The 57,671-nt window shown below is 54.2% G+C and carries 48 protein-coding genes and 2 pseudogenes (2 of these 50 running past the window's edge); 18 read left to right on the top strand and 32 right to left on the bottom strand.

Annotated features, from left to right (window positions below):
- The 4 genes from IPM21_01155 to IPM21_01140 all read right to left on the bottom strand — a co-directional run.
- Positions 1–739, bottom strand: partial view of an HD domain-containing protein gene (locus IPM21_01155; protein ID MBK9162523.1) — the 5' portion only. Its footprint begins 653 nt before the window's first position; 739 of the gene's 1,392 nt are visible here — the first part of the coding sequence; it begins with the start codon at positions 737–739; the stop codon falls past the left edge of the window.
- Between the two features lies 1 nt (position 740).
- Positions 741–2,441: a glutamate formimidoyltransferase gene (ftcD, locus tag IPM21_01150; GenBank protein ID MBK9162522.1), complete on the bottom strand. Its 1,701-nt coding sequence runs from the start codon at positions 2,439–2,441 to the stop codon at positions 741–743.
- A 205-nt stretch (positions 2,442–2,646) separates the two neighbouring features.
- Positions 2,647–3,915, bottom strand: coding sequence for an AAA family ATPase (locus tag IPM21_01145; protein MBK9162521.1), 1,269 nt, complete (start codon positions 3,913–3,915; stop codon positions 2,647–2,649).
- A 239-nt stretch (positions 3,916–4,154) separates the two neighbouring features.
- The gene (locus IPM21_01140) at positions 4,155–5,879 is read right to left on the bottom strand and encodes an AAA family ATPase (GenBank protein ID MBK9162520.1); all 1,725 of its coding nucleotides are present in this window, start codon (positions 5,877–5,879) and stop codon (positions 4,155–4,157) included.
- Positions 5,880–6,212: 333 nt separating this feature from the next.
- On the opposite strand from IPM21_01140, the gene IPM21_01135 reads away from it, so the two are divergent.
- Positions 6,213–6,668, top strand: a complete 456-nt coding sequence (locus tag IPM21_01135; GenBank protein ID MBK9162519.1) for a hypothetical protein — start codon at positions 6,213–6,215, stop codon at positions 6,666–6,668.
- Positions 6,669–7,200: 532 nt separating this feature from the next.
- Here IPM21_01135 and IPM21_01130 read toward each other — a convergent pair.
- The 5 genes from IPM21_01130 to IPM21_01110 are packed head-to-tail and all read right to left on the bottom strand — an operon-like array spanning position 7,201 to position 11,135.
- The gene (locus IPM21_01130; GenBank protein ID MBK9162518.1) at positions 7,201–7,938 is read right to left on the bottom strand and encodes a hypothetical protein; all 738 of its coding nucleotides are present in this window, start codon (positions 7,936–7,938) and stop codon (positions 7,201–7,203) included.
- Entirely contained in the window at positions 7,935–8,438 is a 504-nt protein-coding gene (locus IPM21_01125; GenBank protein MBK9162517.1) for a Smr/MutS family protein, read from the bottom strand. The genes IPM21_01130 and IPM21_01125 overlap by 4 nt, the downstream gene beginning before the upstream one ends.
- Positions 8,439–10,424 carry an endonuclease MutS2 gene (locus IPM21_01120; GenBank protein ID MBK9162516.1) on the bottom strand — a complete coding sequence of 662 codons (1,986 nt, stop codon included), beginning with the start codon at positions 10,422–10,424 and terminating at the stop codon, positions 8,439–8,441.
- Positions 10,421–10,702: a DUF427 domain-containing protein gene (locus tag IPM21_01115; protein ID MBK9162515.1), complete on the bottom strand. Its 282-nt coding sequence runs from the start codon at positions 10,700–10,702 to the stop codon at positions 10,421–10,423. The genes IPM21_01120 and IPM21_01115 overlap by 4 nt, the downstream gene beginning before the upstream one ends.
- Before the next feature lie 40 nt (positions 10,703–10,742).
- Positions 10,743–11,135, bottom strand: coding sequence for a thiol-disulfide oxidoreductase DCC family protein (locus IPM21_01110; GenBank protein ID MBK9162514.1), 393 nt, complete (start codon positions 11,133–11,135; stop codon positions 10,743–10,745).
- A gap of 63 nt (positions 11,136–11,198) precedes the next feature.
- Here IPM21_01110 and ada point away from each other — a divergent pair, with 63 nt between their 5' ends.
- Positions 11,199–12,236, top strand: coding sequence for a bifunctional DNA-binding transcriptional regulator/O6-methylguanine-DNA methyltransferase Ada (ada, locus tag IPM21_01105; protein ID MBK9162513.1), 1,038 nt, complete (start codon positions 11,199–11,201; stop codon positions 12,234–12,236).
- 48 nt (positions 12,237–12,284) lie between these two features.
- Here the strand turns inward: ada and IPM21_01100 are convergent, their stop codons facing one another.
- Positions 12,285–13,085: a DUF1036 domain-containing protein gene (locus IPM21_01100; protein ID MBK9162512.1), complete on the bottom strand. Its 801-nt coding sequence runs from the start codon at positions 13,083–13,085 to the stop codon at positions 12,285–12,287.
- A gap of 72 nt (positions 13,086–13,157) precedes the next feature.
- Here IPM21_01100 and IPM21_01095 point away from each other — a divergent pair, with 72 nt between their 5' ends.
- The 5 genes from IPM21_01095 to IPM21_01075 all read left to right on the top strand — a co-directional run bounded on the left by IPM21_01095 (position 13,158) and on the right by IPM21_01075 (position 18,481).
- A complete protein-coding gene (locus IPM21_01095; protein MBK9162511.1) occupies positions 13,158–13,265 on the top strand; it encodes an MGMT family protein in 108 nt (35 codons plus the stop codon).
- 36 nt (positions 13,266–13,301) lie between these two features.
- Positions 13,302–13,652: a hypothetical protein gene (locus IPM21_01090; GenBank protein MBK9162510.1), complete on the top strand. Its 351-nt coding sequence runs from the start codon at positions 13,302–13,304 to the stop codon at positions 13,650–13,652.
- Positions 13,653–14,005: 353 nt separating this feature from the next.
- Positions 14,006–15,622, top strand: coding sequence for an amidohydrolase family protein (locus tag IPM21_01085; GenBank protein MBK9162509.1), 1,617 nt, complete (start codon positions 14,006–14,008; stop codon positions 15,620–15,622).
- Positions 15,623–15,646: 24 nt separating this feature from the next.
- Positions 15,647–17,050, top strand: coding sequence for an amidohydrolase family protein (locus tag IPM21_01080; GenBank protein ID MBK9162508.1), 1,404 nt, complete (start codon positions 15,647–15,649; stop codon positions 17,048–17,050).
- A 72-nt stretch (positions 17,051–17,122) separates the two neighbouring features.
- Positions 17,123–18,481: an amidohydrolase family protein gene (locus IPM21_01075; GenBank protein MBK9162507.1), complete on the top strand. Its 1,359-nt coding sequence runs from the start codon at positions 17,123–17,125 to the stop codon at positions 18,479–18,481.
- A 49-nt stretch (positions 18,482–18,530) separates the two neighbouring features.
- Here the strand turns inward: IPM21_01075 and IPM21_01070 are convergent, their stop codons facing one another.
- Positions 18,531–20,672 carry a winged helix-turn-helix domain-containing protein gene (locus tag IPM21_01070; protein ID MBK9162506.1) on the bottom strand — a complete coding sequence of 714 codons (2,142 nt, stop codon included), beginning with the start codon at positions 20,670–20,672 and terminating at the stop codon, positions 18,531–18,533.
- A 213-nt stretch (positions 20,673–20,885) separates the two neighbouring features.
- Between IPM21_01070 and IPM21_01065 the strand changes: the two genes are divergently transcribed.
- Together IPM21_01065 and IPM21_01060 are read left to right on the top strand one after the other, a co-directional pair.
- Positions 20,886–21,362 carry a hypothetical protein gene (locus IPM21_01065; GenBank protein MBK9162505.1) on the top strand — a complete coding sequence of 159 codons (477 nt, stop codon included), beginning with the start codon at positions 20,886–20,888 and terminating at the stop codon, positions 21,360–21,362.
- Between the two features lie 244 nt (positions 21,363–21,606).
- On the top strand, positions 21,607–22,059 hold the full coding sequence (locus tag IPM21_01060; GenBank protein ID MBK9162504.1) for a hypothetical protein: 453 nt from the start codon (positions 21,607–21,609) through the stop codon (positions 22,057–22,059).
- Between the two features lie 65 nt (positions 22,060–22,124).
- Here IPM21_01060 and IPM21_01055 read toward each other — a convergent pair whose 3' ends face one another.
- The 3 genes from IPM21_01055 to lpxD all read right to left on the bottom strand — a co-directional run bounded on the left by IPM21_01055 (position 22,125) and on the right by lpxD (position 24,376).
- Complete coding sequence (locus IPM21_01055; protein MBK9162503.1) at positions 22,125–22,769, bottom strand: hypothetical protein; 645 nt, start codon at positions 22,767–22,769, stop codon at positions 22,125–22,127.
- 12 nt (positions 22,770–22,781) lie between these two features.
- Positions 22,782–23,228, bottom strand: a complete 447-nt coding sequence (gene msrB / locus IPM21_01050; protein ID MBK9162502.1) for a peptide-methionine (R)-S-oxide reductase MsrB — start codon at positions 23,226–23,228, stop codon at positions 22,782–22,784.
- A 116-nt stretch (positions 23,229–23,344) separates the two neighbouring features.
- Positions 23,345–24,376 carry a UDP-3-O-(3-hydroxymyristoyl)glucosamine N-acyltransferase gene (gene lpxD, locus IPM21_01045; protein ID MBK9162501.1) on the bottom strand — a complete coding sequence of 344 codons (1,032 nt, stop codon included), beginning with the start codon at positions 24,374–24,376 and terminating at the stop codon, positions 23,345–23,347.
- Between the two features lie 134 nt (positions 24,377–24,510).
- Here lpxD and IPM21_01040 point away from each other — a divergent pair, with 134 nt between their 5' ends.
- The gene (locus IPM21_01040) at positions 24,511–25,107 is read left to right on the top strand and encodes a Uma2 family endonuclease (protein ID MBK9162500.1); all 597 of its coding nucleotides are present in this window, start codon (positions 24,511–24,513) and stop codon (positions 25,105–25,107) included.
- 2 nt (positions 25,108–25,109) lie between these two features.
- Here IPM21_01040 and priA read toward each other — a convergent pair whose 3' ends face one another.
- Complete coding sequence (gene priA / locus IPM21_01035) at positions 25,110–27,587, bottom strand: primosomal protein N' (protein MBK9162499.1); 2,478 nt, start codon at positions 27,585–27,587, stop codon at positions 25,110–25,112.
- 67 nt (positions 27,588–27,654) lie between these two features.
- Here priA and IPM21_01030 point away from each other — a divergent pair, with 67 nt between their 5' ends.
- Positions 27,655–28,170, top strand: coding sequence for a hypothetical protein (locus IPM21_01030; GenBank protein MBK9162498.1), 516 nt, complete (start codon positions 27,655–27,657; stop codon positions 28,168–28,170).
- On the opposite strand, the gene IPM21_01025 is transcribed toward IPM21_01030, so the two are convergent.
- From IPM21_01025 to IPM21_00995, 7 genes and pseudogenes are all read right to left on the bottom strand, one after another.
- Entirely contained in the window at positions 28,167–29,111 is a 945-nt protein-coding gene (locus IPM21_01025) for an ABC transporter ATP-binding protein (GenBank protein MBK9162497.1), read from the bottom strand. The genes IPM21_01030 and IPM21_01025 overlap by 4 nt on opposite strands.
- 11 nt (positions 29,112–29,122) lie before the next feature.
- A complete protein-coding gene (locus IPM21_01020) occupies positions 29,123–30,073 on the bottom strand; it encodes a hypothetical protein (GenBank protein MBK9162496.1) in 951 nt (316 codons plus the stop codon).
- A gap of 28 nt (positions 30,074–30,101) precedes the next feature.
- Positions 30,102–30,875 carry an ABC transporter permease subunit gene (locus IPM21_01015; GenBank protein ID MBK9162495.1) on the bottom strand — a complete coding sequence of 258 codons (774 nt, stop codon included), beginning with the start codon at positions 30,873–30,875 and terminating at the stop codon, positions 30,102–30,104.
- Between the two features lie 102 nt (positions 30,876–30,977).
- Positions 30,978–32,954, bottom strand: a complete 1,977-nt coding sequence (locus IPM21_01010) for an O-antigen ligase family protein (protein ID MBK9162494.1) — start codon at positions 32,952–32,954, stop codon at positions 30,978–30,980.
- Between the two features lie 580 nt (positions 32,955–33,534).
- Positions 33,535–33,618: pseudogene (locus tag IPM21_01005) on the bottom strand (prepilin-type N-terminal cleavage/methylation domain-containing protein).
- Positions 33,619–33,899: 281 nt separating this feature from the next.
- A complete protein-coding gene (locus IPM21_01000; GenBank protein MBK9162493.1) occupies positions 33,900–35,294 on the bottom strand; it encodes a sigma-54-dependent Fis family transcriptional regulator in 1,395 nt (464 codons plus the stop codon).
- 108 nt (positions 35,295–35,402) lie between these two features.
- Complete coding sequence (locus IPM21_00995; protein MBK9162492.1) at positions 35,403–36,905, bottom strand: PAS domain S-box protein; 1,503 nt, start codon at positions 36,903–36,905, stop codon at positions 35,403–35,405.
- A gap of 496 nt (positions 36,906–37,401) precedes the next feature.
- Between IPM21_00995 and IPM21_00990 the strand changes: the two genes are divergently transcribed.
- On the top strand, positions 37,402–38,901 hold the full coding sequence (locus IPM21_00990; GenBank protein ID MBK9162491.1) for a CHASE3 domain-containing protein: 1,500 nt from the start codon (positions 37,402–37,404) through the stop codon (positions 38,899–38,901).
- Here IPM21_00990 and IPM21_00985 read toward each other — a convergent pair.
- The 4 genes from IPM21_00985 to IPM21_00970 are packed head-to-tail and all read right to left on the bottom strand — an operon-like array spanning position 38,867 to position 42,367.
- Complete coding sequence (locus tag IPM21_00985) at positions 38,867–39,421, bottom strand: HAD family hydrolase (protein ID MBK9162490.1); 555 nt, start codon at positions 39,419–39,421, stop codon at positions 38,867–38,869. The genes IPM21_00990 and IPM21_00985 overlap by 35 nt on opposite strands.
- Positions 39,422–39,435: 14 nt before the next feature.
- On the bottom strand, positions 39,436–40,485 hold the full coding sequence (waaF, locus tag IPM21_00980) for a lipopolysaccharide heptosyltransferase II (GenBank protein MBK9162489.1): 1,050 nt from the start codon (positions 40,483–40,485) through the stop codon (positions 39,436–39,438).
- Positions 40,482–41,351 carry an NAD-dependent epimerase/dehydratase family protein gene (locus tag IPM21_00975; protein ID MBK9162488.1) on the bottom strand — a complete coding sequence of 290 codons (870 nt, stop codon included), beginning with the start codon at positions 41,349–41,351 and terminating at the stop codon, positions 40,482–40,484. The genes waaF and IPM21_00975 overlap by 4 nt, the downstream gene beginning before the upstream one ends.
- The gene (locus tag IPM21_00970) at positions 41,351–42,367 is read right to left on the bottom strand and encodes a potassium channel protein (GenBank protein MBK9162487.1); all 1,017 of its coding nucleotides are present in this window, start codon (positions 42,365–42,367) and stop codon (positions 41,351–41,353) included. Before IPM21_00970 ends, IPM21_00975 begins: the two co-directional genes overlap by 1 nt.
- Before the next feature lie 148 nt (positions 42,368–42,515).
- Here IPM21_00970 and IPM21_00965 point away from each other — a divergent pair, with 148 nt between their 5' ends.
- Positions 42,516–45,281, top strand: a complete 2,766-nt coding sequence (locus IPM21_00965; GenBank protein MBK9162486.1) for a PBP1A family penicillin-binding protein — start codon at positions 42,516–42,518, stop codon at positions 45,279–45,281.
- Here the strand turns inward: IPM21_00965 and IPM21_00960 are convergent.
- Positions 45,267–47,432: a PD40 domain-containing protein gene (locus tag IPM21_00960; protein ID MBK9162485.1), complete on the bottom strand. Its 2,166-nt coding sequence runs from the start codon at positions 47,430–47,432 to the stop codon at positions 45,267–45,269. The two genes, IPM21_00965 and IPM21_00960, sit on opposite strands and share 15 nt — an antisense overlap.
- A gap of 193 nt (positions 47,433–47,625) precedes the next feature.
- Between IPM21_00960 and IPM21_00955 the strand changes: the two genes are divergently transcribed.
- The 4 genes from IPM21_00955 (at position 47,626) to IPM21_00940 (ending at position 52,335) form a co-directional block, all read left to right on the top strand.
- Positions 47,626–48,879, top strand: a complete 1,254-nt coding sequence (locus IPM21_00955) for a hypothetical protein (protein MBK9162484.1) — start codon at positions 47,626–47,628, stop codon at positions 48,877–48,879.
- Positions 48,804–50,987 (top strand): tail fiber domain-containing protein, encoded by a 2,184-nt coding sequence (locus tag IPM21_00950; protein ID MBK9162483.1) that lies wholly within the window; start codon positions 48,804–48,806, stop codon positions 50,985–50,987. The genes IPM21_00955 and IPM21_00950 overlap by 76 nt, the downstream gene beginning before the upstream one ends.
- 321 nt (positions 50,988–51,308) lie before the next feature.
- Positions 51,309–51,683, top strand: a complete 375-nt coding sequence (locus tag IPM21_00945; protein ID MBK9162482.1) for a hypothetical protein — start codon at positions 51,309–51,311, stop codon at positions 51,681–51,683.
- A gap of 154 nt (positions 51,684–51,837) precedes the next feature.
- The gene (locus IPM21_00940) at positions 51,838–52,335 is read left to right on the top strand and encodes a hypothetical protein (protein MBK9162481.1); all 498 of its coding nucleotides are present in this window, start codon (positions 51,838–51,840) and stop codon (positions 52,333–52,335) included.
- 253 nt (positions 52,336–52,588) lie between these two features.
- Here IPM21_00940 and IPM21_00935 read toward each other — a convergent pair whose 3' ends face one another.
- The 4 genes and pseudogenes from IPM21_00935 to IPM21_00920 all read right to left on the bottom strand — a co-directional run bounded on the left by IPM21_00935 (position 52,589) and on the right by IPM21_00920 (position 55,476).
- Positions 52,589–52,813: a prolyl oligopeptidase family serine peptidase gene (locus IPM21_00935; GenBank protein ID MBK9162480.1), complete on the bottom strand. Its 225-nt coding sequence runs from the start codon at positions 52,811–52,813 to the stop codon at positions 52,589–52,591.
- Positions 52,814–52,891: 78 nt separating this feature from the next.
- Positions 52,892–53,395: a carboxypeptidase regulatory-like domain-containing protein gene (locus IPM21_00930; protein MBK9162479.1), complete on the bottom strand. Its 504-nt coding sequence runs from the start codon at positions 53,393–53,395 to the stop codon at positions 52,892–52,894.
- Positions 53,356–53,621, bottom strand: a pseudogene (locus IPM21_00925) (DUF255 domain-containing protein). Before IPM21_00925 ends, IPM21_00930 begins: the two are co-directional and overlap by 40 nt.
- Before the next feature lie 73 nt (positions 53,622–53,694).
- Positions 53,695–55,476, bottom strand: coding sequence for a carboxypeptidase regulatory-like domain-containing protein (locus tag IPM21_00920; protein MBK9162478.1), 1,782 nt, complete (start codon positions 55,474–55,476; stop codon positions 53,695–53,697).
- 58 nt (positions 55,477–55,534) lie between these two features.
- Here IPM21_00920 and IPM21_00915 point away from each other — a divergent pair, with 58 nt between their 5' ends.
- Positions 55,535–56,221: a hypothetical protein gene (locus IPM21_00915; GenBank protein ID MBK9162477.1), complete on the top strand. Its 687-nt coding sequence runs from the start codon at positions 55,535–55,537 to the stop codon at positions 56,219–56,221.
- Positions 56,222–57,509: 1,288 nt separating this feature from the next.
- Here the strand turns inward: IPM21_00915 and IPM21_00910 are convergent.
- On the bottom strand, positions 57,510–57,671 hold the 3' portion of the coding sequence (locus tag IPM21_00910) for a S9 family peptidase (protein ID MBK9162476.1). 1,956 nt of this gene lie beyond the right edge of the window; only the last 162 of its 2,118 coding nucleotides appear in the window; the start codon falls outside the window, past its right edge — the gene reads right to left on this strand; it ends in the stop codon at positions 57,510–57,512.

The following is a 57,671-nucleotide window of genomic DNA, read 5'->3' as shown; positions in this document are numbered from 1 at the left end:
CGACGTCGCCTTCAGGGTGCCAATCAGGTTCTTGCGGAACGCCGACGAGTGAATCGAGCTCGGGGAAGATCTGCCGAACAACACCAAGATCGTATAGCCATTTCAAACCGATCGAGGGTCGACTTGCATGCAGGAGAAGCTTTTCGAGCTCGCCCCAGATGCGTTCGCGGGGCAGATCGGTAACATCGATCGACCGACAGATCTCCGCCGTCTCGGCTTCGAGCTCAAAATCGAACCTCGCCGCAAACTGGGCTGCCCGAAGCACACGCAAGCTGTCCTCTCCGAATGTGTCTTTTGATACCATCCGCAAAAGGCCGCGATTGATGTCGCCACGCCCGTCAAAAGGATCAACGATCTCGCCGGTCAGTGGATCTTTGAGGATCGCATTGACGGTGAAATCACGCCGTGAGCAGGCATCTTCGAACGACATATCGGGGGCGCCGTCGACAACGAAGCCCCGATGCCCGCGGCCCGTTTTGCGTTCACGCCGCGGCAAGGAAACGTCGAGATCATTGCCAAGCTTATAGACCGCAAACGCCTCGCCGACGACTTTCACGTCGCCGAAGTCGTCGAGCAATTCACGCAGTTTGTCCGGCTCGATGCCATACACTTCGAGGTCCCAATCTTTTGGTGCAATGCCCATCAGCTCGTCGCGGACGCATCCGCCGACAAGCATCGCCCGGCCGCCGGCCTCTCGGATGGCGTTTGCCAGGTTCAGGATGTCGCGTTCTGTGGTCATCTTATTGGCTGATCTTTCCGTTCACTATCTCCATAATTGTGGCTTCCTGTTCGATCGCTTTGCGTTCGATCTCGGCCCCGCGGGCGAGCATTTCCGCGGCAAAGTCCTTGTCTTTCAAACCCGCTGCATTGATCTTTACGTTGAGAAACGCCCCGATCACCGCCGAGCGGGCACAGAGTGCTCCGACTCCCGCGTCCGTAACCGAGTTCGGATTGCCGTGCTCGGCCATCGCCCTGATCACCTCAAACGAATCGAACGCCCGCTCCATCGTCCGGAACGGAACCTCGGTCGCGTAGCGAGTAGCCTCTTGTATCGCCTCGGAGCGAGCCGCTTTTTCTTCTTCGGTTCCCTTTGGCAGGCCGAACGCGGCCATCACGCGGTTGAACGATTCGGTGTCCTCATCGACGAGCCGCAGGAGGTCTTCCTTTATCTCCTGAGCCTTGACTGCCCAGTCTGAAAACTCTTCCCAGCGTTCGTCCCAGCCGGCCTTGTGCGAGGAGAGATTCGCGACCATCGCGGCGAGTGCGGCCCCGAGTGCTCCCATGTAAGCCGAGATCGAGCCGCCGCCGGGTGCGGGTGATTCGGACGCCGTCTCTTCGGCAAACGCGCGGCAGGTCATATCGACGAGCCGCTTGCCGGTGCTCTCCGCCGCGAGCACGTATTCGATGATCTTCTCCTGCGGGTTCCAGGGTTTGAGGTCGTCGAGCCCCATCGACCGGATGGCGATCTTGACGATCTCGCTTTCGGCGATGCCGTGCGAACGGCTCTGCTTGGTCAGGTAATGCTTGCCGGCTTCGATGATCGCCGCTTTCGGCACGAGCCCGACTATCTCGAGCCCGGTAACGCGGATTCCTCGTGCGGCGGCCTTGCTGCTCACCTCGTCAAAGGCGACGTGGAGCGGCGTCTCGGAAAGGTTCGTGATGTTCATCGAGACCTGTGCGATGCCGTATTCTTCGATGTACCAGCCGATCGCCTTAGTGCCATTGAGCGTTCCGGGGATCATCACCGGCTCGCCGCGTTCGTCCAGGATCGGCTTGCCGGTTATCGGGTGGCCTTCGCGTTTCGGGCGGCCTTTTTCGCGGACGTCGAAGGCGATGGCGTTCGCCCGGCGGGTCGAGGTTGTGTTCAGGTTGAAGTTGACAGCGATCAGAAAATCTCTCGCCCCGACCGCCGTCGCTCCCGAGCGGGCAACGCTCTCCTTAAACTCCGCCGGGCCGAAGTCCGGCCGCCATTCTGCCGTTGTGATGCGGTCCTTCAGCCCTTCGTATTCGCCCTCGCGGCAATTGGCGAGGTTGCGGCGAATCTCGCTCGCGGCGGCGTTCTCGTAAAGATAGACCGGGATGCCGAGTTCCTTTCCGATGCGTTCGCCGAGCTTCCTTGCGTATTCCGCCGTCTCTTCCATCGATATGCCGGAGACCGGAACCAGCGGGCAAACATCGGTCGCACCGAACCGCGGGTGATCGCCCTTGTGCCGACGCATGTCGATCAGTTCCTGTGCTTTCCGGACCGCCTGAAAGGCCGCCTCGACAACCTCGTCAGGCGTGCCGACAAAGGTCACGACCGTGCGGTTGGTTGTCGCACCGGGGTCAACGTCGAGCAGCATTACGCCGTCGATCCGCTCTATCTCACCGGTGATCTGACGGATCACCGCCATGTCGCGGCCCTCGCTGAAATTGGGCACGCATTCTATCAATCTGGTCATATTATGTTCCGCCATTCTTAGCATACATTTGTGGCATAGCTTGCCCACGAATTCAATTTCGCCCAACGGTATCCGGCCCGCATGTTCTGTTTTTATTTCGGCATCGCGCGTTCGCGAAAACAAATGGGACAACTGGGACAAGTGGGACAAATGGGACAAATGGGACAACTGGAACGCTTGGAACATTGGAATTTTTCGGTGCATTTTATTCGGCAGTAACCTTCAGGTATCTGTTCACAGTTGAAAGGGCGACGCCGAGCCGTCGAGAGACCTCCCGCTGGGAAAGGCCAAGCTTGCTCAACTCGATGCACTTCTCGATCAGCATCATCTTTTCCGGCTCTTTCGGCGAGGTCATCCAGCCGATGTGGTCGCGTTCGTCCGTGAGGCCTTCGAACTCCATCCCGAGCCAGCAGGTGTCCTTTTTGATACGGAGTGTTGCGACGCGGTCCTCGGTTTCGTCGAAGCTATTTCGCTGCTTGAGGCACTTCAGGTAGCGGACGTCCGGGCCGAGCCGCGAACGGCCGAGGGCAAAGACGCTGTCGGCAAAGTTGGCGATCATCTTCGAGCCCTGCAGGTCGTTGAGCGTGAACGGCCAGGCGGCGTAACGCTTTGGCGTATGGGCAAGGACGAGGACCGAGAGGCCGTACTCACGCCGGAGGCGGGCGATCGCCTTCATTATCCGCGGGGCGGCGTTGCCGGTCTGCGACGAATTGTTGAGCCAGGTGATGTTGTCGATGATGACGACCGAGGCCTCTGTAAAGCGGATGAGCCGGACCAGCGAATCGGTGATGAACTCGGTTTCGCTGCCGAAATCCTCGGGCAGTTGCTCATAGGCCCGCGGCTGGCTGCGGATAAAATTGCGATGGAACGGAAACTTGGCCGGGGCCTGCGGGTCGTCGTTCGAGTAGCGGCGGTCAAACTGCTCGCGGGTCAGCTCGAGGTCGAAATAGATGACACGCTGCCGCGGAACGTCGAGCTCAAAGCCGCCGATGGCCACGCCCGAAGCGATCGATTGGGCGATCTGTGTCGCCAAAATGCTCTTGCCGGCGCCGGTGTCGGAAAATAGAACGGCGACCTCGCCCTCGGCCCAAAACCTGCCGAGCAGCCGCGGCCGGCGGTCGTTGAACTTTGGGTTTGTGAAATAAAGATAGGCCGGGCTGGCGGTGAAAATGCTGTCATAACGACGATACCGCATCCGCGGAAGAACCTCTTCGGGCAAATGCGGCAGCAAATGATAGTCCGGCTGGCCGGCAAATTCGTCCGGCTCTTCGGTTTCCTCCGGGTCATCGCCCTCAGAAGTTTCTATAGTTTCTGTGGTCTCTGTGGTCTCTGTGGTTTCGGCCTCATACGCGTGCATTGCCGGCTCATCCGCCTCGCCCTCGGCATCATCATAAAGAAACGGATACCGCTCCCGGGCCTCCGCCTCTTCGTCGAAATCATCGTCGTCGTGAATCGGGTTATATTCATCTCTCATCCCGCCATTCTCCCCCGCCTCTCGAACCGATGGAATACCGATCCGTGAGATACGGGAGAAATGGATGATATGGATGATGTGGAAGGGGCAAACGGTGAGCGGTGAGCAGTAAAGACAGTCTTTGGGATAAGCCAATCAACGATTCGGGAACGCAGCTTCAGTCCAAAAAATAAGCCGCTTCGAAAGGCAAACCTTCTCAATCACCTTTGGAACTGGCAAGACCGGGACAAAATAAGATTTCATAGGGCAGCAAGTCCGTGGACAAACTTTCGCGCGTCCTCAAGCTCTGGGTCCGTTGCAAGATCGCGTGTAAGAACCGCGTTTACCCACCTCGGTCCGTGTCCGCCCACGGTTCGAACGTAACCTTCAAGCTCGCCGACCTCAACGACGTGGAGGCCACCAGTCCGTAGGTTAGACAAAAGCCGTTCACACGCCATTGAGGGATCGCCCGACGGGACGAATGCTTTTCCAACGAGTTTCGCATTAGCCCAAGCGGATGTGCGTCTCAGGACCTTTTGAATATCGGCTTTAGTACTCGGAGGAAATGTGGTCGAAGTAACAGCTGAGAGAAGCTCTTCAATCTCCTTTTTCACTTCATCTGTGCTTAGATCTGGCTTCTTGCCATCCACTGCGCTTTTTACTAGGAGCCAATCGGACCGTATTCCCGCCCACTCAATGCCGAGAGCCTCGACGATCGTCTTTAAAGGTTCTTTCTCAGATAGAACGTCGAAGTCGGCGACGGCTCGTACCGGCACATCGACTTCGCGAAGAGCCCGAATCACGACCGGAAGGCGAGCTTTTCCTCCACAATGCGTGAACATCAAATCGGGACGTTTTGCGTCGTCAGCGTTCCCTACCATGGTTGCGTCGAGAATCGCTGAATAAAATCGGCAGTCAGCATCAGCCTCACACACCACAACACCCTCATGAAAAAGGCCATCAAGAATGTTGGAGTACCGAAGCAGCGGATCACCCCAGAGCTCTTTGATCCTCTCGTTGCTCAACAAGCGGACCGTGTTTGTGGATCCGGTTCGCCGAATCCGGATCACGCGTACATCAGGGCTCTCGGTGTCGAGAACGCCCCGTAGAATGTCGGTACTATGCGTTGCAATAAATAGCTGCCGATCCTTGTTCCGGTCTTGAACGAGTGTAGTGCCCAACAAACGAGCCTGCGGCGGATGTAAAAATGCTTCAGGTTCGTCTATCAACACGATGCTTTCGCGTCCGACTGAAGTTGCCAATAGGACGCCCGCGAAGCTGCGCATACCATCACATTGAGTATGCAGCGTTGGAAGCTCTTCCAACCGTTCAATGTAACTAATGCTGACCCGGTCTTCACCGGCAGCTGGCGTTGGTCGCTCGCCAACATGCAAGGGAACTTGACTCCCGGCATTACGATGAACAACAAGATCAACGCCAAAAGCCTTTCGAAACTTCGAACTCAATCGGGACTCAAGCTTGTCGTCTCGTAGCAAGAAGTGGATCGGATGGCTTGGATTGTCGCGCGCGAGCGCGATGTTTCCGGGTGGAATGGAGATTTGAAGCCGTTCATCGGCAGTCAGTAAATGGCAAAACCAACGTGCCAATCCGCCCAGCATATTGCCTGCACGCTGCCACTCGCTGTGGGCGTCGCGTACGTGAAGCGCATGCCCAAGCGCTTGGTAAACTGGGTTATCAGGTGGCGACTCAATTCGCCGGACAGTCCAACCTACGAGCCAATCGATGAGTTCATCCGCGCTGCCCGTTCGTTTAATGTTCAGACTCTGTAAGACTGGGCTCTGGTGAGCAACGTTTTGTAACTTTTCTCTTATTGCGCGAAGCGCGGCACTCTTCCCAGCGTTATTTGGCCCGACAACAAGTACGACATCATTAGGTGAGATTTCAACAACGGTGTCGTCACTGAACGTGAGGCTGCTGATTGCTACCCGAGGCGTCTGCGATTTAGTCGTGTTGGATTCATCCATAAGGGGGTAATATTGATTAATGCGAACTCCGTCGAAAATACACTAGACATCAGTATAAACTGCACGGTTTTGGCAAATCGAAGGCTTTTGCCGATGACTGATTTAACGCTCACAATGAGCGCGACTGGAGGCTGCGTCTTCACCTTGTCTTGGTTTGACACCGTCTCCGCGAAAGAGACTTTTGATCTTTGTCCTTCGTAGATCTTTTTGTGAGACGCTCAGATTGTCGCCGTAATAGAGAGTGTTCATAGGAGTTTCGGCGTTATATTACTGCACGGAACGATGTTTTCAAAATCCGTGATTTCTCGATCTCAGGGCGGGTTGTTCGGGCGGATGGACGCGCGATCGGCGGGGCGTTTGTGCGGCTCAAGGGCGGCGAGCGGCTATGACGCCCGTTTCACGGGCTTTGGTGGGTGTGGTGGGCAACCCCACGTTCCGCTTCGCTCCACGTGGGGCTACAGATATGCCGCTGCTCCGCAGCTTGGGACGTTTGAGTTACGTCCTTGCTCCGCGTGGGGCTACAAATATGCCGCTGCTCCGCAGCTTAGTACGTTTGAGTGGCGTCTTCGCTCCACGTGGGGCTACAAATATGCCGCTGCTCCGCAGCTTAGGACGTTTGATTCACGTCTTCGCTTCACATGGGGCTACAAATATGCCGCTGCTCCGCAGCTTGGGACGTTTGAGTTACTTCCTTGCTCCGCGTGGGGCTACAGATATGCCGCTGCTCCGCAGCTTAGGGCGTCCGGGTCACGTCTTCGCCTTTGGGGAAGAATTCGGCCGGAGGCGTAGCCTCGTTCACTTTGGTAGCCCTACGGAAAGGCAAGGCTTTCCGCTCATCGGAGGGCAGAGCCCTGTGGAAGAAAGAATGCCAGACGGAAAGGCAAGCCTTTCCGCAGTGCCCATCGGCAAAGCCGGATCCTTTCCGGAGATCGCTCCGTCGCTTCTATCAATTGCCAGTAGCTTCAGCTAGTGGAAAAGGTCCAAAAAATGCTCCGGGCTTTAGCCCAATGATCGGCGATCCGGTTCGGCTAAAGCCGGTGCGATGTTCAATACCTGTCCACTAGCTAAAGCTAGTGGCAATTTAAGGGCGGCCGCGGGCGGTTAGCGGTGGGCGGTTTTTGCGGATGTGCTTTTTCAAGCTTTAAGCCATTAGCTTTAAGCCGTAAGCCTTTGATCGGAGCTGTCAACAATTTGCTCAAAGCCGGCCGTTAGAGGGCGGCTAGAGCTTGATCTCGGCAATGGTGGCACCGTGGCCGCCCAAATAGACTCAACCGGATCCACAATGCAGTATTGGTAGCAACACACCATTGCTGTTACTACACTACTTACGAGGTCGTTGAACAAAGTATGTCGCGATCGACGCAAGCTTCACCCCGCTGCCCTCAATTTCCTTGTCGCTTCCTCCGTAGGTGTACCTTATTCGTTCAATCGGCATCCGCATTTCGCGAAACTCGGATGTCAGGATGCGAACGAGTTTTCGATATCTGCTCCGCGATGCCGCCTTGATAACTAGCTCCGCTTCGAAACCATCATTAGCTTTTAGAAGCTCGTGGATAGGCCTCGGATTAAACCAATATAGACACGAGGGGTTACCGGTTGGTATAAATGTTTCTCGGCCATCGATCGTGACTAGTTCGACAGTGTCTTCCGACAGTTTGCTTCGCGACGTGGGTTCAGGAAGGGTAAGGGCAAGTTCAGCAGCGGCAAATGGCGGAGTTGCTCCACCTCTCCCCATCCAAAGTTCAACCTTAATGTCGGGGCCGCCTTGGGTGAGAATGACCGAATACTGTTCTGCCGGAAACTTGTGAAAGCGTGCATGGTTTTTCGCCATCGTGTAAACCACAAGATTGTCGAACGCATTCGACCCCTGTTGTATTACAACGAAAGCTTTCGAACCTACGTCGTTTGACACATCAACCAGAAGCGCATCCAACCGCGATAATAGCGTTTCGCAACCATCCCGCGGATCAAACTCGTCAACCAAAATCGCTTTCGGCGGTTCCTGAGCTAACCCCGCAAGCGTGAAAATCAAAATGAAAAGAGTGGTTCGGTAAATCATATCTTCAACTCGGCGATGGTGGCTCCGTGGCCGCCTTGATCTGGGGGGGCGAAGGTGAAGCGTTCGACTAGTTCGTGATTCTTGAGGAAGTGGTGGACGTAGTTTTTGAGGGCACCGGTGCCGAAGCCGTGGATGATGCGGACGCGGGGGAGCGAGCCGATGTAGGCTTCGTCGATGAAGCGGTCGAGTTCGTATTCGGCCTCGGCGGTGGTCTGGCCGATGAGGTTGAGCTCGGCGGCGGCGTCGGGAGCGTCGATGGGTTTGCTGAACGACCTGTCCGCCGAAGTGCTGCGGGACCCGGTCGCTATCGCTCCGGGTTCTGACCTTACTCCCTGAAGATTGGTGAGCTTTTCACGCATGCGGATGCTGCCGACGAGCACCTCGGCGGTGTCTTTATCGAGCTTTTCGATAGTACCGACGGTGCCGAAGGAGGTTAGGACGCGAGAACCGACCGAGAGACTCGCACCCGTTTTCCGCCGGGAACTCCTTCGTAAGGCCAATCAGAGACCCTTGGCTACAGGTCGGTTTCCGCCCGGTTCTGACTTAGTGAGGCCGACCTTTGCAATGACTGCCCGGTTGAGCTCGGCTTTGCGGGCGGAGCGTTCCTTTTCGAGCTTGTTCTTGAGGGCTTTGTCCTCTGTAGATGCGATGAAGGCTTTCGACTGGCGGTCGAAGTTGTCGATGGTCTCGGCGAGCGAGCGTTCGAACTCCTTTTGTCGAGCCTTCTCCTTCTTTGAGGCTTCGATCTCAAGTCCGGCGTATTTCATCGCGGTCGCCTCTCGCTCTTCTTCGAGGGCGATGCGAAGGTCCTCGGCCTGCCGGGTCTCGGTCTGGAGCTTGAGCAGGTAGTTCTCGGCGTCCTGGGCGGAGACATCGAGGTTCGCTCTGGCGGCATCTATCACATCCTGCCGAATGCCGAAACGCCGTGCGATCTCAATCCCCGACGAAGCACCGGCGAGTCCTATCAGCAGCTTATAGGTCGGCTGCAGTGTCTTTTCATCGAACTCGACCGAGGCGTTGATGACGCTCGGGTCATTAGCGGCATAGATCTTAAGCCCGCGATAATGCGTCGAGGCCATCACCTGAGCACCCTTCTGGCGGAAGTGATCGACGATGGCAACGCCGAGTGCCGAGCCTTCTTCGGGGTCGGTGCCGGTCCCTGCTTCATCAAGCAAGACCAAGGAAGGCGGCCTGCATTCACCGATCATCGAGGCGATATTCGACATATGCGAAGAGAACGTCGAGAGGTTCGCCGAGAGCGACTGATGGTCGCCGATGTCTGCCAGCACGGAGCGATAAAATGGAACTCGGGCTTGCTTCGCAGGCACGGGCAGGCCGGAGATCGCCATTAGCGAAAGCAGCCCGGCGGTCTTAAGCACGACCGTCTTGCCACCGGCATTGGCACCGGAGATGATCATCACGGAACGGTCGCTCGTTAAAGTGAAGCTTGAAGGGACGATGTCAGAACCGCCTACGTTAGTGGGCGGCCAGTTTTTTTTGTCACCGAACTGGCCCGCCGCTGACGCAGCGGGTTCCGACTCACGCCGTAGATTCTCTTCAAGAAGCGGATGCCGGGCTTCGGTGAGTTCGAGCGTGCCATCATCGGAAATTGCGGGGACGACCGCTTTGTAAACGCGTGCGAACTCGACCTTTGCCTTTACAAAATCGAGCTCGGCAACGGCATTGACGGCAGTCTCGATCGCCGGCAGATTCTCCCGCAGCGATTCGGTCATGTCGAAGAGAATGCGGGCGATCTCTCGCTCCTCTTTGCCCTTGAGGTTCTGCAGTTCGTTGTTGGCCTCGATGGCTTCGAGCGGTTCGACAAAAACGGTAGCTCCGCTCGACGAGAAGCCGTGGGCAACGCCGCTCACCTTTCCGCGGAAATCTGACTTGACGGGAATGACGAACCGGTCGTTCCGCATCGTCACTATCTCGTCCTGGATGGCATCGCCGGAGCTTCGTATTACGGATTCGAGCGACTTGGTCAGGCGAGAACGCTGGCTGTTTATCTCGCGTCGGAGCCTTGCGAGTTCGGGCGAGGCGGAGTCATCGAGTTCACCACCGGGCAGAAGCTTCTTGGTGATCTTTTCGAGCACACCGAGGAGCGTCGGTGGGATCGGCTCGACCATTGACCAGAGCACCGGGACGAACTCGCGTTCGGGCTGGACGGACGAGCGAGCGAAGAGGGCCTGGCTGCAAACGCGTGCGAGTTCAAGCAGGAGATTCGGCTCAAGGGTCGCGTTGGTTATCTTCAAGATGGCGATCGCATCGGCCGGGTCTTCGAGCCCGCTGAAAGACCAGGTGACCTGCTTTTCTTCATTGAGCAAGATCGTTTCCGAGATGGCATTAAGATCGCGGTCGAGCTCCCGGCGGTCGGTCTTTGGACGCAACTCGGCGAACCGGTCGATGCCCATCGGAGTTTGGGCATTGCGGCTGATCAGCTCCAGCAAACTGGAATACTCGAGCGTGTCGAGCGAGAAACTCATTCGGTTATCTTTACGCCCTTCCAGAAGGCGACGTGGCCTTCGATGTTCTTCGCGTCGGGCTTTGCCTCGGGGTAATACCACGCGGCGTCCTTGTTCACTTCGCCGTCAACGACGACGTCATAGTAGCTGGCCGTGCCTTTCCAGCCGCAGACGGTATGCGTCTCGCTTGGCTTGAAGTGATCGCTTTTTATAGCGTCTGCTGGGAAATAATGATTCCCCTCGACCACAACCGTTTCATTGCTTTCGGCCAATACGGCCTCGTTCCAAATAGCTTTCATATATTTTGTTAACCCAGTCGCTATCGCTCCCGGTTCTGACTTAAAGGAATCTAGCCCGTATTTCGGGCGTTGGCATCATGCATGCGTCGCGTTTGCCAAAGAGCCGGTAGCGGTTCTTGGCAAAGAGACGATAAAAGACGTCGCGGATCGCTCTCGGGATCACAACGAACGCATGGCTCCATGACCAAACGCCGTCCAAGTGCCGAGCGATCTTCAAGGCTGCTGTCGAGTGCGTATATGCCTTGCCGTCCTCGACCAGAATTACAGAATCGGTCTCGGCCGTATCGATGCCGTGCTTCGCGATCAGTTCCTCGCCAATCTCCGATTGCAGCGGAGCAAACTTGAAATAGCCCTTGCTGTCTCGCTCAATAACGAAATTTATCGAGCTATTACAGAAATTGCAGACGCCGTCGAAAAGAATGATCGCACTCATTAATAAAATTCTACCGCAATTTTCGGATAGATTTTAGTTTCCGCTGAGAATACACTCGCAAACATGGAGAGCGAGGTTTTCTGGAATGCGGTAAAGGCGAACGACACGAGGTTTGACGGCGTGTTCTTCCTTGGTGTGAGAACCACCGGCATTTACTGCCGTCCGTCGTGCCGGGCTCGGCTGCCGAAGCGGGAGAACATTGCGTTTTTCCCGAGCTGGCAGGCAGCGGAGAGTAAGGGCCTGCGGGCGTGCCTTCGCTGCAAACCGAAAGAGCACACGTTCGCTGATCCGAAGATCGAGAAGATCTTGAAAGCGTGCGAAATACTCGAAGGCGATGCCCCTTGCTCGCTCGATGAGCTTGCCGCTGCGGTGGACCTGAGCCCGTATCACCTGCAGCGGAGCTTTAAGGAAGTCATCGGCGTTTCTCCTAAAAAATACTCTGAGGCAATGCGTATGAAAAGATTCAAAGAAGGGCTGCGAGAGGGCAGCGATGTTGTAACGGCGATGTACGATTCAGGTTTCGGCTCGGCAAGCCGGCTCTATGAAAAGGCGTCTGAAATCCTCGGCATGACGCCCGTGGCATATAAGAAAGGCGGGCAAGGCGTGGCGATCAATTACACGATAACCGATTGCGAGCTCGGGCGTATCTTGGTCGCAAGGACGATCAAGGGATTGTGCAACGTGGCGTTTGGCGATGACGACGCGGCACTCGAGGCAAACCTCAAGAGCGAATATCCGAAGGCGGAGCTTGTTGAGGACGCAGCGGTTCTGAAGACCTTTGTTGACGAGATACTCAAACACCTCGCCGGTAAAAAGAGGCAGCTCGATCTGCCGCTCGACATTCAGGCGACGGCGTTTCAGATGCAGGTCTGGGAGCTTCTCCGCAAGATACCGTACGGCGAGACCGTCAGCTACAGCCAGATCGCGGAACTGCTCGGCGATAGGAAAAAGGTACGGGCCGTCGCCCGGGCCTGTGCCAGCAATCGCGTCGCCGTCGTCATCCCCTGCCACCGCGTCGTCGGAAAAAACGGCAACCTCTCCGGCTACCGCTGGGGCATTGAACGAAAGGAAAAGCTGCTGAAAACCGAGGCGGATGCGTGAAATTCTCTCGCAAGCACCAAAAGGTCTGTTCGCGTTCGGCTCGTTTCTCTAGAAATCGAGCCGGTACATTTCCTGCTTTACTCTTGGATCGCTTACACGGCGGAATTTGACGAGTTGTTCATTATCGCCGTCGCAAGGCAGCGGTTTTCGCATGCTGGTGCCGTCCTGTTGAAACTGCAGCTTGCTGAACGCCTTACTCGTATTTATGCAAAGTTCGGAATCGCCTTCGCCGCCTTTCCAATAAAGGGACTTGTCCCCGTTATAGGTCCTCGCGTAGTAGAAGGTTCGCGGCAACGTGCCGTAAGGAATATTGTGTTTTTCTCTAAGCCGCTTACTGACTGGAATGTTGATACATTTCCCTTCAGCGACATTCCACCAGCCTTCGGTCCAAAATCCGTAGTTTGTTTCTAAGCCAAGAACGAAATAAACGCCGCCGGGAAACCTCGTATTACACACCTTCAAAGTATATTTGGTGGCAATATTCTTAAACCGGCTGAACCCGAATCTTTCACCCTTTCCGATAATTATCTTCCCCGTATCGGCGGGCAGGTCGCGTGTGTAGAGATACTTATCAAGGATCTTCTGAACTTTGTAGATCTTCACTTTGAACGGCGTAAAGATCCCCTCGCGGTTCCAATAGATCTGCTCGCCACTTTTCAGTTCAACACAGCCGATCGCAAACAGGGTGATCGCATTCGGTTTGTGCATACAGACCTTTCGGGTTTCGCCCGAATTGTTTTTGATCTCAACCGGTGGATTCGTTTCCAATCCCTGAGCGGAAATGTTTTGTGCGAAGTAGATCTGACCGCAAAAAATGGCCAAAAGGTAAAGTATCTTTGTCTTTTTCATGTCATTTGCCTCGGTAAACTATCATATTTTGGCGAGTTCTCTCAGGGACGACGCTATTAGGTGAACGTTGCCGTGCCCGAGTCTTGCAGCGAAACGGCCGGCGGCAAAGACGGCAAACTCGCCGGCTACCACTTGGGCATCGACCGCAAACAGAAGCTAATAAAGATCGAGAATTCCTGACTCCGCCTTCACACATCAAGATGATAGGATTCTGAAATGATTTGTTTCGACGTTTATCGAAATGGCGAAAAGCTATGCCGGGCCGGACGGAACGAGCTCGCTGTACTCAGCGGTATTCTCTCATTCGTTGATTCAGTTCATGACGACGGCCCACCCATCACACTCGACATAGGCGGCCTTTACATAAATGAGTTTGATGCCAACGTACATCCTCAATGGATCGAACGCTTGGCGATCAATGAGGGTGACGAAATCACCTTTCGAATCGTTCGTTCCGAGACAGCTGACCCTGCTGCGATTGAACGTGTAAGCGACGCAGAACAGGACCACCGCAGCGAACACGACTATTACCTCCATTTAAGGCAAAAATTCGAGCCTGAGGATTAAAGATATCGGGCGAGCCCGGTCGAAAAGACCGTACCGCTGAGAGGCAAGCCTTTCCGCACACCGGAGGGCGTAGCCCAAGAATGCGAATAGCTAACTCCGAATTCCGCGATCCGAGTTCTCAAGCCAAACTTATAACACTTTCTAGCACCACAACTGTTAGTTAGAAGGTGGCTAGAGCTTTTGGGTGCGGAGGCGGAGGGCGTCGGCGTCGGAGCCTGAATATTGTGTTGTGCGGACTAGGGCTTCGGCACTTGCTTTTTTGTTTGGGGTTTTGCGTGGGTGAAACTTTTGAATTATGCTCTGCGTAAACGAATTTATAAGCAGTTTGCGATATTTGCTCCCTTCCTTCGAATATGAGATCAACCAAATTCCTGGTCCTGTTTGCGGCGTTTTGCGTTCTTTCGGCTGCGAATGCATTTAGTCAATCGATCGCGATCACGAACGCCCGCGTTGTCACGGTTTCGGGTGCGACGATCGACCGCGGGACGGTCGTTATCCGCGACGGGCTGATAGAGGCGGTCGGGGCATCGGCGGCGGTTCCGGCGGATGCACGCGTGATCGACGCGGCGGGGCATACGGTCTATCCGGGATTCTTCGACGCCCTCACATCGCTCGGGCTTCAGGCACGGCCAGCGGCTCCGGCCGGTCAACCGGCGGCACAGCAACAGGCGGCACAATCGAACTCAAGATATCCGGCAGGCCTTAGGCCCGAAGATGCCGCTGCCGACGAACTGCGGGCGGGCGAGGCTCAGTTTGCGTCGGCCAGAAACGCAGGGTTCACAACCGCCCTTTCGGTCGGCCGAACCGGCGTCTTTAACGGGCAGTCGGCGATCATCAATCTGGCGGGCGATGACGTTGCGGGGATGGTAGTGAAATCTCCCGTTGGGCTTCATGTTTCGTTTTCGACCATTCCGGGTCAATATCCGGGTTCGCTGCTCGGCACGATCTCGGCGATCCGCCAGATGTTCCTCGACGCGAAACGGCATCAGGAATTGGAAAAGATGTATGCGGCCAACCCCCGGGGAATGCGGCGGCCGGATGCGGACGCTTCGCTTGAGGCATTGATCCCCGTGCTCGACCGGCAGGTTCCGATAATTTTCAACGCGAACCGAGAGATCGAGATCATCCGGGCGATCGACCTTGCAAAGGAGTTCAATCTGCGTCTGATCATCGCCGGCGGGCAGGAAGCCGGAAAGGTGACGGACCGCTTGAAGGCCGCTGACGCCGCGGTGCTCTTATCGCTTAACTTCCCGAAGCGGACGACCGCTTCATCGCCGGATGCCGATCCCGAAAGCCTCGAGATGCTTCGGTTTCGTGCCGAGGTTCCGAAAACGGCGGGGAAACTGGCACAGGCAGGTGTTCGTTTCGCCTTTCAATCGGGCGGGCTGACAAATCTCGCCGACTTCACGGCAAACGCGGCGATGTCCACACAAAACGGGCTTTCGGCGGACGCGGCCGTCCGGGCAATGACGCTCTCGCCAGCGGAGATATTCGGCATCGCAGACCGCACCGGATCGGTAGAGGCGGGCAAGATCGCGAACATTACTGTTGTGAAGGGAGACGTTCTTTCGAAGGAGCGGGTCGTGACGCATGTATTTGTGGACGGCAAGCTCTTTGAGCCAAAAGCACCGCCGGCTCGGCCTGCGGGCACTCCAGGGACGGGCAACTCTGCTGCGGCCGCTGGTGTTTTTAACGTGACGATCGAAGTACCGGGACAGCCGCTGACCGGCTCGATGACCTTCGTTGTTCAGGGACAATCGCTTACCGGTAACCTGACGACGCAGCTCGGCTCAGCACCGATCCGAAACGGACGCGTGACCGGCAATAGGATCTCTTTCGATGCAACGGTCGCCTACGGCGGTGCCAACATCGACATACAGGTGGTTGGAACGATAACCGGAAACCGGATCGAGGGTTCGATCGATTCGCCGCAAGGTGCGGTGCCTTTCAACGGAACTCGCGTCCCTTAAGTTACAAGAATTTTTCTCGTGGAAATGTCTAATATGAAGAGACAAATTGGAATGCTCCTCGGCCTTGCCATGCTTGCCTGGCTGCCGATCTCGGCGGCCGCTCAGAGCGGCGATGTGCTCATCAAGAACGCTACCGTGATGACCGCTTCTCGCGGCACGCTTGAGAATACTGACATCCTCATTCGCGGCGGCAAGATCTCCCGGATCGGGAAGAATCTGCCGGCGGGAAGTGCTCGCGTGATCGACGCTACGGGCAAGTACGTAACGCCCGGCATCATCGATGCTCACTCGCATACGATGATGAACGCGGTCAATGAAGGCACGCTCTCCGTGACCTCGATGACCCGCATCCGCGACGTGCTGAACCCGACCGATGTCGCGATCTATCGTGGGCTTGCGGGCGGTGTGACTGCAGCGTTGCTGCTCCATGGTTCGGCAAACTCGATCGGAGGGCAGAGCTCGACAGTGAAGCTCAAATACGGCCGCCCGGTCGAAGATTTTCTCGTAGCCGGAGCTCCGGAGGGAATCAAGTTCGCGATGGGCGAAAACCCAAAGCGGGCAAATTTCACGATTCCTGGACAGCCGCCTCGCTATCCGCGGACGCGAATGGGCGTGCTCGAGGTTATGCGAGACGCCTTCGTCAGGGCCAGAGATTACAAGCGTTCGTGGGACGACTTTCGTGCGGGCAAGACGCGGGTTCCGCCGCGTCGTGACATGGAACTCGAACCGATCGTCGAGATACTGGAAGGCAAGCGGCTCGTACATGCCCACGGCTACCGCTCGGATGAGCAGTTGAACCTGCTCAGGCTTGCGGAGGAATTTGGGTTCAAGATCGGCACACTCCAGCACGGTTTGGAAGCGTATAAATTTGCTCCGGAGATCGCCAAACACGGTGCCGGTGTTTCGATCTTTATTGATAGCTGGAGCTACAAGCTCGAAGGCTACGACGCGACGCCGTATAACGCCTACATGCTCTGGAAAGCAGGCGTGAATGTCTCGATCAACTCGGATTCCAATGAGCGGATGCGTCGGCTCAATCTCGACGCCGCCAAGGCAATGAAATACGGCGGTGTGCCTGAGCAGGACGCTCTGAGAATGATCACGCTCAATCCGGCGATCCAGCTTGGCATCGGGAACCGCACCGGGTCGATCGATCAGAACAAGGACGCCGATATCGTCATTTGGTCGGAGCATCCTTTCAGCCCGTATGCTCACCCTGAGGTGACGATGATCGAGGGCGAGGTTTACTTCGACCGAAAGGCCGACATCGAACGTCGTGGTTTGCTCGCCAAGGAGCGGGAAGAGCTTGAGAGGCTTGACCTGAACAAGGCACCAGGCAGCGGCGGAGCTGCTCCGCGTATCCCGGCCGAACGTATTCGCGGCGACCTTGGCCACTCCGAGGATTCGGACCACGACGACCAAAGGTAATATTTCAGGAACGGGCGGGATCTTTGCCGTCGAGTTCCAAAGCGTAAATTTATGCATTCGAATAAGATCTCTATGCGATTCTTTCGTGCACTTTTTGCCGGTGCAATAGCGGCCGTTTTCCTTGCTTCCGGCGTTGCTGCACAGAGCGATGCCTCGCAGCAGAACAGGACCGGCCGAGCCGGGACATTTGCGATAGTTAACGCGAAGATCGTTCCGGTAACCGGCCCGGTCATTGAGAGCGGCACGGTTGTCATCCGCGATGGCAAGATAGCAGCGGTCGGTGCAAATGTCGCCGTTCCTTCGGGTGCCGAGCGGATCGATGGCCGCGGGCTTTCGGTCTATCCTGGGATGATCGATGCGGCGACCGGCCTTGGTCTCGCCGAGATCTCCGGCGGCGCAAATGCGACGATGGACATCGCCGAGACCGGCTCGATGAACGCCAATGCCAAGGCGATAACGGCCATCAATCCGCATACCTCGCACGTCAACGTGACGCGGGTCAATGGCGTTACAACCGTTCATTCGGCACCGACCGGAGGCACGATCGCTGGCCAATCGACCGTCATCAACCTCAACGGCTCGACGCAGGCCGAGATGAGTGTCGTGCCCGAGTTTGGACTTGTTATCAACTTTCCGCGGGTGACCACGTTTGGTGGTTTTCAGCCGGGTGTTGGGCCGATAACGCTCGATTTCAACGAGGCCGTCCGTCGCCGGGACAACCAGATCGAAGAGCTCAAGAAGATGATGGCCGATGCCTCGGCTTATGCTAAGGCAAAAGAAGCCTCGGCGAAAGATAGCTCGCTTCGTCCGCCGGCAACCGACCTCAAACTCGAGGCGATGATCCCGTACATTCGCGGTGAACGTCCGATCTTGCTCGCGGTCGAACGCGAGCGGGACATTCGGGCCGCGGTCAAGTTCCTTGCCGACAACAAGCTCAAGGGCATCATCGTAGGCGGCCAGGAAGCCTGGATGGCGGCCGATGACCTCAAGAAACACAACGTTCCCGTCATCTTCACGAACATCTACAGCCTGCCGGTTAGGCCCGATGACCCGTACGATTTTCTCTTCGAGGGCCCGGCCCAGCTTCAGCGTGCAGGGGTTAAGTTTGCTGTTGCGACCGGCGACGGCGGAGCCGAGGTTCGCGATCTGCCATATCATGCGGGGCTTGCCGGAGCCTACGGGCTGCCGAAGGAAGAAGCCTTGAAGGCCGTGACCATTTACCCCGCTGAGATACTTGGTCTCGCAAACCGAATGGGCTCGGTCGAGGCCGGCAAGGACGCCAACATCGTCGTGACCGATGGTGACATCCTCGACCCGCGGACGAACATCAAGTACCTCTTCATCGGCGGAAGGCTCTTGCCCCTGACCAGCCGCCACACTGACCTCTTCGATAGCTTTAAGGATCGAGGAGCAACAGAGCGGCGTCAATAGTTTGAGTTAGAAATTTGAATTGGGAAGGGCGGATCACTTCCGCCTTTTCTTATTTTAGGCCGTGCACGAGAACAGCGTCGTGTTTCCACTCGCCCATTGCGATCGCAAAATGCCTTTCGTCCGGAGATACAGAAAACGACGAACGTTCGCCTAACTCCTGCACATTCAGATCACGGATCTTTTGTGGGGCCGAGCCATCAATCGCGAGACGCCATACAGAATACGTTCTCGCCAGTGGGTCGAATAATACCGCATATATGTAGTCACCGTTTGCAGACCACGCAAGGTGCTTTCCTTTCATATCGGCACGCGGCAGTTGAACACTAACCGGCTTGGCGTCTGATTCGAGAGCTGCGATCGTTATCTTTGCACCCCGCGGCTGCCCATCAAAAAAAGCGGCGAACCTGGCATCCGCGGAAATGTCTGCACCATGCATCGCACCTTCCGTGACTTTTTCCTCGATCGCTCCATTGTTTGAAACTCTGTGAAGAGTTCGGTACATCGCCGAAAGGTAATAGATCCAAAATCCGTCGGCGGAAACACCGACCGGAAATCCGCCCTCGCCGCGAGATAACTGAGTTGCCCCGCTGCCATCCGTCTGCATTTTCCATACATGTATCGAGCCCGAACGCTTGGATGTAAAATAGATCGTAGAGCCATCTGCTGACAAGATCGGGAATTCATCGGTGCCTGTGCTCAAGTGTTTCACATCCGTTCCGTCGAAAAAGGCTGACCAGATCGCGACCCGTCCTGAGCGATTTGAGGCGAATAAAACGCGGCCATTGGGGGTAAAACGCGGCGTCCATCCGCTGCCCAGAGCGACCGGCTTCGTATCGGGATCAAACGAATGGACAAAGACGCGAAAATCTGCGCTTCGAACCGTAGAGACAAGCTTTAAACCCTCACGGTCCATGCTGATCGTTGCAAAAGACCCTTCATTTTGTTTGACCGGTGTTGCGGTCCGGGTGCTCGGCACAACCGACCAGAAATAGATATCGTCGTCAGATGCAAGCAGTGCGGTCGCAAGAAGCGAACCGCCGTCAGGCATCCAGTCGATACTTACCACATTAAAGAACTTTTGATCGACGACCGGCGTTTCAATATTCGTATCAAGGTCGATCTGGTAGATGCCAAAGTCATTGGAACCGTCCACAGACTGCCCGGCAGCGAAAACAACCGATCGACCATCCGGTGAGATGGCATTGTCGCCGATACGGGTTCGGCCCCTTCGGGTAACCAAAAGCCTTTCGTTCGCCAGCTTTTCGTCGGAAACGTAAAGCGAGCAATAGTCGTCCGGGTCGTATCTGCAGCGGACGTAGGAAATATTTTTCCCGTCATCCGAAATATCGAACCATCCTTCTAAACCGCAGCCCAACGATTCAGGGACTCCGCCGGTCAGCCTAACCTTGAATAAACATGCTGTGTCAGGAGCGGATGCGGCGATACGCACAAAATATAGGCTTGAACCGTCAGGAGACATCTCAAGTCCGATATACCTGTCCTCAGTCGAGCCTAGAAACTCTCGGGACTGGCCTGTTGAGAGATCGCGAATACGCAGGCTCTGCTTTCCATCTTGACTTCCGGCCACATACACGATCAGATCGCCGGCTTTAGACAAAACTGCGTGACGAACATTGCCATCGGTGGAGAGCCGTTCAGATGAGAACGGGGTAGAAAGTAATTTTGTCGTATGCGGGTCAAAACTCCCAAACCAACTCTCGACTGCGGCAATACTCCCGGCGGCCAAGATCACAGGGATAGCAAGAAGCCAAGGCTTCAGTCGCGGCCTACTCGAGTTCTGCTGTTCCAAAACGACGGTTTTGGGTTCGGGGGGTAAAGGTGTCGGGACAACACCGTTCGACTGTTCGATACGCTCGACACTCCCGACAAACCGATAACCGCGTTTTGGAACCGTTTCAATGTATCTGGGGTTCTTAACTTCGTCGCCGAGGATCTTGCGAAGCTGCCTTATGTTGTAGGTGAGATTGCCTTCCTCAACGTAGCTATCTTCCCATATTTGGTCCAGAAGATAAGACTTATCGAGGACGTGCCCAGGATTCTCAGTTAGGATCGCTAGCAGCCGTAAGGCCTTTGGCGTGATCGATACGGTGCGACCGGACTCCAAAAGCGAACTTTCAGATGGGTCAAATTCGAAGTTTCCGAACTTATAAACGGTCCGATCTACTGACATTGTCCTCTCTCAACGAAATATAAGAAAAATCTCACAGGTTTCTAAAGAAAAAACTGGCGTGTGAAGGGTAAGATTTTCCGCGATTGCAATTCTAACAGAGGATCGTACCGGCGGAAAGCGGTTTTTTAAGTTGTTAGTTAGTCTTAGAAGACCGATCCGCACCAAGTAGTTTTCTTAAACACTAATTGTTTGTCTGGTGAAGGAACCAAAATTATGAAAAATATTCTGCCAATCACATTGGTACTTGTAGCAGTCGTCGGCTGCAAAATGTTCGGCACGGGAAATGTCGTGCCAAACGAACAGATCAACGCCGATCTTAGCGGGAAGTCTGTAAACATTACCGAAGGGTCTTACGGAGGCGACAACAAGTTTACTTTCCGGGAGGACTACGATAGATGCTTCGTCGTCAACGAAAAAGAAAGTCAGATCTCCGATTCGCAGGCTACGCTTTCTTTGACTGTCACTTCCTGGGGCAGCCTCAATATGAAGGACCTTGGGCTCGACGAGGTGTATAACACCGTGTTCGGAAAGCTCACGATGCAATATAAGAAGGAAGGCGAGAAATGGGTTCTTCAAAAGTTGGAAACGAAAGAGCTGATGTATAAGAGCCTTGAAACCGAACAATGGAAGAAATTTCTCGATATCGCCATGCCAACCTGTGCGAAAGGCTTTCGGCACCAGGGTTCGTGATCAGCAGACGAAATGATCTGTTTTTGCAGAGTGTTCTTGGGCGTTACCGGCTTTGTCTTCGCACCGATACATTTCATCGCGATCGGCCCGCGATATGTCGCTTTCTAGGGGTGCGTGGACGAAGATCAACACAAGATACCCGGACTATGTAAGGGAGATAACTCAATGCTCTCGGCCATTCTAATCTCGAGCACAATGGGTCAGACAAGTGATGTCAAGTAATTAGGGAGGAGGCAATAAGAGAATGTTCAGGAATTGTGGAATCGTCGTTGTACAGGAACGCGGGACGCAGAGAGATTACGCACAGGTTAATCTCGTCAATCCCAAGAAAACAGCTGAAGGCGTGTGGCTGGGACGGTGGATCTTATACACAAACAGCAGATCGCCTGACTACAAGCCTGGTGAGACGTATACCATCGGTACCAGTGCCCATCCCGACTATAAATTCTGGAAGTTCGAGAAAGCCACCAACGGCCTTTATTTTTGCGAGACGGAAAACCTAATCGGCGGAGGGCTGAAGTTCGGAGAAGTGCTTAAAGATTACAAAGTTACCGTTGCGTGTCTGCGAGCGACAATCACGCCGACGGGGATCATTCCGATGAATGAAGCTAACGATGAAAAAGCAGAGGTCCTCGTTCCTTCGAGCCTTTTTCTAAAAGGCCAAACGACGACGTGGACCTACGATTACATCAGTTGAGGGGCAGTAGTTCCGAGCATATCCTAGGGAGAAATGTTAGAACTGCGCGGAGAGGCACAGCGCTTTTACTTGGAGCAAAGAATGCCGCAGTCTGGCTCTCGGTTGGCGTTGTTATCTATGGCGGCAGGATCGCCGGGTAATGACTTTACCCAATCGGGTACGGTCAATGGATAGAGGAAGCCGTTAAACTCATATTTCCCATCGCCATCGTAGTCGCAAAGGTTATAGCCGGTCGCACTCGCATACCCGTTTGAATTACTGTTCGCGTCGAATAGACTTGCGCCATACTGATAGCAAAAGATCTTTCCGTCACGTCCCGACAGTTCGTGAACGTCGCTGATCCTCCATTCGGTTGAGGGACTATACGGCGAGGCCGCTTCCGCAACGGGCCGGCCTTCGGGCGTTATCGTCAGAACGTTGTAAATCACGGTTCGCCCTTTCTTAGTTTTGCCGGTCGCCTTTCGCCTCCACGTATCCTTGGGGATAATTTTCTGGATCGGCCAACCGTCCGCCTTGATCAGATTTCCATCGGCATCTTCCCGGACATTCGGAGGCAGCGGCGTCCGAGTCGGTGCGGCAGTGGGCTCAGCGACAGCGGCGGTTTCATTCGCATCGAATGCCTCAATCGCGGCGGGCGGCTTCGTTTCCGCACAGCCCGCAAGGTTCACGACTAGAGCTCCGATAAACGCAATGATCAACTGATGTTTCATCGGTACGTCGAGCTAAGGCTTCTGCGGGATTTCTTCGCCGTCTTCGAAGAATTCGAGCGACGCGGAGTTAAGGCAGTAGCGTTGGCCGGTGGGCGGCGGGCCGTCGGGGAAGACGTGGCCCTGGTGGCCGCCGCAGCGTGCGCAGCGGATCTCGGTGCGGCGCATTCCGTAGCTGTTGTCGTCGATATAGGCGAGGTGCTCGCGGTCGAACGGCGAGTGGAACGACGGCCAGCCCGTGCCCGAATCGAACTTGTGCCGCGAAGTGAACAGCGGCAGCCCGCAAAGCCGGCACGCGTAAGTCCCGTCAAGCTTGTTATCGAGCAAAGTCCCGCAAAACGGAGCTTCCGTCCCATGCTCAAGCAAAACGCGACGCTCCTCGTCGTTCAAATCGCTCGCCAAATTCTCAATAGCATCCGCATCCAGCGGCGTAATGTCGTACCCAGATTCAGATTTGCTCATATATTTATAACAACAGATTAACATGGATTCTCACGGATTATTCTCAAGAAATCCGCGAAGATCTGCGGGAATCCGTTGTTTGAAATGTCCTCCGTGCCGGCGAGCTGGCCGCCCGCTTACGCAGGCGGTTCTGACTTGTCGAGGAGCTTCTCGAGTTTTTTGAGCCGTTGGGCGAATTCGCCTAGGCGGCGGTAGGCGGCGGTCGAGCGGAGCCAGTCTTTGTTGTCGAAGCCGGGAATGCCGGAGATGACCTTACCGGGTTCGATGTCGTGTGATGTCGCGGATTTAGCCGTGATGACAGCATCGTCGCCAACCTTCAAATGCCCCGCGATGCCGACTTGGCCGGCGAGTATCACACGTTTGCCGATCACGCTTGAACCTGCCAAGCCGGTCTGCGAGCAGATAAGTGCGTCCTCATCTACGGTGCATGAGTGGCCGATCTGGACGAGGTTGTCGATCTTCGCACCGCGTTTGATCCGCGTCTCGCCGACAGACGCACAGTCGATGGCCGTGTTCGCACCGATCTCGACATCATCCTCAAGCACGACGCGGCCAACCTGCGGTATCTTCAGCCAGCGTTTCTCTTCGTCCTTCGCATAGCCAAATCCGTCGCAGCCGATGGTCGAGTTGTTGTGAATGATGCAGTTCCGTCCGATCTCGCAATTCTCCCGCACAGAAACTCCGGAATGCAGCACCGAACCTTCGCCGACTAAAACACCGTCGTAGATGGTCACATTCGGGAAAAGCTTCACGCCCGCGGCGATCCTCGATCCCGCACCGACGACCGCATTCGGACCGATTTCAGCGTCTGGCGATACCTCAGCGGTCGGGTCGATCACCGCCGAAGGATGCACTCCCGGACTGACCGGCCTTTCGGGATAAAACACACGCAGAGCACGCGTATAGGCAAGATAAGCATCCTTCGCCCGCAGTACGGCGATGTCGTCGCGGCCGACCTCGACGCCTTCGTTGAGGAAGATGGCCGAGGCTTTCGTGTCCTTGATCTGCGGAGTGTATTTCGGGTTTGCCAGGAACGTTACGTCACCCGGCCCGGCAATATCAAGGCCGGCGGCCGACGCAATATCTGTCTCCGATGAGCCGGATTCGAGCGTTGTTCCGGTCTTTTCTGCAAGTTCGGATAGTTTCATAGAAATATACCTTGAAAAGCCAAGTCGGGATGTGCAACACTAGTTGTATCAAACCCCTTTCCCCAAGCAAAGCCCCCAAGATTTTGCCCGCGATTTGACCGAATTTTGTTCAAACGTATAGGAGCACTCATTAAATGGTGAATCAAATAGCGACAGCAGCCTCGCAAAGCAAGGCTATGAATGGCGGGATCTCAGACGGCACGAGGGCCGCGGGAAATTCGAACGTGATCGGCCGCAGCGGGTGCGACCGGCCGCATAATCTGCTCGTCGCAAATGCGGCCATCGGCATCGGCAGCCGCAACGGCGGGAAGAAGGGCGAGATGTATATCGGCAACATGCGGGTGCGGCTCGGTGACGGGCTCATCTGCACACCGGACATCGTCATTGTGGCGAATGACCCGAACTTTTCGACCGCCTCGGAAGAGGAATTGCTGAACCCGACGGTGATCATTGATGTCTTCTCGTCGCGGTCCGATTCGCTCGAGAAGACGCGGAAGCTCGAGAGCTTTCTGGCGACGGACAGCATCAAGGAATGCTTGCTGGTCAAGCAGGATGAGATGCGGGTCGAGCACTATGCCCGGCAGAATCAGAAGCAGTGGATCTACCGCATTTACAACGAGAAGGACGATGTGATCTCGATCGATGCCGCCGCCTGCAAGATCTCGATGCAGGAGATCTATGCGAAGGTCGATCTGGCCCGAGCACAGTTTGCCTCGCGTTCGCTTAATTAACTTCAAAGCAGGTCGAGCGGATCGATCTGTACCTGAAGGATACGGCGGTCAGAGCCCGAGGCTTCGGCCTCACGCATTGCCGAATCGATAAGCTCGCGGAGGAGCTTGCGGTTCGGCGATTTTATTATTGTCTGTATCCGCCATTCGTTCTTGATGCGGGCGATGGAGGCTTCGGCGGGCCCGAGAATGCGGGCCTCTTTCGCTTTGTTCGCTTTGTCGAGACAGCGGCGGAGAATCTCGGCGGTCCGCATCGCATAGGCTTGGTCGCGGTGCTTTGCCATGATCGAGGCGATAACGAAATACGGCGGATAACCGAGCCGCTCGCGGTACCGCATCTCCTCCTCGAAGAAGCCGTCGAAATCTTGTTTTGAAGCACGCTGAAGGGCGTAGTGCTCCGGGTGATAGGTCTGTATCAGCACACGTCCGGCGAGGCTTCCGCGTCCGGCACGGCCGGCAACTTGGGTCAGGAGCTGAAACGTCCGCTCGGCCGCGTGAAAATCCGGAAGCCCGAGCCCGTTATCGACCGATATCACGCCGACCAGCGTCACGTTATGAAAATCATGGCCCTTTGCGAGGATCTGCGTCCCGACCAGAAGGTCGATCTCGCCGCGGTCAAACGCGAGCAGCGTGCGGTCAAGCTCGCCTTTTCGCTTCATCGTGTCGCGGTCAACGCGGGCGATCCGCAGCCGCGGAAACTGCTTCCGGAGCAATTCCTCGATCTGCTCCGTGCCTTGCCCGATGAAGTAAAGATATTCACTCTCGCAAAACGGGCAAACGCTCGGCGGGTCGGTCGTGTAGCTGCAATAATGGCAGATGAGTCGCGAACCAGATTTGTGATAGGTCAGCGTGATGTCGCAATTCTTGCATCGCAGGCTTTCGCCGCAGCTCCGGCAGAGCACGAAGGATGAAAACCCGCGGCGGTTGAGCAGCATCATCGTCTGCTCGCCGCGGCCGTGGGTTTCAACAACCGCCTCGGCGAGCTTCGGCGAGATGACGACGTCCTTGCCCGCCCGCCTAAATACCTCACGCATATCGATCAGCTCGACCTCGGCCAATGGCCGGCCGCCGATCCGTTCGGGCATTCGGAGATAATCATACTTGCCGATGCGGGCATTATTGTGCGATTCGAGCGACGGCGTCGCCGACCCAAGGACGATGACCGCACCGGCCCGATGTGCCCGCATTACGGCGACATCGCGGCCATGGTAGAAAGGCGATTCATTCTGCCGATATGAAGCATCGTGCTCCTCATCAACGATGATCAGGCCCGGATCGGAAAGCGGGGCGAAGACGGCCGAGCGGGTGCCAATGACGATCCGGGCCTCGCCGCTGCGGATCCGCCGCCATTCATCGAACCGCTCACCCGCCGAGAGGTTCGAATGAAGGATCGCCACCTTTGAGCCGAAAGCGTCACGCAACCGGCGGGAGAAGATCGGCGTAAGTGCGATCTCCGGCACAAGCATCAACGACGACAGCCCGTCCTCAAGTGCTCGCCGCATCGCACGAATATAAACCTCGGTCTTGCCGCTTCCGGTCACGCCGTGGAGCAAAAAGGCCTTGAATGTCTCGCCGCTGAGGGCGTCGGTGATCTTGTCGAGAGCTTCGTGCTGGGCAGCCGTTAAAGTAAGTTCGGCAGGTGCGAGTTCCTGGTAGCCGGAAAGCGGGTCGCGGATCTCTTCGCCGACGAAGACCTCTAAAAAGCCTTTCTTTGCGAGCGTTGTGATCGGGGACGAACTCACGCCTGCCTTCTCAAGAAGATCGGTGAAGAACATCTCTCCGCCACTTTCTTTTAGAAGAGAAAGAATTCGCCGCTGTTGTTCGTTGAGATCATCTTCGCCGGCTGAACTTTCTGCGCTTAAACGAACCGCTTTGCGACGCTTCGGCTTCACCCTTGCTTCAACCGTCGTTTCAGCGGCCGTTACAAATCCCGCCTTTGTCAGCTCGCGTAAAACCCCGGAAGCCGAGCTGCCCGCATCTTTGAGCAGTTCGCTCTGCGGGACGGCGTCATTCTGCTGCAGAGCTGCAAGCAATTTGTGCTTTATAGAGCCTTCGCGTTTTAGCTGTTTTAGTTCGAGGCGGCCCTTCTCCGTGATCGAGATCGAGCGGTCAACAGTGACATTGATGCCCGCCGGAAGTGCGGCCTTCAACATTTCGCCCCAGGACGCGATGTAATGATCAGCGGCCCAGCGAGTAAGCTCGAATATTTCCGGTGTGATCAACGGCTCCTCGTCCTCAAGCGAGATTATCGGCCGCACCTGATCGGGCGAGAGCGAGCCATCGGCTGGTAGGCGTTCTGGAAAGCCGGTTATGTACCCTGTAAAACTGCGCTTTCCAAATGGAACAACCACACGGGCGCCGAGCTTCGCAACCGCCTTCATCTCAGCGTCGATCCGATAGGTGAAACCATGGCGAACCGGTAGAGGCAGGGCGACCTCTAAATAAGCGGGTTCGGGCGCGGGGCTTTCCGGTGCTTGTGACATTTCGAGAAAGGGCAATCGAGATGATAACCTATGGCAAATTTCTCGCCAATGCCGGAGCACGTAGACTATGAAATCGCTCGAAGAACTTGACCAAAAACCCAAACGCAATCTCGCGGGACTTCTTGTCGGAGGAGTCGTCGGCCTTGTGCTTCTCGGCGTTGGGATCTGGATACTGACGCTTCAGCCTTCGATCGAGGAGCAGAAGGTTGCCGTTATCGAAGGGGCGTATAAAGAGGGAAGTCCGGAGTTTGAGACGCTGACGAACGACATAGTCATCTCAACCAGCCGCGATACGGTGGAATCACCAAACGCCTTCGGCACCATTTCGATGTTCATCCGCGGGACAGTGCGGAACAAAGGAACGCGGACGATCAACGGGCTTGAGATCAATGTTGCCGTGCGAAATACGGAAGGGCAGGTGCTGAAAGAGAAGCGGCTCCTGGCAATTCCTGCCCAGCACGCCCGCCTCGACCCCGGCGAGAGCGTCACGGTGAACTTAACCATCGACGGCTTCAGGCAGAACGATGACCGAGCGGATATTCGCTGGAAGGTGACGGCCATCCGGACCGAAACACCGCTCTAATTCTCAGCAGGCGTTTCGACAAAAAGATCTTCAAGCGATTGCTTGACCGGGAGAACGGAGATCAGTGTGCCGGAGTTGTCGCGGATGGTCCGAAGCACGGCCTCGATCGAGTCGTCGCTTGCAACCTCGATCGCTATTCCATTCGGTTTTCCAGAAACGATGGCTCCCTTACTCAGAGCCTCGATCTGTGCAATAGCGGCAGGTGAAAGGCCGGAAGCGATTATTTCAAAGCCACCGCGGCCGGTATCTCGACTGAGAAGTTCTTGCAAATCGCCGGTCGCAAACAGCCTGCCTTTTCGCAATATCGCGACCTCGTCGCAGAGTGCTTCAACGTCCGAGAGGATGTGCGTGGACATGAATACGGAGGTGCCTTTGGCCTTTAGCCCGGCGATAAGTTCGCGAATCTCGCGGCGGCCGACGGGATCGAGACCGCTCATTGGTTCATCGAGAAATACGATCTCGGGTTCGTTGATGAGAGCCTGAGCAAGCCCGACACGCTGTTGCATTCCTTTCGAGAATTTGCGGAGCTGCCGCTTCCATGCGATCTCCTCGAGCCCGACCGCATTCAGCAATTCCTCCGACCGCGAGCTCCGCACCGCGGCATCAAGCCCGAAAAGCTGGCCGAAATAATCGAGCAGTTCGAGCGGCGTAAGATAGTCGTAGAAATACGGGTTCTCAGGGCAATAGCCGATCCGCGAACGCATCATTTCGTCATCGATCGGCGAGCCGAGGATCTGCGCACTTCCTTCGGTCGGAAAGAGAAGTCCCATCAGGATCTTGATGGTCGTCGTTTTTCCGGCACCATTTCCGCCGAGAAAGCCAAAGATTCCGCCGGGCTTGACGCTGAGGCTCAGGTCATCAAGGGCCCGCACCTTCCGCTTTCGCCAAAAGCCGACCTCGTAATCCTTTGACAGTCCTTCGATCTCAACAATGTTCTCCATATCAAAAAGGGCTAGTTGAGCTGCTTGGGAATTCTTGTATCCGCGTTAAGTATCGCCCGGCAATCAACGGCTTGCAGGCGGTAAGGGAAGCCGAGAGGATCGGCGAGATCGCCGCTCGGATCGAGCCGGAGAGCCCGTCCGCCGGGCAGTTTTGCGTCTCGCAGCGTCGGAATGATCTGCCCCAAAGACACCGGGCATTTTCCGGTTCGTTCAACCGTTGACAGGAGAACCGCGTTTATCGCATCGATCTCGTCAAGTGCATCAAGTTCCAAAAGTCGAAGCTCGGCATTCTCCCGCGACTGTTGATCCTCGGCCTGGTCGCGCATCTGTATATAGATCTCGCGGGCAGTCTCGCGGCTGCCTCCCTGCGTTTTCATTGCTGCAACCATCTGTCGCATGAACGGCGGAGCCCCGGCGATCTGCGAACCTCGATCATAAGTCTCTGCAGCTTCTTCGAATCGCTTCTGACGCCAATAAATATAGCCAAGATATTGGTACAGCCGCCAGCTTTCCGGGTTTGACTTGATACCCTTTTTCGTCAAGGCTATCGCCTGTTCGGGGTCGACGGCAGGAAGCACGATCGAGCCGTAGGAAAATGCCGCCATGAACCGCGGGTCCAGATCGGTCGCATTATCGAGGAGCGGATAAAGAAGCCGTGGGTTGAGCGGCCTTAGATCTTCGACGTTTATGAATTCCTCTTCACTTTTTACGATCTTGTCGCCAATATATTGCAGCGAGCGCATCCAGTACCAATCGGCGAGTAGACCCTCAGAACCGAGAGTCCACCCGCGAAGCTTCTTTCCCTGAAATTCGAGATCCGCATCGGCGTATTCGGCGGAAAGCTGCGGACGGCTCTCGACCGCACGTGCCGAAACGAACGCAGATGCGACGAGGCACAAAAGGACCGTAAACGCGATGGCGAAGGCTGAGCTTCGAAACTTTGGTGCAGTTTTCGCTGACATCTTCTAAGTGAGAGTGGCGAGAGACAAGCTACTTAAAATTTCGCCTCTGAAAGACCATCACGGCCACTCCAAGTAAAACAACGATATATAGCAAGGCGTAAAGTGCCGAATAGCCGAGCATAGCCGTGCTCGGCACCAAACCGGCCGCCGCCTCGGTCCGAAATGTGAATAAAGACAAATTCGGAAGCATGAAATAGATAGCGTCAAAAACTACTTTCGACAGTTGAGATCCCAGCGTTTCCCCGAGGTCGCGGAGAGACGAACTCAGATGTCCGATCACGAATACGAGGAACGAAAGCAATGCGGAAAGTGCCGGCGATGAAAAGGTCGAGAAAACCATCGCGACACCCGTGATGATCATCAGTTCAAGAAAGATGAGAAAGAGCGCAGGCCAGATGTTTGCGGCCAACGTATTTGAACCGACGAAAACCAATGCTAGCGTCAGTCCAACCCCCATTACAGCGACGTTCAGGGCAAGTGTCAGGCAAAGCCCAAGGTACTTCCCGATAATGAACTCAGACCGCCGGACAGGTTTGCTGAAGATCGAATACACAGTCCGTTTTTCTATCTCCTTTGACACCAGGCCCACGCCGGCGAATATCGCAATAAAGACTCCGAAAAAGAGCATCGCCGTAAGTCCGATGTTTACGATGGTCCGGCCCTCCTGACCGTCGGTCAGATCTTTGAGAAGGATGGCGCTGGCAATTACGAGCAACGCAAAGATCACGAGGTTATAAAGTATCCGGTCACGGATCGCCTCGCGAAAAGTGTTTAGAATTATTGGGAAAACGGTTCGTGTCATTTGCAGCAACAAACAACTGTCGGGCTTACCTGCCGGCGGACAGGTATCTTGAAAGGAATACTAACATACGCGGCTGCTAAATTTAGAGCCAATCCGTCTGCGTCATGGCAACCGACTTGCCGGGCCGATCTGTTCGTCAGCATAGGCGTAGATCGCATTGTTTGGTAGAAGGTCGGCCGGCGGAGTTGAATCGCCGACATCTTTTGCCCGAAGGTGAGCTTTCAGCATCCCCTCGCGGATGAGAGTTTCCCAGCCGTTGGCCTGCCTCGCGTCGATCGCACGGGCTGCCTCGAACTGCTTCAGGGATTCGTCGGCTTTGCCGCTTGCCTCGAGAACGAGAGCGTACCGAACCCTCATGAAAACCGACCGCGGGAAAATGCTGATGGCCTCGGCCAACGTGAGTTCGGCGTTTTCGAGATCGCCGTCAAGCTCATAAGCTTTCGCGAGCATCGAGTACGTGACCGTAACGCCAAGCCCAGTATCGATGGCCTTTCGAAATAGAGCCGCTGCCCTTTGGTTTTCTCCACCGCGTCCGGTTCGGCCTGCATAGGCAAGATAGGCTCCGGTGTTTTCGGGATCAAGACCGATGGCTGTGCGAAAGTACGCCTCGGCCTCGGTCGCGGATTGAGCCTTCTCACCGAGCAAAACATAGTATTGGCTCGCTCCCGAGACGAGCGACAGCAGGAAGAGGGCCGCAAAGGGAACAACGGCAAGCTTCTGCAGCCGCGCCGCAAAGCTCTCCGACAAGAAGTTTGTCCGGCGCACACTGCGGCCAAGCAGGCCAATTGAGCGAATGAAAACGGCCAGGACAATAAAGAACACGACACCATTTTGAAATGCACGAAATGAAAACGATGTGAATGCAGAACTGACCGCAAACGCAACAAGCCCGCCCGCCGAACCGAGCATGATCGGTGAGATTCGGCCTTTTCTGTTCCACAACGCCTTCGCCAGCACAGCCGCGAACCACAGCGAGCACGTAAGCATGAAAAGTACGCCGATGATCCCAAACTCGGCTGCTATCTGCAGATATTCGTTATGCGCACGCTGAACCAAATAGTCTTCCGCGATCGCGAGGTCTGCGTCTTCAGGATGGGAAGCTGCGTAGCTTTGGCGTGCCTCATTGAACCTAATGCCGAAATTGTCACCACCGACACCGAGAAAAGGGTTGTTGCGGATCATCTCTACCGCGACCTTCCATGTGAAGATGCGCATCGTCGAGGTCGAGCGGGTCGGGTCGGCGGAGCCGGAAATGTACTCCGTCGTTGATGGGATGGCTGTTAGATAGGCGGTGCCGAACTGAACTGTGATCGTTAATGCAGCAAAAATGGCGAGTGTTGCGATCGTCCGTACGCGACTTGCTCTGCGACCGAAAAGGAGAATGCCTGTGAAGACAAGGAGAAACCCTGCTGATCCCGAGACGAACGCCGCTTTACTTAGCGAGAGCATCGCTATCAGCCACGCGGCAGCGGCAAAGACACCGATGAGTACGGCACGGCGTTGATTCGTGTCCGCAAGTGCACAGCCGAGCATCAGAGGCCCTGCTGTAACCGCCATCTCGCCAAAACGGGCGTAACGGATACGATAGGCTCCTTCGAATGCGGCGAAACTTTCAAAAGTTAGAAGGTCGAAGATGCAAAGTGCGAACACAGCCACTGTCGCCACAATGAGAGGGCAGAGAACGGCCCTCAGCGAACCGCTGATCGAGATCCACCGGAATGCAAAGTAGAGAATGCAGAAATAGCAGAGCCAGACCAGAGCATGGTGCGTTGCAGCGATCGGAAACTCGGCCCACGCGATGGAAAGAGCTGAATATAATGCGAATGCCAAGACGGCGCCAAACATGACCCGTTGAAGCTCTGTTGTTTTTACCGATTCAATAAAGAGAGGTCGTTTGCGGATCAAAAGGACAAGCGAAACGATCACTAGTACGGTCGAGATAGCGAACTCGGCCTTCCACGGCATTGATGGAACGAATGAAGGCCTCGGTACCGGAATCATCAAGCTGACCAAAGCCAGTCCGAGAAAAACCGGGAAAACCTCCAAATATCGCCGGTTACCGCTTGAGACGTTTTCCATTTGTTTAGCCGGAAGTTAGATCTGCTTTTAACCCAAGTCAACTTACTTAGGGAGGATCGACCGATGTAAAGATAGCGTTTTTTGGGGGAAGTTGGAAAGGAAAAGGGCGAGAATCCTTGCGGAATCTCGCCCTTGCTAAGCTAAATGATTAACACTAGTTCGATAGCGGCGTACCGGCTGCGATCGACGTAGCATCGAAGTGCGTGCCGAGGTTCGCGGCCTGAGCGTCAGCAACGATGACACCCGCAGTTGCGATACCAAAGCGGCGGGTTCCCGACTGCGTGATACCCGAAGCCTGTGACGGACGAGCCGAGAAGTAGAATATAGCGGGCTGAGCGGTGGTTCCTACTTCACGGTCGCCAACGTAGTCATAGCCACTCTTGGTTCCCGAAGCGAGAACGCTGTCAACGAGGTTGACTGCCGCCATTTCCGACATCGGGGTCGTGCCCGGGGTACCGGCCGTACCAGCGAACTGACCATTACCAGAGGTTGACTGATAGGTCATCTGTGCTCCGTGAAGCGTACGGAGGGACGAAATAGCTGAACCTTCGTTAGCCGAGCGGCGTGCCGCCAGCAGGTTCGGGATGGCGATCGCGGCGATGATGCCGATGATCACAACAACGATCAAAAGTTCGATAAGCGAGAAACCTTTCTGATTTTTCATTTCTGATTCACAATCTCCTAGATTTTTGGGTTCGATTCGAGTATTCACCTTTCCCAGGCGAGACTATGTAAATCAATAGCTGTGCCAAAGACGTCGATGTGGAGCGTTGTCCGCTTAACTAATTGAAAATATGAGGGTTATTAGAGGTTGCGTGACCGGCGGGGAATTCTATTGAAGCAGCCTTGGCAAAGGGATTTCACAGATTTTGGTAATGTCGGGCTGACAAAAACTGTCAAATGGGATCAATGGAGACAAAAAAGGCCGATGCGGGCCCTCTTTGATCAATCGCCATTTCGCATTTGAGCGGAAAGTGCTCGAATATTATGTTTGTCGAGCAAATGCCTGAGGGATCGGACCTGTAGATGAAGCAGATCCGCAGCTTTGGTCTGATTGCCTGAAGTCATTTTTAATGCCTCAAGAACGTAAGTCTTTTCGAGATTATCTAGATGTGCCGAAAGGTTGAGCCCAGCATCCGGAAGGTTGAACTCGGCCTTGATGCGCTCGGGGTTGTAATTTGTGATATTGTCCGGAAGCCGTTCGGGTTGGATCTCGTTACCGCGTTCAAGCGCGACCGCACGTTCGATGGTATGTTCTAATTCGCGTACATTCCCGCCCCAAACGTAGTCCTCCAGCAGCTGCATTGCCTTCGGCGAGATCGTCAATTGGCGCCCGGACTGTTCGCAGAATTTGTTGATAAAGTGATTCACAAGCTCCGGAATATCCTCGCTTCGCTCGCGGAGCGGCGGCAGAACGATGGGTATGACCGAGATTCGATAGAATAGGTCCTCGCGGAAGCTGCCATCGATAGACATCTGTTTGAGGTCGCGATTTGTGGCAGCAACGACTCGGGCATCTATCGCCAATTCTTCATGAGCTCCTACGGGACGAACTCGCTTTTCTTGCAGAACGCGAAGCAGCTTGACCTGCATCGCAGGCGACATCTCGCCGATCTCGTCGAGGAAGATCGTACCGCGGTTTGCTGCCTCAAAGAGACCCTTGCGGTTGGTATTCGCTCCTGTAAAAGAGCCCTTAACATAGCCGAACAGTTCGGATTCAAGCAGGGTTTCGGTAAACGCCCCGCAATTTATCGAGATAAATGGCCGCTCGGCCCGCGGGCTGAGGTCGTGGATCGCTCGGGCGACGAGTTCTTTACCGGTGCCGCTTTCACCCGTAATGAGCACTGTTGATTGAACTTCAGCGACGGTCTCTATCATCTGATAGATCGCCTGCATCTTCTGCGAGCGGCCGATGATGTTACTAACGCTTCCGCGGTCACGCTGGGCGCGCTTGAAGGCTCGGTTCTCGTCGATGAGTTCCTGCTTTTCGAGGGTCTTCCGAACGATAAGTTTTAGTTCTTCGACATCGAAAGGCTTCTGAATGAAATCGTCGGCGCCAAGCTTGAACGCCTCGCGAGCGCTGTCAACGGAAGCATAGGCGGTCATGAAGATGATGCCCGTATCCGGCTGGGTCGAGCGCAGTTCGCGTAGCATCTCAATGCCGTCCATATCAGGCATCATGACATCGGAGATGATGAGATCAGCAGGCTCTTCAGCAAGGAGTTCAAGGGCTTCGCGGCCGTTTGAGGCAGTCCGGAGGCTGTGGCCTTCGCCCTCGAATATCAGGGTGAGCAACTGACGGAAGCTTTGTTCGTCGTCAACGATCAATAGATTTGGCATCTTTGAAGCGGGTCAAGTTTTAACTTTAACAAAAGGATGGAGAAGAGCGTCGGAAAACCAACACAACTCCTATTGTCACAGAAAAGGGCACGTCCTTTCAAGTAAAATCTATTTTTCGCCCGGCGAAACGACCAGAAGATCGGCTAATGGCGTTTCGCCCGCGACACCGCTGAGTTCATTTTTCGAGTGTTCAACCGGCGTTTTCTTTCCGACCGGCAACTCAATGGTGATGGTTGTTCCCTCGCCGTCCGCACTGCGTACGTTTATGGAACCATTATGGTCGCGGACGATCTGATAAACGATCGAAAGCCCAAGCCCGGTCCCACCCGATGTTGACTTTGAAAATGGCTCGAAGAGCTTCTCTACCTGCTCTGGCGGCATGCCTGAACCATTATCGGCAAATTTGATGCGGACCTTGTCGAATGGAAGGCGCTCGACCTTGATCCGCAATACGCCTCCCGAGGGCATTGCATTTATTGCGTTTCGCGAGAGGTTCCAGAAGACCTGTTTCAACTGGGTCTCGTCGGCGGAAAGAAAAACCGGGTCAGGCGGCAGATCGAGATCAAACAAATGCTCGGGCTTGACGTCCGGCCCGTGTTTGAGCAGAACGACGGTGTCGCGGATCGCATCGTTAACATCGATCTCAACAAAGTCGCCCACTTTCGGCTTAGCGTAGTTGAGAAAATTCGTGATTATGGAGTTAAGCCGATCAGATTCGCGGAGAATTATTCCCATCAGGTCGGCCTGAACAGACCCGGGCTCGGTCTTGGACTCCAACAATTGGATCGCTCCACGCATTGCTCCGAGCGGGTTCCTTATTTCATGTGCAAGTCCGGCACCGACCCTACCGACCGCTGCGAGACGGTCTTTGCGGCGAACGCTTTCCTCCATTGAGCGGATCTCGGACAGATCCTGAAACGAGAAAATGTAACCCGTGGGTTCATTATCCTCCGAACGCAGCAGGGAAACGCTGTATCCGACGTGGACGGCGAAGCCATCAGGCGTCCGAAGATCGGTCTCAAATCGCGGAAGCTGTTCATTTGCGGTGATGGTTTCTGAAAGGCGAATTTGTTCGCGAACATCGCCAAAAAGCTGTGTGATCGATCTTCCGGCGAGGCCCTCGAGGTTCTGTCCGATCATTTCCGAGGCAGCGGCATTCGCTGTGTAGATGGTGCCGTCCCGGTCGGTAATGATCAGTCCGGATCTGATGGATTCAACAATTCGCTCATGGAGAGCCCGCAGATCGGCTAGCGATTTTGCCGTTTCCTTGAGCGTCTCCCCGGAGAGCCGCCGGTCGGCGAGCCGTGAGGCAAGCAGGCCAACGGCGAAGAAAGCAACTACGTTAAAGCTTACGATCTGAATACTCTTTGAAAAGGTTGGCTCCGGCCCCACAGTTTCAAGGAGCCCGAAACGGAACACCAACTCCATAAGGACGAACAGAAATGTGCAGCCGACAGCTGTTAAGAGAGTTTCGAGTGGACGCAAGTAGATCGATGTCACACCAATAAGAATGATGTAAAGCGTGACATAGGGCGACGAAATGCCGCCGGTCATAGAGACCAGCCAGGTAATGAGAATGGCGTCTGCGAGAAACTGGAGGCGGATCTGCACACTTTCCGGGGCTCGAAGTGCGAAAAGGAACAGAAAAGCGATGCCCACAGAAACGGAGGAAATAAGGATCGCAATCGGAGCACGAGGCATCTCAGCAAACGACACACCAAGCCCGCCACTGTACCAAAACCAGCCGGAGACCAATAGCACGAAAATCGTGATAAAACGTCCAAGAATCAGCCGAATAATCGGTGAACTCTGCAGATCGTTTGCGAAGGGCGTTTTTTCGTTTAAACTAACCATGCCCGCATTCGTAAGATCACGCTGCCTTTTACATTGTTTTGGATTCCGATACACGAGCGCCACGACATCATCGGATTGAGAGAATGGTCCGGGAACTCGTGCTCGGGACGACTTGAAACCTCGGGAGAGATCGCCCGGTTTGTCGTCAAATATGAAAGTTATCACTATTTGCAGAACAATCGTAGTCAAGACCGGCTCAGTAGCTTCGGTCGAGACGGTCAATTGCGTTGCGCTAGGCTAACCCTGGATCTCAATGGCACTTCGATTTGAACGAAAAATTCCGTTGGTACTTTTTGTTGTTTTTCTGGTCTTTGCGGTCCTTGGTTTCTTCTTTTATCAAGCGACGGCCTCGGCCCGTGATATCCGCGAGCGAGAAGAGCGGACACGAATTCTTCTCCTCGATCTCGAATCCGTTGTGGCCATAATGACCGATGCGGATGCGGACGTCCGTGGCTTTATTCTCACCGGAAACTCAACATATTCAGATCGCTTCGCTTCGAAGAAACGGCAGTCGGATGCGATCCAGTCGCGGGTCGAGCAGGCGTTCGGGCAGGCCTCGGAGATCTCGCACCTTGTCTCAAAGCTTACGACGAGCGCTCAAGACTTCTGGTCGAAAAGCGCTTCAAAGATCGAGCGGCGAAAGATAGATGGGCCGGCTGCGGCGTTCACCGAGCTTTCCGTGACCGAGACCAAGGAGCCGCTCGATAATTTTCGTGCTGCCGCGAATGAGTTAAAGGCGTTCGAGATAAATGCGGCCGCCGAGCGTGCCGCGGAGTTCGACTTCAGGCTCCGCGTTAGCATTTGGGTGCTTATCTTGTCGGTCGTCGCCGGGATCGCCTCGCTAATGCTTGCGAATTTTCTCGTTTTTTCTGAAGGAAAGCGAAGAGCACTGGCCGAAGGCGAACTGATCGAGGTAAATAAGGACCTTGAGCACCGGGTAGAGATCAGAACTGAAGAGCTTCGAGCACTCAATGATGAACTGACGCTTGCCGCCACCGAACGCGAGGACCTTTTAGCCAAGGAACGTGTAGCCAGGGAAGATGCCGAGATCGCCAATCGCGTTCGGGATGAATTCATGGCGGCAGTGTCACACGAACTTCGGACGCCGCTTAATTCTATACTCGGCTGGGCAAGATTGCTCCGTGAAGGAAATCTTGAGGAAGAACAATCGCGAAGGGCACTCACGACGATCATCAAGAATTCAGAGCTTCAGAATAAGCTCATCGAGGATCTGCTCGATGTTGCACGGATCGTATCGGGCAAGCTCCAGATCGAAAATGAGAGGGTACAGATCGGTGAGGTCGTCTCCCAAGCAGCGGATAGCGTTCGCCCTTCGGCGGAAGCGAAACGTCATGACCTCGTTGTCAATATTCAAGACGGGGCAGACGAGATCGCCTTGAACGGCGACGCAAATCGCCTTGGGCAGGTCGTCACGAATCTGCTAGCAAATGCTATTAAATTTACACCGGACGGCGGCCGAATTGACCTTAACCTGAAACACGAGAATGGCCGCGTTGAGATCGAGGTGACCGACGCCGGCATCGGGATCAGCGAAGAGTTTTTGCCAATGGTCTTTGAAAAGTTCAGGCAGGACGGCTCATCCGAAAATCAGAAAGGACTCGGACTCGGACTTGCGATCGTCCGGAATATTGTCGAGTTGCACGGCGGTTCGGTGATGGCCATCAGTAAGGGGCAGGGGCACGGCACGACGTTCCGGGTCATTCTCCCGACTGCGGAGCCATCCCAAGAATAAGGTCAACAGCCATGCCGATGTCGTCCGCGATCAGGTCAGGTTCCCGTTCAAGCGCCGCAGCGACCTTGGCTCCGTATCCAGTTCTTACCAGAGCCGTTCGCAACCCCGCGTTGAATCCCGTTTCTATATCCAAGAGCTTGTCGCCGATCATCCAGGAATTAGCGGTATCGACGGTTTCTCCGCTCAGGCTCGCTTCGATCATGCCGACATTGGGCTTACGGCAGCGGCAGCCGGCATCGGGCATGTGCGGGCAAAACTGAAAGCCTGAAATAAGCCCGCCAAGTTCCGATTGAAGCCGATCGTGGATCGCATCGACTTCCGACTCTCCAAAAAAACCGCGGGCGATGCCGGATTGATTGGTGACCACAAAAAGTTCGTAACCGGCTTCGCGGAGGCGTGAAAGGGCCGCGGCCGTTGAAGAAAGCAGCCGCATGTCCTCGACCCGGGAAAGAAAGTCCACTTCCTCGATCAATGTCCCATCGCGGTCCAGGAATACAGCTTTTTGTAGTTCGTTCGTCATCGTTGCAAATTTGTTCAGCCGTTGGATCTCGCTGAATTTAGAATATCAAGGACCCGCATTCCGACGATATCGGGCTCGATCGACGTCATGCATCGGTGATCGATCGGGCAGTCGCGGAGCATACATGGCGAGCAATCGACCCGAACTCGGATCACCTCAGCAAGCGGCGAAAATGGTCGCGTTGTTTCCGGGTTCGTCGGCCCGAATATGACAAGCGTCGGCGTCCCGACGGCCGCGGAAATATGCGCTAGACCCATATCGTTGGAAACGAAAACATCAGCCGCAGCAAGCAAAGAGACAGCATCCTCAAGCGACGTCTTTCCAACCGCATTTATCAACCGCGAGTCTGCGAGGCTTTCAACTTGTTCCGCGACATCGCGTTCATCGCTCGACCCCAAAAGTACTACGCTCGCATTTCCAGCTTCGATCAAATGCGTGGCTAGCTTGGCGAAACGCTCGGCTGGCCAACGCTTCGCCCTCGAGTTTGTCGATCCGCAGCCAAGAGCGACGATCGGAAGTCCGGCATCGCATCCAATACTCTCAAGAAATTCGCGAGCCTTCGCTTTCCTTGTAGCTGATACCGCGATCGAAATGTCCGGAGCTTCGGCAGCGGCGTCTACACTTCCGGCGAATGCCGTCTCGACCGCTTCCACCAGATTCAAATAATAGTATATTTCGTGCCGCGTGGATTTCCACGCGGGAATGGCGACCCGGTCCGTAAGCAAAAACCCACGCATCTCTTTCTCATACCCAAAACGTCGCGGGATCTTTCCAAGCCAGGGCAATGCGGCTGAGCGGAATGAATTGGGGAACATCACCGCAACATCAAATCGGCCGCGGCGAATTCGCTCCGCTTCGTCTCTGAGGTCGTTGAGGCCTTTGTCGGTCGATTGAATGGGAATTATCTCGTCGAGAAAATCGACGTCGCGAAAGATGCCCTCGGCCCACTTTCGGCAATGTAGGGCAATGTGAGCCTCGGGAAATGCCCGGCGAAGGCGACGCATCGCAGGGATGGTCATAACGGCATCACCGATCCAATTCGTTCCGCGGACGAGTATCCTCATTGTGCGGCGGCCTCGCTTTCGGCTCCTGCGTTAAAGAGTGTCCGCAATCCGGTCTCGTTATCGATCTCGGGCGACCAATCGAGCTCCTGCATTACGCGGCCGATATCCGAAACGTAATTGAAGGGTAGCGGATCGGGCAGTGGAGCTCCGTGGACGGCCTGGAAACCAGAAGAACTTTCGAGCATCTCGACGAGGTTGGATAGCGAAGTCGCATTCTTCGGGCCGCCACCGAGATTGTATGTCCCATGGCGGATGATAGAGTCGATAAAGGCCTTACAGGCTTTGGCGAAGTCATCGACATGCAATAGATCACGAACCGGCCGCCCCGCCCCCGGAAGCCTGATTGGCTTGCCTTGATCGAGACAATCGGCGTAGTGGCCGACGAAGCCCGGCGTGTTGCCTTCGGTCGCAGGAGCGTAAACGGTCGAAAGCCGGAAGATGCAAGACCGGAAATTTCTCAGGTGTGAGTAATAATCAACGTAGTGCTCGGCAACCAGTTTCGACCATTCAAGCGGTGATTGCCCTGAGTAGAGCGTTGGGCAGGTCTCGGGAACCTCACGAAAGTTATCGGCAAAGCGGCCGTAAACATCCTTGGTCGAGGCGAAGATGAAAACGGCATCTTTACGCATCACTCGGAGCAGATTAACCGTGCCGTCAACGTTTGTCAGAAAAACCTCTTCGGCCGAATCGTGCGATTTATCCATCGAGGCGGCAAGGTGGACGACCACATCATAGTCCGCGGCCATTTGAGCATCCTGGAGGTTTAGAATGTCGAGGCCCGACCGCCGTGAAAGGTCGTCCGCATCAAAAAACGAGCGCAAATGTGTGCCCAAATAGCCGCTGCCGCCTGAAATTAGTATCCGCATCAATTGTTTGCCTCTTTCAGTTGTTTCACGCCCTCGGCAGTACCGATGACCAGCAACAGGTCACCGTCCTCAATTCGTGTTTCGCCGGATGGATGGAAGACCAAATGGCCGCCTGCTCTGCGTATCCCAACAATTATCAGGTCATAGGAACTGCCAATATGCGTTTCCGAAAGCCGCTTGCCGCAGAACACTGAGGTCGAAGCGACGGCAAATTCTTCGAATACAAGATCGTGGGTCTCAGCGACGATAGTGTCCATGAAATCCGCGATGGCGGGCTTTATCAAAGCCCTCGCCATTGACTGCCCGCCGATTATCGTTGGAGCTACGACGCGGCTCGCACCGGCACGGAGAAGCGTCGGCTCGGCCTGTTCCTCAACCGCACGAGAGACGATGTGAACCGAAGGGTTCAAACCCCGGGCCGTCAGGACGACATACACATTCGATGCATCATCAGGCAAACAGGCGGCAAGCCCTTTCGCCTTTGCAACTCCGGCCTGCAGCAGATTTGCCTCGATGGTAGCATCGCCCTCGAGCACCTCGATCGCCAGCTCACGCAGTTCCTCGAGCCGGACTGGGTCCGATTCGATTACGATCACCTTCAGTCCTTGCTGAACGAGGTACCTGATCACCCTTCTGCCAACGCGGCCTGCGCCGCAAACTATATAGTGGTCCTGCATTTTCTCAATATTAGCCCGCTTACGACGGGACGTCAGGGCTCCGATCAATTCTGACTGAACGATCGCCTGAGCAATTACTGTCAGCGAATAAAGCACGGTTCCGACCCCGAGGATCATGTAAACGGTTGCGAAAAGCCTCTCCGCGCGAGTCGCGAGCGTTATATCCCCGTAGCCGACCGTCGTTACCGTCTGAGCCGCAAGATAGATCGCGTCTAGCCAACCATGATTGCCGAGACTCCGAAAGCCAATGCTGCCGATGACCAGCATTGTACCGATCGCGAACGGTGCGAAAAGTAGTTGCCGGCGAGTGCGAGTAGAAAGGGTCTTAAAGAACGGCATCGATGCTATCGTTTAAAGATATAGACATAGTTCACCAGAAATCGGTAAAATTCTAAAGGGCATGTACGATGAAATAAAGCCCTAGCAAAAGAACCTTCCGCCTTACCCAATGCCTTCACGAACAAAATCCACCGGAACACGGTCAAAAATGCCCCCTAGAGGATGGGTAAAAAAGCGCCGCGGTGATGCGATTACATTTCGTGCTGACCCGTTTCCATGGTACCGACGATTTCTTGGCAAGGTCTTCAATAGATGGACGTTCGCGATAACCGGCTTTCTCGTCGTCGCCGGGTTCCTGACCTTCACTTATTTCTGGTTTGAGTACTCGGACAGGATCGACAGGCGGCTTCTGAGCGGCGAAGTGTTCACATCTACGGCCGGAATTTATTCCTCGCCGAAGAACCTTAGAAAAGGGGAAGCAATGTCCTCGCTCGACCTCGTCGAGTATCTCAAAACCGCCGGCTATATTGAAAAGAACAACAAGGCGGATGCCGACCGAAGCCGCTATTCATTTGACGGAAACGAAATGCTGATCGAGCCCGGCGAAACCGCGGTAATCGACGGCAAGCGAAACTTTCCGAACCTGCGAGTTCGTTTTTCAAAAGACAACAAGAGCGTCGATTCCATTCTCGACCTTGATGCGGGAACCGAGGCGGCACAAGCTTTTCTTGAGCCAAAGATGCTTAGCACGATCGCGGGCGAAGGCGACGGCCGACGCCGGACGGTCAAGTTCGCGGATCTGCCGCCGCACCTGATAAAGGCCATAACGGTCACAGAGGACAGGGCGTTCTTTGACCATTACGGCGTCAATTTCCGCGGCATTCTTCGGGCTCTCTGGCAAAGGTACGATGGCGAAGACGATTCGCCGATCGCCAATCAAGGCGGTTCGTCGATCACACAGCAGTTGGTAAAGAACCTTTTTCTGACAAACGAACAGACGCTCGAGCGGAAGGCGAAAGAGGCGTTCATGTCCGTGATCCTCGAAACGCGGCTGACGAAGGAAGAGATCTTCACGCTCTACGCAAATCAGATCTATTTGGGGCAGCAGCTTGGCGTTTCGATCTACGGCGTCGGCGAGGCCTCGAACGCTTATTTCGGCAAGGACATAGCTCAACTAACGCTGCCCGAGGCGGCTTTTCTCGCAGGAATTCTGCGAAGCCCGAACCGCTATAGCCCATATAAGAACCCTGAGCGTGCAGAGGAGCGGAGAAATCAGGTCCTGATCTCGATGCTAGAGGCCGGCGAGATATCGCCGCAGCAGTTCGAGCAGGCCCGGCAGGTCAAACTTGAACTCAGGGAGATAACCAGCCGTCGTGACCTTCAGGGCATGCCGTATTTCTCGCAGTACGTGATCGACACATTGCCGAGCCTTGTTAGCGACCCGGAGGCTCTTCAGCATTTGCGAGTTTACACATCGATCGACCCTGATCTACAAAAGATCGCTTACGAGATCGTTAACCGACGAATCGACCGGCTCGAGAAGTTTTATAAGAAAAAGGAGCCGGGAAATCTCAACGCGGCGTTAGTCTCGATCAGGCCGAAGACGGGCGAGATCGTTGCGATGGTCGGCGGAAGGGATTTCCTGAAGAATCAATTTAACCGGGCGACGAGTGCGATGCGTCAGCCAGGGTCCGTGTTTAAGCCCTTTGTTTATGCTGCGGCGATCAATTCGGCATACGAGCCGGCCACTCGGGTCTTTACCGCGGCAAGTGTGCTCAAAGACGAGAAGAAGATATTCACATTCAACCAAGATACATACTCGCCGAACAACTATGGCGATTATTTCTCGAATCAGGAAATCACTCTCCGCGATTCCATGGTGAAGAGCAAGAACACGATCACTGTTGACCTCGCGATGCAGGTTAACGTCGGCCGCGTGATGAATCTCGCGGCTAGGGCCGGGCTTCCGAAGGTCGAGCGAGCTTACCCTTCAATGGCTCTTGGGACTGCCGAGGCGACGCCAATGCAGGTCGCAACCGGCTACACGGCTTTCGCGAATCTCGGCGATCGCGTCCTGCCGATGCCGATTACAAAGATCACCCGCGGTGACGGTTCAACGCGGACACAGCCGACGGTAGATAAGCAAAGTGTGATGCGTCCGGATGTCGCTTACATAATGAACGACATAATGAAGGACGTGATCAGCCGCGGTACAGCGGCAGAGTTGAATGGCTGGGGATTTCGTAATCAGGCCGGCAAAGCCGCGTATGCGGGCAAGACCGGCACATCACGCGACGGTTGGTTCGCGGGCTATACGCCCGAGCTCGTAACGGTCGTTTATGTCGGCTTCGACAACAACGACGACCTCGGGATGAAAGGCTCTGATTCGGCGATGCCGATCTGGGCGGAGTTCATGAAAGCTGCGCTTGAGCGGCACCCGGAATGGAACGGTGACTGGGCGATGCCCGCGGGAATCCGCAAGGCGGAGATCGACATCCGAAACGGTTCGCTCGTCAGGGAACTCGACGGAGTCGAATTGGTGGATGCGGAACCGACGCCGACAGCCTCGCCAACACCCGGCGATCCGGTGCTTGAAGACCCGGCATGGGCGGTCGAGGAAGTGCCGGAAAAGAAAGAGGTGTTTGTTACCGACGTGCCGGCCGAGTTTCGGAGGGTCGAGCTTTTCATTGCCGGGACGATACCCGCTCGAAAACTGATCGAAGTGGATACCGGCATGGACCTCGATGCGGAGCCCTCGCCAACCCCGCTCAGCGGAACCTGGCAGGAAAAGATCGAAGGCGAAGAGCCACCCGAAAGGAACCAACCGCCCGTCCCAAGAGAAAGGGCGTTGGGCACATCGCTCGTCGTCTGTCCGCTGACCGGCATGCGGGCTTCCTCGAAGTGCCCGACAAGGGAAGTGCGGGCCTTCCCAGAGGGCTCCGAGCCAAAAGATTTCTGCTCATTTCACCGCTAGTAGACCGCGGGCAAGAACTGCATCGTGCTTCCAACTGCCCTGAATCACACCGAACGATTTTCCGTCGGGTGCGAAGCCAAAGCTGAACGCCTCGCCGATCTCATCTGTTCCGAGGTCGTGCGTCAGTACTGCCGCACCCCCTGCGACCGACTGTCGCCAAATGGTGGAACGTCCGGTCGCGGGATCCGCCAAAATGTACGAAAAGTGCTTTCCATCAGCATGCCATTCGACGTCTACTAATCGGCTGGAGCCGGATGGCAGCTCGAACGCGCCGACCAGGGCCATGTTGTCGATCGAGACAACGTTCAAAGACCTGGCGGTCGCGCTGAGTTCAGGAAAAGCAACAAATTTTCCGTCGCGTGAGAACTCAAAGAGTGACCGCCGCTCTTCTATAACGGCTTCCTCGGTTCCGCCGTCGATCGCGGCCCGCCAAAGCGAGCGGTTTCGTCCTGAGTGAAAATAGACCCAGCGGCCATCAGGGGTTGCAAATATTGGGTATCCGCCTTCGTTCTTTGTTATACGGGTCAGTCCGCTGCCATCGGTATTCATGCTCCAGATATGAGCCGCTCCAGAACGATTTGACGAAAAAAAGACCTTGCGGCCATCGCCCGAAACGAGCGGAAACAGATCGTCGGATTTTTCGTTGGTCAATTGTCGTAACGACGTGCCGTCAAGGTTCATCACCCAGATTTCGTCATTTCCGCTCGAGCGCGAGGAAAAGAACACTCTGCCATCGGCGGCGATCGACATCGAATTCGCGTCTGCCAAAACACGGGCACCGGCGACGTCGCCATCCTGAAAAAACCTGATCTGGAAATCGCGCCGGATCCTACTTGCGACAACGGCGGTCGCCGCCCGATCTATGCTGACCGATGACACGTTCTCAGTTTCGTTTGTCATGGGCCGGACCGAGCCCGTCGCATAGCTCACCTGCCAGATGCGATAATGAATGTTAGGGATTTGGGAGGCAGAGATCAGTAGTCCGCTGCGATCGGGAAGCCAGGTCAATTTTCTGATGTTGAAGAACTTTTCGTGAGTGATTTCTCGTTCGGCGCCGGAGTTGATGTCAATCTCACGCAGACTGAATTCGTTTGAAGAGTTAGTGGATCTTCCGACGGCGAAAGCAATGGATTGTCCATCGGGCGATATAGCATTGTCGCTGATCCGTAACGGACGCGGCTTCGTCACAACTCGACGTTGATCGTTGCCGTCAACCCCTGCGATCCAAACCGCACAATAGTCATCCTCGAAGTACGAACACCTGACGAACGAGATCTTGTCGCCCAATGGCGATAGGCTGATCCAGCCCTGTGCCTGCTCAATGATCTTCGTGGGAATACCGCCGAAAACGGATACACGATAGATATCCGTCTGTTGGCCATCAGCCAATGGGAATCGGGTGAAGTATATTTGATTCCCATCGGGCGAGATCGCCAGTCCGGCATACTTCTGGACCGATGGCGGAACGATCTCGACGTTGTTGTCGGTTTCTAACTGCCGCATCCAGATGCTCTCCTTCCCGCCGTACGCGTTGACGTAGATCATATTCTCGCCATCAGGAGACAAAAGTGCGTGCCTCGTCGTACCGTTAGTTGACAAAGTAGTCCATTCTAATCGAGTGTTCAGCTGAAATGTTTCACCGGCAGTGAAACTCCCGCTTCCAAACCAGAACCCGACCAGAGATGCCAAGAAGACAAACCCTAGAAACGTCCGAGTACTCGAGCTTAAAAATGAGGCTTTCTGATTTTGGCCATAGGCTGGCTCATTTGCTTGGCGTGTAATGGGCGTCGGAGCATTCTCGAAATGCGGACCTGCCGGATCTGGCTCTAGCCGCTTAACGTCCGCAATAAAGCGATACCCCCGCCGTGGGAGTGTCTCGATAAATCGCGGTTCGCGGGCATCATCGTCTAGCGCAACACGGATCAGGCGGATCGTAAATGCCACGTTGCCATCTTCGACAAAGCTATCGCCCCAGACCACTTCCATTATCCGGCTCTTTTCGACCGTTGTTCCCGAATTTTCGACCAGGATCTCGAGGAGTTGATAGGCTTTCGGCGTGATCGGAAGCGGCTTGCCTCCCCGTAGCAACAGCCGCTCGACGGTGTCAAGATAAAACTCCCCAAACTGAAACCCCTTTGTTATGTTAGACATACGATCTTCAAAGGGTTTTCTAATAGTACTCTAAGCAAGTTCACAGGACTTCTCGGTTTGATTGCCCGTATATTTGATTCACATTCAGAGAATGGATGGATTGTAGCACAAGATACGCTCGGGCCATCCACTATTTTTATGAGCCGAAGGACGCACGCTGGCGGTTTGTCACTTCAGCAGGAAGGGAGATCAAATGAAAGCTATCGTTGCAAATGTAATTTTTCTTATCTTGGTTTCAACAGCCGGCTCGGTTGTCGCTCAATTTCCGATCAAGATGCCGAAGATCCCCAAGGTCGAGAAGCCTAAAGCCGATCAGCCAAAAACTGAGAGCCGAGGAAAGGAAAACGACCAAGCCGCTCCAGTTGAGCAATCTGAGACTTCTACTTACTCAACCCCAAGCGGGAAGCAGCCCTATGGCTTCATCAGGACCACCGCAAACGTTCTCTTTGTTCGCGATTCGGTCTACATTCAGGCTGAGACCGGAAAGGAATACTGGAAGTCACCGGGAAAAGGTATAAGCAGTTGGGTTCCAAAGGTCCAGTTCACCGTTTTCTATGACTATAAGGCGGAGCTGCCCTACGTCGCCGAATACACTAATCCAGACGGCTCAGTGTGGTTCAGCGAACCCCTTGAGCTCGGCAATCGTGCCGCGGACCTAACAGTCATGGTAAAGAGCAATCGTGACGTCACTACCCAGATGGTCAAAACGAAGTCGACCATTGCGACCGGGATATATGGTATCAAGATCACCAATAGCGCTTCGGGCGAGATCGCATTTCAAGGGAAATTCAAGGTTGGCAAATTTCCGATCGAATTTAGCCGCGAGACACGGAACGAATATTATGTCGATCATGATTGGTTAATGCCCATCGGATACGTGTCCTTTCATTTCAGCAATTTCATCGGAGAGGATCTTGGAGTCAATTTTCCTATCCAGGTGGGCATGTGGTTCAAGAAATCACTGGGCTCAACAGATCACGGGCTCGAAGGCCGTTTGTTCTATCAAGGCCAGCAGCTGGCGACGACGAAACCTAACGAACGCGAAGACCGTGCAAGCGCATTTGCCGTGAATTCGCCGGACCTCCATCACTGGCGGCTCTGGGAATTCCAGTGGAGTAGTAAAAGCGACCGGGAAATACATGTTGACAATGGCGGGGAATACCATCGCGATAATATGCCCAAGGCCTTTTTCATCGATAAAAACCCGGGCGAATACACCGTAAAGGCGTATCACAATGGCACCCAGGTCCGCGAGGCAAAATTCACGGTCGGTGCTGACGGCAAGATCGTCGACGGCGGCTATCAGAAGCCAGGTTACCTCACCTATCACAAGGTACTCATTCCGGTCACGATAATCGGCACTTCTGAAAAATGGAACGCTACGGCGTGGAAAACCGAGGCATTCTACGGAAATCCGATGAAGGGATTTCTGGCTACGGAGAACTGAAGATGAAAAAAGGCGACCATAGAACGTTTCTGGGTACGTTTGCTGCTCTATTGTTGGCTACCATCGGCATAGTTGCACAGACAAACGAAATTACCTATCAAGGCAAACTTACTGTAACCGGAGAGCAGTCAGCGACTTACGATTTCGTTTTCAATCTCTGCAATACTTCGGATTGTGAGAGTGTTCTAGATACAATTTCGCGTGCTGGCGTGGATGTAACGGGCGGCGTTTTCACAGTCAAACTGAATTTTGCTTCGGACGAGTTTAACGGGCCCGATCGATTTCTGGAGGTGCGGATAAAGCGCCCGAATGAAGCCTCTTACACCACGCTTCTTCCTCGTGAGAGGTTGACTTCTTCTCCGTATTCGTTCCAATCGGCTCGTTCGGTCAACTCGCTCAACCTTGGGGGGGTCGCTGCAAGTCAATTTGTCTTGACCAGTGACCCGCGGTTGAACGCGAGCAACTATGTTCAAAATTCAGCCTCAGCTCAGCCTGGCGTCACCTTCAATATCGGCGGGGCCGGCTCGGCGAATATTTTCAATGCGACAACGCAATTTGAAATCGGAGGCCAGCGTATTTTGAGTAATGCTGGATTTAGAAATTTGTTTGTGGGAATCAATGCAGGAACAGTAAATTCAGGGATCGACAACGCTTTTTTCGGCATCAATGCGGGTGCTAGTAATCTAGCAGCCAGCCGAAACTCATTCTTCGGAAGCGGAGCCGGCCTAGCGAATATCGGTGGATCTAATTCTTTCTTTGGTGCCGCCGCGGGGGTTGACAATACGACCGGTGAGGCAAACTCATTCTTCGGAAACAATTCAGGCTTACGGAACACAAGCGGCAGCAGAAACTCATTCTTCGGAGAAGGAACAGGTTTCAATAATACGATTGGATCCGACAATTCCTTTTTTGGCCGGGTGTCCGGCGTCAACAATACGACCGGCAACAATAATACTTTCCTTGGATCTCGGTCAGGGCTTTCAAATTCGACCGGTTTCGAAAATACTTTTGTCGGACAAGGCGCGGGGGAAAACAATTCGACAGCATCGAGGAATTCCTTTTTAGGGGCTCGTGCGGGTTTCTCCAACAACTCAGGAGCCCGCAATACGTTTGTCGGAAACACGGCCGGATGGGCAAACACATCTGGCAGCGATAATGCCTTTTTCGGCTATGAGGCCGGACTCGGCAATACGAACGCGGGCTCTAACGCATTTTTCGGAACCTATGCCGGCAGGGCCAATACTGCAGAAGGTAACTCATTTTTCGGCTCCGCTGCTGGAATTTCAAATGTGACGGGACTTGGTAATTCGTTTTTTGGCCGATCGGCAGGTTATCAGAATACCGGGTCATCAAACACCTTTATTGGAAGCTTTACAGGGGCTAACAATACCGTCGGCAATAACAACGTCTTTATCGGCTCCGGTGCAGGAAACCCGAACACATCGACGCAGGTCAGCAACTCGATCGCTATTGGTACTGGTGTGACGGTTTCGACCAACAATACGATCGTTCTTGGCACAACGGCTCAATCGACACAAGTATTTGGAGCATTGAGAGCAGGCATTTTCAATGGCTTGGCGAGCGTTCCGGCCCTCGATGTCGTAAATAGTGCTGCGGGGGGAGGCGTGGTTGCGCCCAATCTTTACATCCGAACTTTTGCCCAGGGTTCTTCCGGAATTCACCTCTGTTGGAAGGCGGCGACCGACGGAATAACGGCAAATGTGATCACAAACTGCAGTTCGCCGTTTTCCGAGGGAACACAAAAACAAAACATTGAGCCATTCACTCACGGTCTAAGTATTATCAAGCGTCTGAAACCGGTCGCTTTCAAATGGAAAGACAACGGCTCGTCTGACGTGGGATTGAACGCTGAAGATGTCGCGGAAATCGCTCCAGACTTGGTTACGCTCAACGATAAAGGCAAGGTCGTGGAAGTAAAGGAACACAGCTTGAACATTCTCTTTATCAACGCCTTCAAACAACAGCAAGCGCAGATCGAGGAGCTCGCGCAACAAAACAAGGATCTTCAGCGGCAACTTGAGGCTCTCAAGAAGCTCATTTGCTCGGAGAAATCGCTTGACGCGATATGCCGGAAGGAGCCGAAATGAGAGCAAGAGAAGCGATAGTAGTAGGTTCACTACGATCGATTTCCGCTGAAGCTCAAATACCCAGGATCGGAAAGTACGTTGTGCCGCCGAGTGAATTCTCCGCCGGCTGATGCTGTCGGCTCAATTATCGCCGAAATGGGGCGCATTTTCCGCCAGGTGGTAGCGAATAGGCAGCCCGAAATACATATTTATGGCGACAACAAGCGAATCTACGATGATGACCCAGTTCCGTGATTTGTTTACGTCAGCATTCGCGATTTGACCGGTTCTCGCCAGAATGATTCAGAAAAAATTGGAAACTCATGATATTGGGAGAATGCAATGAGAGATCACACGGTAGAAATCGTTGACAAGGCGGGAGTTACATTGAGGCTGCGGGTTTCGACGCCTAGTGCCGGAACCCGATTGTGGGGGGGAATTACGGGAACCTCGACCAACCCCCAGGGCCACTGGAGAACACTTGATAAAGGCATTATCAGGTTCAGTCACGGTCCGACAGAAGGAACGCCGACATATAACAGCGAAGACCTTACCACTAGGGATATTCGTTTGGTCGGACCAACCGGCGGTTGGGGAATAGAAATTTACGAATATGAAGATTGGACCGGTGTAAACCCCGTAGGGACGGGGAGTGTGCGGCAGCCTTGGGTGTTAGCACTCGCGGCAGGCAAGTTTTCATGGGCGATCATCGATTAACGAGAATCGGGATTCACTCACGATGCAGAGTTTTGTCCGGCTGAGCCGTGTCAGACTCATGGTGGCTGGCTAAGACGATTTTCCAAAGCGCAAATGGGCGAGTCGACCAAATGTGGTGCATAGGGCGGCCAAAGTGTCCTCGATAAAAATGCAAATGGCAAAATTGCTTCCAAATTTTGAGTACATGGTGATGTTTTATCCGGGCGATGGGAAGACGGCGGCGGATGTAAAGCAGGAGATCGGCGGCGATGTGAACAAGCCCGAGATCGATGACACCTGCATCGTTCGCATCAGCAAGCCGCTAAATATCGCGGGACATTTAATCCCACCTTGGACGGAGAAATTTCGCACGCGGCAGGGCAAAGACAAGAGATGGTATGGCCTTAGGGTGAAGGAATTTTGGCCATATATGATAACGGTTTATGGCAAGCCGGTTGTACATGCTCAAGGCTTTATAGACAAGAGTCTTTTCCGCAAGAGCCGAGGCATAATCGGCTTCAAAGTCCCGTTTGCTGACGGAAGCGCGAGCGGCCACTTCACACTTTGGAATGGCAAGAATCTTCTCTACGGTGAAAAAGATCACGATTACTTCAGCATCTCCACCGAAGCCGCCCTCTGGAGCGCGCCGACTGTTCTACCGTTCTTCGATTGAAAAGAAAACCACTGAAAGATTTCTGGGAGACGTGAGTCAGAAAAGTGGGAGCAGGTACGTGGCGAGTATCAACGAGGTAAAGCGCGCACACTGAATAATCGAGGCAAATTAATGTAATGCCGGTTGTGCGAATGCTGATCGACTTTAGGAGTTGGATAGAGCTAGGGCTTAGCCAGTTCATCGAAAAAAGCCCGGGGTTTTGACGCCCGGGCTGATTGATAAGGAATATGTGGACGAGGAAGTCCGCAAATGACTAATTCATCTTCATGCCGAGACTCTTGACGAGGAATCCGAAGATGTCGGTCTGTTCCTCGATCTGTTTTGAGATCGGTTTGCCGGCACCGTGGCCGGCTTTGGTCTCGATGCGGATCAGGATCGGAGTTTCTCCCGCCTGCGCCGCCGACAGTAGTTTCGCCAGGGATTCCGAGAAAAACGAGGGAAAGCAAGGTTCCGGTTCACGCTCGCAGAACCCCCTCATCGGGATATGCCGCCGCCGATCAGAAATCGCCACCACGCCGAATCCTTCGAATTGGCTCAATATTCCAAAGTGCAAGGTCTAACGTTCGCTGCAAACAAAACTTGCGTCGTTGACCTCGTCAAACAACGCAATGACGCGTGTGGATTGATCAAACAAACATCGTCGTGAGTTGACCCACAACACGAATGTTTCACCAACCGGTAAACGATCGAAGCGAAAGTTTCCGAAGCTGCCGGTTCGGGTAGTCATCGGCTGAGCCAAATTTCCGCCGGACAAGCTAACAAGGACACCTGGCATTCCGGTGCCGGTTGTGGTTTTGACCCACCCGCTTACCGACGATTCGGCTGCGGTCGGTGCAAGCGCGATTTGCAAAGTCACGGTATTGTCGTACGGACGTCCGACCACCAGTTGGTTGTTGGCGGTGTCGAAGGAGAAGTTCATCGATGTTCCGCCGTTGGCGGTTGTGCCGATGACGCTGTTGACGGCCGAAATGACGCCAAACCCACCGGAGGCGCCGCTTAATAAGGAGATTGCTCCGGCGTTTACCACCGCACCGTTGTCGAACGCGCGACTCTTGACCACATAATTGCCCCGATTCCTTGATTTTCAAAAGACTCGTGTTCCATTACGTAGCACCAATGACACGCCGAATTAACCGATGCTGATGAACGGGTTTATCTTCTTCTTTCGCCTTTTCAAACTCCTCAGAACCCCACGGATACCAGTTTGCGGGATTGTGTGCGTGTTGAAGCAAATACGGACTTGTTTCGTGGATAAGTGCGTTGGTGCGTTTTTTCGGGCTTTGCATTTGAATATTTTTTCACGTTGCCGTGTAAATAATCAAAAGACAAAGCCCGAAATTATTGGGAACGTGGTTTTAATTACATCTGAGGCGTTAGATCAAAACCCTCGATGTCTTCAGAGACAAATATCACCTGCGGAGTAAAAACAAGATATTTGTGCCGAATATTTATGATGAAGGTTGCGTTAATTTCCAAGTCCTCAAAAACAAAGTTTCCAGATTCATCGGTTTGAATAGTTAAACTGTCCTTGAAACTTCCGCCTGAAATTTCAACTCGCGTATTTGCCAATACATTGCCTTTACCGTCTTTTAAACTTCCGTTGATTTTAGCCTTTTTGCCCGTTGCTGATTGATTTAACGCAATGAAATCAACATTTGTAACATTTTCAAGAACTGAAACAACCTGTGTCGGATTTGCAAATTCATAGCTTTTTGAAGCGACCGAGACAATATAATTTTGTCCAACCTCGACATTATCGAAACGGTAATAGCCAAACGGATTTGTCATTGTCGTGCGAGTGTTTCCGTTTGAATCGGTCAAAGTAAGTCTTGCTCGCGGGATTCCGCGTCCCGTGTCGGTTAAAACCCGTCCGCCGACCGATACATTTGCCGCGGTCGGTGCAAGCGTTCCGAGTGTCCAGTCGGAAAAATTTGTGACTCCGTCCAAAGTAAAAACATTGGTCGTCGTGTTTTGTGTCGTAAAACCCTGGTTGGTCGTCATTCCGCCGTTTCGCCGCAAGAATGAAAATCCGGTTTCGTTTGCACCGCCGGGCAGATCAGTTTCGAGATATTGAAACGTCAGATTTGCCGTCGTGATTCCGCCCGCACCCGGTTCGAGTGTCCAATTTCGGGTGAGCGAATTTGTTGGCGACGCACCCGTCAGAGTTCCGTTATTTGCACGGACTGTAAATGTCGTTGTCGCACCGAAAGTTCCGGCAGTCGCATTGATCGTAGCGGGAGCGAAACCGTTTGCCGTGCCGACGAAGAACTGACGCGAACCGGCTGTTGCGTAAGTTCTCTGCAAACCGCCGATGATAAAGCCGTTCGTGTTAAAAATGTTTCGCGTTCCTGCGATGACGGTGTTTGTTCCGGTCGTGATCGTGCCTTCGGTCAGGGTGAAATTTTGCGTTCCGTTAGAGATGTCGAGATCGCTCAGAAGATTGACCGTTCCGCCGGTTTTATTGACCGTCCAGCTTCCCGTTGGAAGAATGCCGCCGTTGTTTGTGTAACTTTGAACATTCGCACCGCCGAAAGCCATTCTGCCGTCGCCGCCGTCAAAGGTCGAAGCAACTATCAAATTTCCGTTAGCTTGCGGAGTTCCGCCCGCCGCTCCGATTATTCTCCCGTTCGTCAGGGTAAATGTGCCGTTGACCTGCATCGTGTCGTTTGATCCGACAGCTAAACCCGCTGTATCCGAAGATTTATTGACCTCGACATTATTTAACGCTAAAACTCCGTCCGGGAGAACATTAAAGTTTGTATTTGAAGTCCCTGTAAAAATCACCGTTCCGCCGTTCGGTTGAAAAATTGCGTTGTTCACAGAAAAACCGTTCGCCATAAAGGTATTACCGCTTGAAGCCGTAAATGTTCCGCCGGAAACTGTAAAATTGTTTTGGAAATCGAGTGTCGAACCGCTTCCCGTAAAAACTCCGCCCGATTGAACAAACGCTGCTATCACCGAAACATTTCCGTTTCCGACGGTAAAACTTCCGCCCGTCTGAGTGAACGTTGAACCGAATGTCAGGGAACCGCTTCCGCCGTTGAAAGTTCCGCCGGATAATGTTAATGGTGCTGTTCCTGATCCGTTAAAATTGAAATCCGCCGCACCATTTGTTATCGAAGCGACATTTTGAATCTGCATTGTTCCTAAAGAGATTGTTCCCGTTCCGCTTGTATTAATTGTTGTATTCGGAGCGTTAATGGTTAATCTCGGCACCGCAGCCGAGGCGGGAATCGTAACGGTTCGCGTTGCATTTCCGTCAATCAGCAAAGTTCCGGCACCGCCGTCGAAAGTGCTGGCGATAGATATATTCCCCAGACCAACCAGACTGCCGCCGCTAAATCGCCCGTTCGTCAAAGTCAGATTGCCGTTCACTTGCAAAGTGTCGCCACTTGCCACCGATAGCCCCACATTATCCAAAGGTTTATTTATTTCCACATTATCAAGTGTGAATACGCCGTTCGGAACGACATTAAAACTACCGTTAGCCCCAGTATTAAAGACAACTGTCCCGCCGTTCGGCACAAAACTGCCGGTTCCGGTGATAGTAAGAGAATTGCCAAAAAATGAGCTCCCCGTCGGAGCCGTAAAAGTTCCACCTGAAACCGTAAAAGAGATGCTAAAGTCTAATGTTCCGCTACCGCCGTTGAAAGTTCCACCTGATAGTGTAAAGGATTGCGAAGTGGTCGAGCCGTTTCCGACAATAAAATTTCCATTGGAAATACTCATCGAAAAAGGGGCAAGGAAACTACCACCTCCGACATCGAAGACCCCGCCTGATTGTGTCAGAGAAAAAGTGGTAACAGAGTTAGTGCCGGAAATGCTGATCTGCCCGGCAGAGAGATTGATCGAATTAACAGTCACAGTTTCGTTTATTATCGGTTGATTGGGCACGGCACCGCTGTTGACAATCACATTATCTGCCGCAGTCGGAACTTGGTTTGCATCCCAATTCGACGGATTCGACCAGCTGCTTGAACTTGTGCCTGTCCAAGTTATTGTCGCCGCAAGTGCCGAATTTGCCGAGAATAACATTATGCCGAAGCAGATCGTATAGATAAGTTTGTTGATTTTATTTCTATTATTCATTGTTTTTTTAGCTCCCTATTCCGTCTATTGCGGTTGCTGATTTGAAAATTGCCTGTAATTTCAAATCAGGCTTGAATTATTTTTTGCCGTCCGTTTCGGCTTGCAAAACTCAACCCGTGATGTCTTCCGCGACAAAAATAGTTTGCGGTTGGAAGTTGTATTCCCTATGTCTGACCGCAATGACGTAGATTTCGCCTGCCCGAAGTCGTAACGATCGTATTTGCCGAAGTATCAATCGTCGCGGGAATCGTGTCGAAAACGCTGCCTACACCCGTGTAGGGTTTCAGTTCCAGAGTGTTTTCGGGTACGCCGGCGGGCAGATTGGTTTCGAGATAGTTGAATGTCAGGGTCGCCGCCAGCTTGTCGGAGAGCAATCATCTTCGAGGCCGGGTTTCCCTGCCGATCCGCAGGCCTTAAGTAAATCGTTGACATTAGATTTCCGTCATTGATGCCGAATTCCGTCCTGCTGTGACACGAACAGCGATACAATCCCCGATGTGCGGTATTAAATCGAAAACCGGCGAATAAGTCCTGAATTTTTTCTCTTTTTTTTCTCCATTGTTTCTCCTCGGATTGGATGGCTTTGGAAAAACCCCGAAGATCGGCCGTTCGGCGGGAGTTCAGACGCCGGCATTTCGAAAGCGGGGGGTTTCCGGCCTGCCGTTCGGGTGGAGAACCAAAAGGGTCAAAAAATGCCGAATGAATCTTTTGACCGGTGGAATCTCACTTTGCGGCAGGCTATTGGGAGAACTTGCCAAGCGCACCGATAAGCAGGGCGGGAGCGGAAAGAAATGGGTGGGCGGCAATCAATACCGGTCAAAGACCAGCTAAGAGTGATGACGGAGTCGATTCCATCAACAAACCCGCGGCCTAGGGGAATTTATCCGGCGACACGTGCGACCACCGGTTCTCAAACAAAACGGCGTGATCGAACGCCGCCCGAAGGCTCCTCAATCGCAGACGAATAGAGGGGTGCCAGCGGCGGCCGGTCATACGCAGTTTTCTAACCGGAGACCGATTTCCTACTTCAACCTGCAATTTTCAGGTAGAGACAGAATATCAAAATTCGCGATTACAAAATCCCTTCACTTTATCCCTAGATTTTTGAATAGGAAGCCGAAGATGTCCGTCTGTTCCTCGATCTGTTTTGAGATCGGTTTGCCGGCACCGTGGCCGGCTTTGGTCTCGATGCGGATGAGTATCGGGGCCTCGCCGCCCTGGCCTGCCTGCAACGCGGCTGCGTATTT

This window comes from Acidobacteriota bacterium (genome assembly GCA_016716435.1).
GTDB lineage: Bacteria > Acidobacteriota > Blastocatellia > Pyrinomonadales > Pyrinomonadaceae > OLB17.
The sequence above is the reverse complement of the archived record's forward strand: the minus strand, read 5'-3'. Positions and strand labels throughout refer to the sequence as shown.

What these genes read in the sequence shown, in the direction of transcription:
- ftcD (MBK9162522.1), bottom strand. Translation starts at nt 2,441, where the DNA reads ATGACCAGATTGATAGAATGCGTGCCCAATTTCAGCGAGGGCCGCGAC.
- IPM21_01145 (MBK9162521.1), bottom strand. Translation starts at nt 3,915, where the DNA reads ATGAGAGATGAATATAACCCGATTCACGACGACGATGATTTCGACGAA.
- IPM21_01140 (MBK9162520.1), bottom strand. Translation starts at nt 5,879, where the DNA reads ATGGATGAATCCAACACGACTAAATCGCAGACGCCTCGGGTAGCAATC.
- IPM21_01135 (MBK9162519.1), top strand. Translation starts at nt 6,213, where the DNA reads ATGGACGCGCGATCGGCGGGGCGTTTGTGCGGCTCAAGGGCGGCGAGC.
- IPM21_01130 (MBK9162518.1), bottom strand. Translation starts at nt 7,938, where the DNA reads ATGATTTACCGAACCACTCTTTTCATTTTGATTTTCACGCTTGCGGGG.
- IPM21_01120 (MBK9162516.1), bottom strand. Translation starts at nt 10,424, where the DNA reads ATGAGTTTCTCGCTCGACACGCTCGAGTATTCCAGTTTGCTGGAGCTG.
- IPM21_01115 (MBK9162515.1), bottom strand. Translation starts at nt 10,702, where the DNA reads ATGAAAGCTATTTGGAACGAGGCCGTATTGGCCGAAAGCAATGAAACG.
- IPM21_01110 (MBK9162514.1), bottom strand. Translation starts at nt 11,135, where the DNA reads ATGAGTGCGATCATTCTTTTCGACGGCGTCTGCAATTTCTGTAATAGC.
- ada (MBK9162513.1), top strand. Translation starts at nt 11,199, where the DNA reads ATGGAGAGCGAGGTTTTCTGGAATGCGGTAAAGGCGAACGACACGAGG.
- IPM21_01100 (MBK9162512.1), bottom strand. Translation starts at nt 13,085, where the DNA reads ATGAAAAAGACAAAGATACTTTACCTTTTGGCCATTTTTTGCGGTCAG.
- IPM21_01090 (MBK9162510.1), top strand. Translation starts at nt 13,302, where the DNA reads ATGATTTGTTTCGACGTTTATCGAAATGGCGAAAAGCTATGCCGGGCC.
- IPM21_01085 (MBK9162509.1), top strand. Translation starts at nt 14,006, where the DNA reads ATGAGATCAACCAAATTCCTGGTCCTGTTTGCGGCGTTTTGCGTTCTT.
- IPM21_01080 (MBK9162508.1), top strand. Translation starts at nt 15,647, where the DNA reads ATGTCTAATATGAAGAGACAAATTGGAATGCTCCTCGGCCTTGCCATG.
- IPM21_01075 (MBK9162507.1), top strand. Translation starts at nt 17,123, where the DNA reads ATGCGATTCTTTCGTGCACTTTTTGCCGGTGCAATAGCGGCCGTTTTC.
- IPM21_01070 (MBK9162506.1), bottom strand. Translation starts at nt 20,672, where the DNA reads ATGTCAGTAGATCGGACCGTTTATAAGTTCGGAAACTTCGAATTTGAC.
- IPM21_01065 (MBK9162505.1), top strand. Translation starts at nt 20,886, where the DNA reads ATGAAAAATATTCTGCCAATCACATTGGTACTTGTAGCAGTCGTCGGC.
- IPM21_01060 (MBK9162504.1), top strand. Translation starts at nt 21,607, where the DNA reads ATGTTCAGGAATTGTGGAATCGTCGTTGTACAGGAACGCGGGACGCAG.
- IPM21_01055 (MBK9162503.1), bottom strand. Translation starts at nt 22,769, where the DNA reads ATGAAACATCAGTTGATCATTGCGTTTATCGGAGCTCTAGTCGTGAAC.
- msrB (MBK9162502.1), bottom strand. Translation starts at nt 23,228, where the DNA reads ATGAGCAAATCTGAATCTGGGTACGACATTACGCCGCTGGATGCGGAT.
- lpxD (MBK9162501.1), bottom strand. Translation starts at nt 24,376, where the DNA reads ATGAAACTATCCGAACTTGCAGAAAAGACCGGAACAACGCTCGAATCC.
- IPM21_01040 (MBK9162500.1), top strand. Translation starts at nt 24,511, where the DNA reads ATGGTGAATCAAATAGCGACAGCAGCCTCGCAAAGCAAGGCTATGAAT.
- priA (MBK9162499.1), bottom strand. Translation starts at nt 27,587, where the DNA reads ATGTCACAAGCACCGGAAAGCCCCGCGCCCGAACCCGCTTATTTAGAG.
- IPM21_01030 (MBK9162498.1), top strand. Translation starts at nt 27,655, where the DNA reads ATGAAATCGCTCGAAGAACTTGACCAAAAACCCAAACGCAATCTCGCG.
- IPM21_01025 (MBK9162497.1), bottom strand. Translation starts at nt 29,111, where the DNA reads ATGGAGAACATTGTTGAGATCGAAGGACTGTCAAAGGATTACGAGGTC.
- IPM21_01020 (MBK9162496.1), bottom strand. Translation starts at nt 30,073, where the DNA reads ATGTCAGCGAAAACTGCACCAAAGTTTCGAAGCTCAGCCTTCGCCATC.
- IPM21_01015 (MBK9162495.1), bottom strand. Translation starts at nt 30,875, where the DNA reads ATGACACGAACCGTTTTCCCAATAATTCTAAACACTTTTCGCGAGGCG.
- IPM21_01010 (MBK9162494.1), bottom strand. Translation starts at nt 32,954, where the DNA reads ATGGAAAACGTCTCAAGCGGTAACCGGCGATATTTGGAGGTTTTCCCG.
- IPM21_01000 (MBK9162493.1), bottom strand. Translation starts at nt 35,294, where the DNA reads ATGCCAAATCTATTGATCGTTGACGACGAACAAAGCTTCCGTCAGTTG.
- IPM21_00990 (MBK9162491.1), top strand. Translation starts at nt 37,402, where the DNA reads ATGGCACTTCGATTTGAACGAAAAATTCCGTTGGTACTTTTTGTTGTT.
- IPM21_00985 (MBK9162490.1), bottom strand. Translation starts at nt 39,421, where the DNA reads ATGACGAACGAACTACAAAAAGCTGTATTCCTGGACCGCGATGGGACA.
- waaF (MBK9162489.1), bottom strand. Translation starts at nt 40,485, where the DNA reads ATGAGGATACTCGTCCGCGGAACGAATTGGATCGGTGATGCCGTTATG.
- IPM21_00975 (MBK9162488.1), bottom strand. Translation starts at nt 41,351, where the DNA reads ATGCGGATACTAATTTCAGGCGGCAGCGGCTATTTGGGCACACATTTG.
- IPM21_00970 (MBK9162487.1), bottom strand. Translation starts at nt 42,367, where the DNA reads ATGCCGTTCTTTAAGACCCTTTCTACTCGCACTCGCCGGCAACTACTT.
- IPM21_00965 (MBK9162486.1), top strand. Translation starts at nt 42,516, where the DNA reads ATGCCCCCTAGAGGATGGGTAAAAAAGCGCCGCGGTGATGCGATTACA.
- IPM21_00960 (MBK9162485.1), bottom strand. Translation starts at nt 47,432, where the DNA reads ATGTCTAACATAACAAAGGGGTTTCAGTTTGGGGAGTTTTATCTTGAC.
- IPM21_00955 (MBK9162484.1), top strand. Translation starts at nt 47,626, where the DNA reads ATGAAAGCTATCGTTGCAAATGTAATTTTTCTTATCTTGGTTTCAACA.
- IPM21_00950 (MBK9162483.1), top strand. Translation starts at nt 48,804, where the DNA reads ATGGAACGCTACGGCGTGGAAAACCGAGGCATTCTACGGAAATCCGAT.
- IPM21_00945 (MBK9162482.1), top strand. Translation starts at nt 51,309, where the DNA reads ATGAGAGATCACACGGTAGAAATCGTTGACAAGGCGGGAGTTACATTG.
- IPM21_00940 (MBK9162481.1), top strand. Translation starts at nt 51,838, where the DNA reads ATGGCAAAATTGCTTCCAAATTTTGAGTACATGGTGATGTTTTATCCG.
- IPM21_00935 (MBK9162480.1), bottom strand. Translation starts at nt 52,813, where the DNA reads ATGAGGGGGTTCTGCGAGCGTGAACCGGAACCTTGCTTTCCCTCGTTT.
- IPM21_00920 (MBK9162478.1), bottom strand. Translation starts at nt 55,476, where the DNA reads ATGCAGATTCAAAATGTCGCTTCGATAACAAATGGTGCGGCGGATTTC.
- IPM21_00915 (MBK9162477.1), top strand. Translation starts at nt 55,535, where the DNA reads ATGGTTAATCTCGGCACCGCAGCCGAGGCGGGAATCGTAACGGTTCGC.